Source organism: Streptomyces sp. NPDC001858, assembly GCF_053594615.1.
Genome location: NZ_JBSFEV010000050.1, coordinates 1 through 55,613 on the forward strand (window position 1 = coordinate 1; position 55,613 = coordinate 55,613).

At 70.5% G+C, this 55,613-nt stretch carries 39 protein-coding genes and 2 tRNA genes; 31 read left to right on the forward strand and 10 right to left on the reverse strand.

The features are described 5' to 3' along the window. Positions 1-137: 137 nt before the first annotated feature. Positions 138-860: an LPXTG cell wall anchor domain-containing protein gene (locus tag ACWCPF_RS40340; RefSeq protein WP_451050151.1), complete on the reverse strand. Its 723-nt coding sequence runs from the start codon at positions 858-860 to the stop codon at positions 138-140. A gap of 225 nt (positions 861-1,085) precedes the next feature. On the opposite strand from ACWCPF_RS40340, the gene ACWCPF_RS40345 reads away from it, so the two are divergent. Further along, the gene (locus ACWCPF_RS40345) at positions 1,086-3,146 is read left to right on the forward strand and encodes a protein kinase domain-containing protein (protein ID WP_451050120.1); all 2,061 of its coding nucleotides are present in this window, start codon (positions 1,086-1,088) and stop codon (positions 3,144-3,146) included. Positions 3,147-3,178: 32 nt separating this feature from the next. On the opposite strand, the gene ACWCPF_RS40350 is transcribed toward ACWCPF_RS40345, so the two are convergent. Next, the gene (locus ACWCPF_RS40350) at positions 3,179-4,642 is read right to left on the reverse strand and encodes an amino acid permease (protein ID WP_451050121.1); all 1,464 of its coding nucleotides are present in this window, start codon (positions 4,640-4,642) and stop codon (positions 3,179-3,181) included. 195 nt (positions 4,643-4,837) lie between these two features. On the opposite strand from ACWCPF_RS40350, the gene ACWCPF_RS40355 reads away from it, so the two are divergent. Next, entirely contained in the window at positions 4,838-5,323 is a 486-nt protein-coding gene (locus ACWCPF_RS40355) for a ribose-5-phosphate isomerase (protein ID WP_451050122.1), read from the forward strand. Positions 5,324-5,627: 304 nt separating this feature from the next. Continuing rightward, entirely contained in the window at positions 5,628-6,434 is an 807-nt protein-coding gene (locus ACWCPF_RS40360; RefSeq protein ID WP_451050123.1) for an Fpg/Nei family DNA glycosylase, read from the forward strand. Positions 6,435-6,487: 53 nt separating this feature from the next. Here ACWCPF_RS40360 and ACWCPF_RS40365 read toward each other — a convergent pair whose 3' ends face one another. Beyond that, on the reverse strand, positions 6,488-7,771 hold the full coding sequence (locus ACWCPF_RS40365; RefSeq protein ID WP_451050124.1) for a GNAT family N-acetyltransferase: 1,284 nt from the start codon (positions 7,769-7,771) through the stop codon (positions 6,488-6,490). A 163-nt stretch (positions 7,772-7,934) separates the two neighbouring features. Here ACWCPF_RS40365 and ACWCPF_RS40370 point away from each other — a divergent pair, with 163 nt between their 5' ends. Both ACWCPF_RS40370 and ACWCPF_RS40375 read left to right on the forward strand, forming a co-directional pair. Further along, positions 7,935-9,119: a PP2C family protein-serine/threonine phosphatase gene (locus ACWCPF_RS40370; RefSeq protein WP_451050125.1), complete on the forward strand. Its 1,185-nt coding sequence runs from the start codon at positions 7,935-7,937 to the stop codon at positions 9,117-9,119. A 50-nt stretch (positions 9,120-9,169) separates the two neighbouring features. Further along, positions 9,170-9,631, forward strand: a complete 462-nt coding sequence (locus tag ACWCPF_RS40375) for an HD domain-containing protein (RefSeq protein ID WP_451050126.1) — start codon at positions 9,170-9,172, stop codon at positions 9,629-9,631. A 111-nt stretch (positions 9,632-9,742) separates the two neighbouring features. Here ACWCPF_RS40375 and ACWCPF_RS40380 read toward each other — a convergent pair whose 3' ends face one another. Continuing rightward, on the reverse strand, positions 9,743-10,888 hold the full coding sequence (locus ACWCPF_RS40380) for an acyltransferase family protein (RefSeq protein WP_451050127.1): 1,146 nt from the start codon (positions 10,886-10,888) through the stop codon (positions 9,743-9,745). A 422-nt stretch (positions 10,889-11,310) separates the two neighbouring features. Between ACWCPF_RS40380 and ACWCPF_RS40385 the strand changes: the two genes are divergently transcribed. After that, positions 11,311-11,505 (forward strand): hypothetical protein, encoded by a 195-nt coding sequence (locus ACWCPF_RS40385; RefSeq protein ID WP_351916893.1) that lies wholly within the window; start codon positions 11,311-11,313, stop codon positions 11,503-11,505. 122 nt (positions 11,506-11,627) lie between these two features. On the opposite strand, the gene ACWCPF_RS40390 is transcribed toward ACWCPF_RS40385, so the two are convergent. Further along, positions 11,628-11,698, reverse strand: a tRNA-Gly gene (locus ACWCPF_RS40390). A 166-nt stretch (positions 11,699-11,864) separates the two neighbouring features. On the opposite strand from ACWCPF_RS40390, the gene ACWCPF_RS40395 reads away from it, so the two are divergent. From ACWCPF_RS40395 to clpX, 5 genes are all read left to right on the forward strand, one after another. Then, positions 11,865-11,941 (forward strand) — tRNA-Pro (locus ACWCPF_RS40395). Positions 11,942-12,146: 205 nt separating this feature from the next. Next, entirely contained in the window at positions 12,147-13,562 is a 1,416-nt protein-coding gene (gene tig, locus ACWCPF_RS40400; RefSeq protein WP_451050128.1) for a trigger factor, read from the forward strand. Positions 13,563-13,941: 379 nt separating this feature from the next. Beyond that, a complete protein-coding gene (locus ACWCPF_RS40405) occupies positions 13,942-14,547 on the forward strand; it encodes an ATP-dependent Clp protease proteolytic subunit (RefSeq protein ID WP_351916950.1) in 606 nt (201 codons plus the stop codon). A 261-nt stretch (positions 14,548-14,808) separates the two neighbouring features. Beyond that, complete coding sequence (locus ACWCPF_RS40410) at positions 14,809-15,489, forward strand: ATP-dependent Clp protease proteolytic subunit (protein ID WP_351916897.1); 681 nt, start codon at positions 14,809-14,811, stop codon at positions 15,487-15,489. A gap of 182 nt (positions 15,490-15,671) precedes the next feature. Further along, positions 15,672-16,961 (forward strand): ATP-dependent Clp protease ATP-binding subunit ClpX, encoded by a 1,290-nt coding sequence (gene clpX, locus ACWCPF_RS40415; protein ID WP_363168661.1) that lies wholly within the window; start codon positions 15,672-15,674, stop codon positions 16,959-16,961. 206 nt (positions 16,962-17,167) lie between these two features. On the opposite strand, the gene ACWCPF_RS40420 is transcribed toward clpX, so the two are convergent. After that, entirely contained in the window at positions 17,168-18,184 is a 1,017-nt protein-coding gene (locus ACWCPF_RS40420; RefSeq protein WP_451050129.1) for a hypothetical protein, read from the reverse strand. Positions 18,185-18,320: 136 nt separating this feature from the next. Between ACWCPF_RS40420 and ACWCPF_RS40425 the strand changes: the two genes are divergently transcribed. The 18 genes from ACWCPF_RS40425 to ACWCPF_RS40510 all read left to right on the forward strand — a co-directional run bounded on the left by ACWCPF_RS40425 (position 18,321) and on the right by ACWCPF_RS40510 (position 45,919). After that, a complete protein-coding gene (locus tag ACWCPF_RS40425) occupies positions 18,321-20,945 on the forward strand; it encodes a valine--tRNA ligase (RefSeq protein WP_451050130.1) in 2,625 nt (874 codons plus the stop codon). A 120-nt stretch (positions 20,946-21,065) separates the two neighbouring features. After that, positions 21,066-22,550 carry a bifunctional tetrahydrofolate synthase/dihydrofolate synthase gene (folC, locus tag ACWCPF_RS40430; RefSeq protein WP_451050131.1) on the forward strand — a complete coding sequence of 495 codons (1,485 nt, stop codon included), beginning with the start codon at positions 21,066-21,068 and terminating at the stop codon, positions 22,548-22,550. A gap of 11 nt (positions 22,551-22,561) precedes the next feature. Next, positions 22,562-22,927 carry a DUF4233 domain-containing protein gene (locus ACWCPF_RS40435; protein ID WP_451050132.1) on the forward strand — a complete coding sequence of 122 codons (366 nt, stop codon included), beginning with the start codon at positions 22,562-22,564 and terminating at the stop codon, positions 22,925-22,927. A gap of 86 nt (positions 22,928-23,013) precedes the next feature. Beyond that, positions 23,014-23,427: a nucleoside-diphosphate kinase gene (ndk, locus tag ACWCPF_RS40440; RefSeq protein WP_451050133.1), complete on the forward strand. Its 414-nt coding sequence runs from the start codon at positions 23,014-23,016 to the stop codon at positions 23,425-23,427. Between the two features lie 250 nt (positions 23,428-23,677). Beyond that, positions 23,678-24,697 (forward strand): rod shape-determining protein, encoded by a 1,020-nt coding sequence (locus tag ACWCPF_RS40445; protein WP_020127820.1) that lies wholly within the window; start codon positions 23,678-23,680, stop codon positions 24,695-24,697. A 179-nt stretch (positions 24,698-24,876) separates the two neighbouring features. Continuing rightward, a complete protein-coding gene (gene mreC / locus ACWCPF_RS40450; protein ID WP_451050134.1) occupies positions 24,877-25,815 on the forward strand; it encodes a rod shape-determining protein MreC in 939 nt (312 codons plus the stop codon). 15 nt (positions 25,816-25,830) lie between these two features. Further along, positions 25,831-26,502 carry a rod shape-determining protein MreD gene (mreD, locus tag ACWCPF_RS40455; protein ID WP_451050135.1) on the forward strand — a complete coding sequence of 224 codons (672 nt, stop codon included), beginning with the start codon at positions 25,831-25,833 and terminating at the stop codon, positions 26,500-26,502. A gap of 176 nt (positions 26,503-26,678) precedes the next feature. After that, positions 26,679-28,934, forward strand: coding sequence for a penicillin-binding protein 2 (mrdA, locus tag ACWCPF_RS40460; RefSeq protein ID WP_451050136.1), 2,256 nt, complete (start codon positions 26,679-26,681; stop codon positions 28,932-28,934). After that, positions 28,931-30,130, forward strand: coding sequence for a rod shape-determining protein RodA (gene rodA, locus ACWCPF_RS40465; RefSeq protein ID WP_451050137.1), 1,200 nt, complete (start codon positions 28,931-28,933; stop codon positions 30,128-30,130). Before mrdA ends, rodA begins: the two co-directional genes overlap by 4 nt. 93 nt (positions 30,131-30,223) lie before the next feature. Next, the gene (locus ACWCPF_RS40470) at positions 30,224-31,768 is read left to right on the forward strand and encodes a CYTH and CHAD domain-containing protein (RefSeq protein WP_451050138.1); all 1,545 of its coding nucleotides are present in this window, start codon (positions 30,224-30,226) and stop codon (positions 31,766-31,768) included. A gap of 140 nt (positions 31,769-31,908) precedes the next feature. Continuing rightward, positions 31,909-33,858 (forward strand): TIGR03960 family B12-binding radical SAM protein, encoded by a 1,950-nt coding sequence (locus tag ACWCPF_RS40475; RefSeq protein WP_451050139.1) that lies wholly within the window; start codon positions 31,909-31,911, stop codon positions 33,856-33,858. Between the two features lie 67 nt (positions 33,859-33,925). After that, on the forward strand, positions 33,926-35,002 hold the full coding sequence (locus ACWCPF_RS40480) for a hypothetical protein (protein ID WP_451050140.1): 1,077 nt from the start codon (positions 33,926-33,928) through the stop codon (positions 35,000-35,002). A gap of 48 nt (positions 35,003-35,050) precedes the next feature. Then, complete coding sequence (locus tag ACWCPF_RS40485; RefSeq protein WP_451050141.1) at positions 35,051-35,815, forward strand: TIGR03936 family radical SAM-associated protein; 765 nt, start codon at positions 35,051-35,053, stop codon at positions 35,813-35,815. Between the two features lie 277 nt (positions 35,816-36,092). Continuing rightward, positions 36,093-40,211, forward strand: a complete 4,119-nt coding sequence (locus ACWCPF_RS40490; protein ID WP_451050142.1) for an Rne/Rng family ribonuclease — start codon at positions 36,093-36,095, stop codon at positions 40,209-40,211. 462 nt (positions 40,212-40,673) lie between these two features. Continuing rightward, positions 40,674-41,789, forward strand: coding sequence for a DegT/DnrJ/EryC1/StrS family aminotransferase (locus ACWCPF_RS40495; RefSeq protein WP_451050143.1), 1,116 nt, complete (start codon positions 40,674-40,676; stop codon positions 41,787-41,789). Then, positions 41,786-42,811, forward strand: coding sequence for a Gfo/Idh/MocA family protein (locus ACWCPF_RS40500; protein WP_451050144.1), 1,026 nt, complete (start codon positions 41,786-41,788; stop codon positions 42,809-42,811). The genes ACWCPF_RS40495 and ACWCPF_RS40500 overlap by 4 nt, the downstream gene beginning before the upstream one ends. A 108-nt stretch (positions 42,812-42,919) precedes the next feature. Next, entirely contained in the window at positions 42,920-44,626 is a 1,707-nt protein-coding gene (locus ACWCPF_RS40505; RefSeq protein WP_451050145.1) for a glycosyltransferase family 2 protein, read from the forward strand. Positions 44,627-44,635: 9 nt separating this feature from the next. Continuing rightward, complete coding sequence (locus ACWCPF_RS40510) at positions 44,636-45,919, forward strand: nucleotide sugar dehydrogenase (protein ID WP_351916937.1); 1,284 nt, start codon at positions 44,636-44,638, stop codon at positions 45,917-45,919. Between the two features lie 87 nt (positions 45,920-46,006). Here ACWCPF_RS40510 and ACWCPF_RS40515 read toward each other — a convergent pair whose 3' ends face one another. The 4 genes from ACWCPF_RS40515 to wecB form a co-directional block, all read right to left on the reverse strand. After that, positions 46,007-47,104 carry an acyltransferase family protein gene (locus tag ACWCPF_RS40515; RefSeq protein WP_451050152.1) on the reverse strand — a complete coding sequence of 366 codons (1,098 nt, stop codon included), beginning with the start codon at positions 47,102-47,104 and terminating at the stop codon, positions 46,007-46,009. Between the two features lie 31 nt (positions 47,105-47,135). Beyond that, positions 47,136-48,821 carry a glycosyltransferase gene (locus ACWCPF_RS40520; protein ID WP_451050146.1) on the reverse strand — a complete coding sequence of 562 codons (1,686 nt, stop codon included), beginning with the start codon at positions 48,819-48,821 and terminating at the stop codon, positions 47,136-47,138. Beyond that, the gene (locus ACWCPF_RS40525) at positions 48,818-50,140 is read right to left on the reverse strand and encodes a glycosyltransferase (RefSeq protein ID WP_451050147.1); all 1,323 of its coding nucleotides are present in this window, start codon (positions 50,138-50,140) and stop codon (positions 48,818-48,820) included. Before ACWCPF_RS40525 ends, ACWCPF_RS40520 begins: the two co-directional genes overlap by 4 nt. 112 nt (positions 50,141-50,252) lie before the next feature. Then, positions 50,253-51,329, reverse strand: coding sequence for a non-hydrolyzing UDP-N-acetylglucosamine 2-epimerase (gene wecB / locus ACWCPF_RS40530; RefSeq protein WP_451050148.1), 1,077 nt, complete (start codon positions 51,327-51,329; stop codon positions 50,253-50,255). A gap of 322 nt (positions 51,330-51,651) precedes the next feature. Between wecB and ACWCPF_RS40535 the strand changes: the two genes are divergently transcribed. Together ACWCPF_RS40535 and ACWCPF_RS40540 are read left to right on the forward strand one after the other, a co-directional pair. Then, positions 51,652-53,232, forward strand: coding sequence for a glycosyltransferase family 4 protein (locus ACWCPF_RS40535; protein ID WP_451050149.1), 1,581 nt, complete (start codon positions 51,652-51,654; stop codon positions 53,230-53,232). Between the two features lie 123 nt (positions 53,233-53,355). Continuing rightward, positions 53,356-55,497, forward strand: coding sequence for a glycosyltransferase (locus ACWCPF_RS40540; RefSeq protein ID WP_451050150.1), 2,142 nt, complete (start codon positions 53,356-53,358; stop codon positions 55,495-55,497). Positions 55,498-55,613: the final 116 nt, after the last annotated feature.

Here is a 55,613-nt window from a genome sequence, read left to right on the forward strand (position 1 = left end):
CCATCCCGGCCTTCATGGCGATCGCGGTGATCCCCTTCGGCCCGGCCGGCAACGAGATCTCGATCTTCGGCCAGCGCACCACGATGCAGCTGACCCGCTTGGCGCCGAGGCGTGCCGCCTGGGCCTGCTGCCGGTCCTCAGCCCTGCTTCTGCCGCGGTCGCCGCTGGGACCACCACAGTCCGGCCACGCCCGCCGCGAGCAGCGAGGCCCCGGCCGCGCCGAGCGGCAGCAGGTCGCGTCCGGCGCCGGTCTTGGGCAGTTCGTCGCCGCCGGGCGCCACGGGCGTGTTGTCGGTGCCGAGCAGCAGCGGGGTGGCGGGCGCGTTCGGCGACGGGTTCGTCGTACCGAACGGGACCGGGCCCTGCTGCCAGAACGTCTTCGCCCCGTCACTGGTCTGGACGGGCAGACAGATCTTCCCGGTCTTGCTCAGATCGAAGGTCGCGTCGACGTCGTACGACTTCGACGCCCCCGCCGCGAGATTGGCTATGGGGCAGGCGAAACCGCTGTTGGATCCCTCCGGAAGATCTTTCTCCGCGATGGCGTCACACCCTTCGACGTTTTTGACCGTGAGTCCGTCGAACCCGACGACCAAAAGCCTTATCTGTCCGCTGTCCTTCGTTCCTTCGTTCTTCACCGTCGCGGTGATGGCCGTTTTATTCGAACTGTTGTCGACCGAGATGGACTCCGGCAGCGTGGTCGTCGTCTTCACGCCTGCGGGCGCCTCGTCGACCGGCTTTCCCCCCTTGCTGCTGCCGGGCCCTTGGTCGTCCGCCCCGGCCGGGAACGAAAAGATCAACACTGCCGAGAAAGATGTCACGACCAGCGATCCGGCAATGGTCGTCGCGCGACGAGAACTCATGTTCGGCCCCCTTGGCTGCGCCTGAATTCGCAGTACTTGAAGAGGTACCACAAGATTTCTCCGCACTATGCCGGTACGGCACTAAGTGTGACTATTGTGTTTCAGGGGCCGGGCAATGCGGGGCAATGGAGGGGGTGCAGCGGATTGCCGGGAAATTCGGGAAACACAGGGAATCCGGGGGGTCCGGGGAGCCCGGGTAATTCCGGGAGCGAGGGTTTCCCAGGGATGATCGTGACAGGCCGCTATCGGCTGGTCGAGAGTATCGGCCAGGGGGGAATGGGACGGGTGTGGCGAGCCACCGACGAGGTGCTCGACCGGCAGGTCGCGGTGAAGGAGATGCGCATCGACGGCCTCGACTCGGAGGACACCCGCACCCGCCGCGAACGCACCCTGCGCGAAGCCAGGGCCACCGCGCGCATCGACCACCCCAACGTGGTGCGCGTCTACGACGTGGTGGACGAGGGCGAACGCCTCTGGATCGTCATGGAGTTGGTCGCCGGCCGCTCCCTGGAGCGGATCATGGCCGAGGAAGGCCCGCTGGACCCGTGCGAGACCGCCCGCATCGGCCTCGGCCTGGTCACGGCGCTGCGCCAGGTGCACGCCGGGGGAGTCCTGCACCGCGACATCAAACCGGGCAACGTCTTGGTGGAGAACGCGAGGCCGCCTGTGCAGACCGTCCCGAGCGCGCCTGGCGGGCCGGGCGGGCCGAGCGGGCAGAGCGGGCCGAGCGGGCCGAGCGCGCAGACTGTCGAGAACGGAGCGACCGGCGGTGGCCGACGCATCGTCCTCACCGACTTCGGCATAGCCGCGATCCAGGACGCGAAGGCGTTGACCATGGTCGGCATGCTGGTCGGTTCCCCCGACTACATGGCCCCCGAGCGCATCTCCGGCAGTCCACAGGGCCCGCCCTCCGACGTCTGGTCCCTGGGCGCGACGCTGTGCGCGGCCCTGGCCGGCCACTCCCCTTTCACCCGACACACGACGCTGGCCACCCTGCACGCCGTCCTCTACGAGGAACCCCGACTCCCCGCCAACGCGGGCCCGTTGCAGGCCGTCCTGGCCGACCTCCTGACGAAGGACCCCACAGCCCGCCCGACCCTCACCGACCTGGAATCCGCCCTCGCCCCCATCGCGTTCCCGCGCGCTGCAGAAGCAGAAGGGGAGGGAAGGCCGGAGGAAGGCCGGGGAGCAGGGGACAGGAGCGCGGGCCCCACGCCGACCGCGGCGGACCTGCCGCCGAGGGACCTGCCACTGACGAACCTGCCGCCGACGGAGTTGCCACTGAGGGAACTGCCGACGCGCGCGCTCCTGGACGCCACCAGGCCACCGCCCCCGCCACCGTCCACGTCCCCGGCCCCACCCCCGCCCCCGCCCTCGTCCCCTTCCCCGTCTTCGAGCGGTGCCGGAACCCCATCCCCTCGCTCAGGCGTCTCACTGGCCCGCTCCCAGGCGGTGACGGAACGCAGGCCCGTCCCGGAGACGGGGGAGGAGCCCCCGACACCGCCGCCGGCAGTCCGGACCCGCCGGGCGGGATTGCCACCCGGCGGCGAACTGCCAGGTCCCGCCGTCCCGGCGAGCGCCCGGAACGGGTGGACGGCGGGCTGGACAACTCGGGGTCGCCGTACCGGAGCGGTCGCCGCCGTGGGCGTCGCGGCGGTCGTGACGGTCGTGGCGATCGTGGCGATCGTGCTGGCGTCGGCCCCCGGCCCGCCCAACGGCGACGACCAGGCAGGCGGCGCCGCACCCAAGCCGTCAGCAGTCACCAGCACGACTCCCGAGACGACCACCGCCCCGCCGTCCCCCTCCCCCTCCCCCTCCCCATCGCCGTCGTCGACGGTCGAGGGGACCTTCAGGCCGCCGAGTTTGCTGCCGGGCACACACCAGGAGGCCGGCGGCTTCGCGTGGGCGACGCCCAAGGGCTGGCGGCGGGACGTGAAGACGGGCGCGGAGGTGCACTACACGTCCCCCGACGGCACCCAGGAACTCGTCGCGAAGTCCTCCCTGGCTCGCGGCGACCTGATCGACACCTGGCGGACCTCCGAGCGGAACGCCCAACAGGGCCGGGACTACCGCAAGATCCGCCTGGAGGAGACGACGTTCCGAGGCCGCCCGGCCGTCGTCTGGGAGTACACCTTCACCCTCCAGGGCACCCCCTGGCACGCCCGTCTCCTGGGCTTCGACGAGGACGGCAAGTCGTTCCAGATCAACACCTGGTACCAGCCCGAGACGGAGACGGCGGCCCTGAAGACGTACGAGGGGGTGAAGGACAGCTTCAAGGTGATGTGAGAGCGAGGTGAGGTGAGAGAGGGACGGAAGAGTCAGCTCACGGTGCCCTTGTCCTGACCTTTGGCCTTGATCCCGCCCTGCCTGACGAAGGCGATGACGACCACGACCGCCGCGACGAGCAGCGACAGCAGCACCGTCGTCCGCCCGCTGCTCTCCCCTTCGGTGTCGGTCAGCATGTAACCGAGCACGAAGACGATCAGCGCGGCCGTCGCCCAGGTCAGGTACGGGTACAGCCACATCTTCACGACCAGCTTCTCGGGCGCCTCGGCCTGGATGATCTTCCGCATCCGCAGCTGCGAGAAGCAGATCACGAGCCAGACGAACAGGGCCACGGCCCCGCTGGAGTTCACGAGGAAGAGGAAGACGGAGTCCGGGAACTTGTAGTTGAAGAAGACGGCGACGAACCCGAACACGACGGAGACGACGATGGCGGCGAGCGGAACGCCCCGCCCGGTCGTCCGGGCGAAGACCTTGGGCGCGTCGCCGCGCTGACCGAGCGAGAACGCCATCCGGGAGGCCGTGTAGAGCCCGGAGTTGAGACAGGACAGCACGGACGTCAGCACGATGAAGTTCATGATCTGCCCGGCGTGCGCGATGCCGAGGGAGTCGAGGGCGGCGACGTAGGAGCCCTGCTCCTTGATGGAGGCGTCGTCCCAGGGCAGCAGCGTGACGACGACGAAGATCGACCCGAGGTAGAAGACGCCGATCCGCCAGATGATGCTGTTCGTGGACTTGGTGACGGCCCGCTGCGGGTCCTCGGACTCGCCGGCCGCGAGGGTCGCGATCTCGCTGCCCATGAAGGAGAAGACGACGAGCAGCACGCCGGTGAGGATGGCGCCGGGCCCGTTGGGCAGGAAGCCGCCGTGCTCGGTGAGGTTGCCCAGCCCGGCCTTGTCGCTGTCGACGCCGGGCAGGACGCCGAAGACGGCGAGCCCGCCGACGACGATGAACGCGCCGATCGCCACGACCTTGATCCCGGCGAACCAGAACTCGAACTCACCGTAGGAGCCGACGGACACGAGGTTCGTGGCGGTGAGCACGACCATCACGATGAGCGCCCACCCCCACTGCGGGACGGCGGGAATCCAGCCTTCGAGGATCTTGGCGCCGGCGGTGGCCTCGACGGCCAGCACGACGACCCAGAAGAACCAGTACAGCCAGCCGATGGAGAACCCGGCCCAGCGCCCGAGTGCCCGGTCGGCGTGGGCGGAGAACGAGCCGGAGGTCGGATTGGCCGCGGACATCTCGCCCAGCATCCGCATCACCAGCACCACCAGCGTGCCGACGAGAGCGTACGAGAGCAGGATGCCGGGCCCGGCGGTGGCGATGCCGGAGCTGGAACCGACGAACAGTCCGGCGCCGATGACGCCGCCGATGGCGATCATCGACAGATGGCGGTTCTTGAGCCCTGCGTGAAGCCCGGAACCGGAGTGTCCGGGTTCTCCGGGGCCTCCGGGGCCGCGGTCGGCCTTGGTGAGGGTCGGCTGCGAAGTCATGGGGGGTGGTTTTCCTTTGCGCCGCGTGGTGGGGGTCTTACGAGCCGGTCCAGTGAATCGGAGGTAAATGAATTCAGGAACCTTTGATTCCGTATCGTTACTTGATGTTTCCCTGGGCTTCTGTGGGATTGCCTACACTCTTTGGACGCGGCACCCGGCGCTGCTACCCCGCGGCACCCGTGTCACACTCATCCCATGCGCGTGTATCTCGGCTCGGACCATGCCGGCTTCGAACTCAAGAACCACCTCGTCGAATGGCTCAAGGCGGCGGGCCACGACCCGGTCGACTGCGGACCCCACATCTACGACGCCCAGGACGACTACCCGCCGTTCTGCCTCCGCGCCGCTGAGCGCACCGCCGCCGACCCCGACTCCCTCGGCATCGTGATCGGCGGCTCCGGCAACGGCGAGCAGATCGCGGCGAACAAGGTGAAGGGCGTCCGTGCGGCCCTGGCCTGGAGCGAGGAGACGGCGTCGCTCGGCCGCCAGCACAACAACGCCAACGTCGTCGCGGTCGGCGCCCGCATGCACACCGAGGACGAGGCCACGAAGTTCGTCGAGACCTTCCTGGCCACCCCGTTCTCCGAGGACGCCCGCCACATCCGCCGCATCGAAATGCTGGCGTCCTACGAAACGACGGGCACCCTCCCGGAAATCCCCCCGCACCACCCCCAGCAGTAGCGCGGCCAGGGTGCCGGGGGGGCAGGGGGCGGAGCCCCCGCAGAGTCTGGGGCGAAGCCCCAGACCGCCTCCACCTCCCGGCCCACCGAGTCGGGCGGGTGGGTGGGCGAGGTTTTTTGAGGTGAGCCCCGTCAGGGCGCGAGGACGCAGGGGGTCCGGGGCGGAGCCCCGGGGAGGCCCACCTCCTGGCCGACCGAGTCGGGTGGGCGGGTGGGCGGGACGGGTTCGGGGCGGAGCCCCGAGCGAGGGCGACCTCTCGGCCGACCGAGTCGGGCGGGTGGGCGGGAAACACAGGGAGACCCCGGTGCCGGAAGGGCACACGATCCACCGACTGGCGCAGGACTACGCCCACTTCACCCACCAGCCCACGCGACTGACCAGCCCCCAGGGCAAGTTCACCGACGCGGCAGCGCTCCTCGCCGACACCCCCCTCACCCGCACCGAGGCCCACGGCAAGCACCTCTTCCTCGGCTTCGCCGGCCCCCGCTGGATCCACATCCACCTCGGCCTCTTCGGCAAGGTCAACTTCGGCCCGGCCCCCGCGCCCCCGCCGACGGACACGGTCCGCCTCCGCCTCACCGGCCCCACGGCCTACGTGGATCTCCGGGGCCCCACCACCTGCGCCCTGATCACGGACGAGGAGAAGCAGGCCATACACGCCCGCCTCGGCCCGGACCCCCTCCGCGCCGACGCCGACCCGCACCTCGCCTACACCCGCGTCTCCCGCAGCCGTACGACGATCGCCGCCCTCCTCATGGACCAGAAGGTCATCGCAGGCGTCGGCAACGTCTACCGCGCCGAAGTCCTCTTCCGGCACGGCATCGACCCCTACCGCACGGGCCGGACCCTCACCCCCGCCGAGTGGGACGCGATCTGGGCCGACCTCGTCGACCTCATGCGCGAAGGCGTCCGCAACAACCGCATCGACACGGTCCGCCCGCAGCACACCCCGGAGGCGATGGGCCGCCCGCCGCGCGTGGACGACCACGGCGGCGAGGTGTACGTCTACCGCCGTGCGAACCAGCCCTGCCACATCTGCGGCGAAGCGATCCGCACGGCGGACCTAGCGGCCCGCAACCTCTTCTGGTGCCCCACCTGCCAGAAAAACTGAGAACCGCCGACGCGCCCCGCCCCCTGGAACCCGTAAGAACCCGTTAGAACCCGTCAGAACCCGTGCGGCAGCCAAGGCGCGGCAACCGCCCCGAACCCCACCGCCGCCTCCGCCAGCGCCCCCTGCCTGAGCTCCCCCACCCGCCCGGCCGCACCGAGCGCCCCCAGGCTCACCCCGCCGAGGTACGCCGCCCCCAACTCCCGTACCGACAGAGCGAGATCGGCCGCGTCGGACGTCCGCCCGCAGACCGCCCCCTTGGCGTCTCCGGACAACCGCCAGCGCCCCGAGTTCCAGGGGCAGAAGGCGTCCTCGACGTCGAACACCACATCCACCGGCGTCTGATACGTCCGCGCCTCCAGCGCCGCGCCGACGTCCACCAGCCGCACGTACAGCGAGTCCCGCACCCGCAGCTCACACCGCCGGATGTCGGAGACGAGATGCTGCCACGCGTCGTCCATCGGCCGCCCCCGCACCTTCAGCGTGGTCGTGAGGTCGATCCCGAACAGGAACCGCCACAGTGCCGCCTCCGAAGCATGGTCGAGCCCCGCCAGGTCCTGGAGCAGCACCTGCCCGTTGTGCCCGCGGTCCGTCCACTCGGGCCGCACCCGGAAGCGGGCGAACCCGACGACCTCCCCGCCGCGCTCGGCGAGCACGCACTGCAACTCGGACGCCCCGTTGCGCTCGCGCTCCGGATCGATCAGCGCCAGCCGCTCCCACCCGGGCCGCCGGGCGAGCATCCCGGCCCGCTCGGGCACGGTCCGCGCGTACACCGTCTCGCACGCGTCGAGCGCCGCGCCGGGGTCGGCGTACCGCAGCCGTACGTCGTCCGTGCCGGCCGGGACGGACAGCCGTACCCGGTCGGTGTCGATCTCGGCGTGCAGTCCGAAGGTCGCCGCGGCGTACCCGAACCGTCCATAGATGTCCGGCTCGGAGGCGGTGAGCGCCGCGAGCGGTTCGCCCCACGCCCGTACGTCGTCCAGCTGCCGCCGCATCATCGACGTCAGCACCCCGCGCCGCCGGTGCGTCGCGCGCACGCTGACCATCGTCACGCCCGCCGTGGGCACCGAGGCGCCGCCGGGCACCGTCAGCCGGAAGTCGAAGGCCCCCGCGGTGCCCACACAGCCGCTGTCCCGGCTGTCCCCGCCGGCCCCCTCCCACACCCCCACGGAGCGTGGGAACGGGGTGAGCGACCTCCACAGCTCCCGTTCCTCGGCCGTCTCGCGCAGTCCGCCGAAGGCACGGATCAGGGTGTCGTACCACTCGTCCCATTCGTCCGGCCGCAGCACCCGCGGACCGGTCGTCGACCGGTCCGCACCGTCCTTCGCTTCACTCGTCATGGACTCATGCCTAGCAGCCCAATGCGGGACGAGCCAGGGAATTTCTCTCTCTTCGCAGCGCGAGCGCTTTCCGTGAAGTTCACTGTGAAGTTGGGTCTCGGACGGGGGACAAGTGGGACCTCCCGTGCCAAGCGGCGGGTTCGATGGATAGGGTCCCGAACTAATGGCAGCAGGACGACAGCGGCGCGCGGAAGCCGAAACGTTCACGGCCCGGTTGAAGCACTTGTGGCACCGGGTCCGCACCGGCCTGCGCAGAAGCGCCGTGGACTACTTCCGCGGCGACGGCTCGGACTGGATCGCGCTGGCCTTCCTCCTCCTCACCGTCCCGCTGATCGCCGTCACCACGCTCGCCAACTCCGTGTGGTGCTCACCGGCCGCCCTGGTCCTGCCGATCGTCGCGGGCGGCCTGCTGCTGCGCCCGTCGAGCCTGCTCGGTCTGTACGCGGCGGCGGCCACCGCCCTCATCGTGGAGTCGGTGCAGCTGGGGCCGTACACGGAGGGCCCGTCCAGAGTCACCCCGGGGGTGGTCCTGGTCGTCGCCGCCTGCGGTTTCTTCGGCCTGCTCATCGCCCAGTTCCGCAGCCGGGTCGGCGTGCCCTGGCGGCGCGGCGGCACCATGCTCTTCGACCTGCGCGAGCGCATCCGGGTGCAGAGCAAGCTGCCCGGCCTGCCGCCGGGCTGGCACCGCGAGATGGCGCTCAGGCCCGCCGGCGGCCAGTCGTTCTCCGGTGACTTCGTCGTCGCGGCCCGGACGAACGGCGGCCGCACCATGGAGGTCGTCCTCACGGACGTCTCCGGCAAGGGCATGGACGCGGGCTCCCGGGCCCTGCTGCTCTCGGGCGCCTTCGGCGGCCTGCTCGGCTCCCTGCCCCCGCACGCCTTCCTCCCCGCGGCAAACGGTTACCTGCTCCGCCAGGACTGGGACGAGGGCTTCGCGACCTCCATCCACCTGGTCCTCGACCTCGACTCCGGCGACTACGAGCTCTACTCCGCCGGTCATCCGCCGGGCCTCCAGCTGAGCGCGGGCAGCGGCCGCTGGGAGGAGAAGGCCGCCGAGGGCCCCCTCCTCGGCGTGTACGACGGCGCCCAGTTCGACCCGGTGAAGGGCTCGCTGCGCCCCGGCGACGTGCTGATGCTCTTCACCGACGGCCTGGTGGAGACCTCCGACCGGGACATCGTCGAGGGCATCGACCGCCTCACCGGCGAGGCGGACCGCTATGTGGCCGGCGGCTTCCAGGGCGCCGCCTGGCATCTGATCGAGGCGGTGGCGAAGGACGTCAACGACGACCGGGCCCTGCTGCTGGTCTGCCGAGAGGGCCCGACGTCCCAAGCCGTGTCGCTGTCCTGAGCCCTGAGTCCTGAGTCCTGAGTCCTTCCGAGCTCTCCCGAGGGGGACCCGTGCCGCTCACCCTGTCCGAGGTCGAGGCCCTTGCCCGCGCCGCCCACGAGGGCCAGACCGACAAGGCGGGCCGGCCCTACGCCGAGCACCTCCAGGCGGTCGCGGAGGGCGTACGCGCGCGTGGCGGCGACACCGACCAGATCGCGGCCGCCTGGCTGCACGACGCCGTCGAGGACGACGCCCTGTCCGAGGCCTGGCTGGACGACGCCCCGCTGAGCGAGCGCACGAAGGCGGTCGTCCTGGCGCTCACCAAGCGGCCGGGGGAGCCCCCGGAGGCGTACGCGGGGCGCATCCTGGCCACGCCGGGCGCCCTGCTGGTGAAGCAGGCGGACCTGGCCCACAACGCGGACCCGGCCCGGCTCGCGGCCCTGGACGAGCCGACCCGGACCCGCCTGACCGAGAAGTACGCCCGCATGCACACCCTCCTCGGCCTGACGGCCCACCCGGGGCTGAAGCGCTGAGCGCTCCGCTGGAAGTGCCGCCATGTGCCCTCGTTCTGCTGCGGCGCCGTCGTGGCTGGTCGCGCAGTTCCCCGCGCCCCTTCAGGGCGCTGCCGACTTCGCCCGACCCGCTCAGACCCGGACCTTTCCGCCCTCGACGCGCCCGGTCTCCTGCCGGGTCCCACCCGGTGTCTTCCGCTCCCGGGCGAGTTCGGCGGCGTCCCGCCGGAAGGCCCACTCCATCTTCGGCTCGATCGCGAACCGGAAGACCCGCCGCACGGGCGGGGTGCACAGCAGCGTGACGGCCACGGCCACGGCGACGCTGACCGCGATCTCGCCGAGCGGCCGGTGCAGCGAGGGGTGGTCGAACCAGCCGCGGTAGTCGGCGGTCTTGATCAGGAAGCCGTGCAGCAGATAGCCGTACAGCGTGCCCGCGCCGAGCACCGTGAACCACATCGTGCGGCCCGGCACCCAGGAGAAGAAGCAGGCTGTCAGCAGCACGGAGCTGCCGAACAGGGCGAGCTGCATGACGGGCCCGGTCCACCAGGGTGCGCCCAACTCCTGTGCGGCGTCGCGGTGGTAGAGCCACGAGGCGTTCATCCGCGGCACCGCCCAGTAGGCGAAGGTCAGCGCGAGGGCGAACACCGGCACGGCCGCGATCCGCACCGAGCGGCGGCGCACCAGCCGGAAGTGCTCGGGCCGCAGACACAGACCGAGGACGAAGCAGGGCAGGAACTGCAGCACCCGCTGGAGGTCCAGGTCGTCGCCCATGCCGGGGGTGAGGGCGGCCAGCATGGCGATGCCGAGCGCGAGCGGCAGCGGATGGCGGACGAGCTTCCAGACGGGGGTGGTGAGCCGCCAGATGAACAGCGCGCACAGGAACCAGGTCAGATACCAGGGGTCGAGGAGGCTGATCTCCTGGGCGGGGTTGTGGTCGACGACCCGCCGGAAGATCGGATACGCGGTCTCGAAGACGACGTACGGGACGGCGACGCCCGTGATCAGGCGCTTCAGCCGGCGGGGACTCCCGTCGAAGCTGCGGGAGAAGTAGCCGGAGATGACGATGAACGCCGGCATGTGAAAGGTGTAGACGAACATGTACGCGGCCTGCAGCACCCGGCTGCCGCCCTTGAGCGGCTCCCAGGAGTGACCCACCGCGACCAGCACGATCGCCAGGTACTTGGCGTTGTCGAAGAACGCGTCACGTCTCGCGGAGGGTCGCGGGGACGGTGAGTGCGAGCGCGAACTCGGAACGACAGACGAAGCGGCGTGGAACATTCGAGGCACCCTAGCGTCGAGTACGCGTATTCGTAAAACGCCCCAGGTCATTCCTCGTTATCGCCCTTCATCGCCCTACGTGCGAAAGCCGGACCGCATGCCCGCACGGCAAAGCACCGCCTCACGATCCACCCCCACCGTCCAAGATGTCACGATTGATCCGGAATAAAAGGTGCATAACTCCGGTTGCGCATCCGTGGTTGACGTAGCTGTGGCCGCAATTCGAATTCGCTGTACCGGTGTTGTGTGGACATGGAAACGAACTCGCTCAATTTCCTGTGCCGGTAGGCGATCCCATTGCCGTACGGCACTCGCGCAGCCGCAAGGCCCGCGCGATGATGCGTCACGGGCAGCATAGGGAGGCCGTGTTGGTGGCACGATGGAGTCGGGAGTGCGGACCGACCGAGGGTGTGTGATCAGTTGTGGCCATTTCACTGTCAGTGGTGCTGCTGTTGGCGATCATCCTGGTGGTACTGATCAGAGGAGGGTCGATCAAGGCGGGTCCGGCCATAGTCGCGATCCTGTTCGGCTTCTTCCTCGCCTCGACCGGCATGGCCCCGTCGATCAACCGTTTCCTCGACTCCCTCGCCGAGTCGATCAACTCGATCAGCTTCTGAGACCCGCCCCTCGCCGAGCCCGGTCACGGCCGCGATCACGATCACGCGCCCGAGTTACGTGCCGGAGCACGACGAGGGCCGGGTCGGAGAAGGGAATCTCCGACCCGGCCCGGGTCATTCAGAGCGGGCGACGGGAATCGAACCCGCGTAGCTAGTTTGGAAGACTAGTGCTCTACCATTGAGCTACGCCCGCACAGCGCGCGCCGCAGGTCGGTGGACCGCGGCACTGCCAGCATCGTAGCGGGTCGGAACCGTGTGTCGCACACCCCGTTCGCCCGCCCCGCCGCGGCTCGCCCTCGGGCTCGGCAAATGCGGCGGTCGGGCGGCCTGCGGGCATGTACCCTACGTCTCGCACCAGACGGGGTGTGGCGCAGCTTGGTAGCGCGTCCGCTTTGGGAGCGGAAGGCCGTGGGTTCAAATCCCGCCACCCCGACCACCGACCGGCAATCGACCGACCGGTGACCGACCACCTGTGCGGTCACCTCGCTTGATCGCCTTTGGGGCGTGTCCTCGCTGCCGTTACTATGCAAGCTGCACGCCCGTATGTCTCATCTCTCTTGAAGTCCTCCGGGCGGCGAATCCGCGGGAGCCGGTCTGGCTCCTGCAGAACCCAAGAAGTCAGCCCCCAAGGAGACCGAACCGTGAAGAGCGCCGTGGAGACCCTGAACCCGACTCGGGTTCGGCTCAGCATCGAGGTGCCCTTCGAGGAGCTCAAGGACAGCCTCGACGCGGCGTACAAGAAGATCAACCAGCAGGTCACGGTGAAGGGTTTCCGCAAGGGCAAGATCCCCGCCCGGGTCATCGACCAGCGCTTCGGCCGCGGTGCCGTGCTGGAGGAGGCCGTCAACGACGCGCTGCCGAAGTTCTACACCGAGGCCGTCAACGAGGCCTCGATCGACGTGCTGGGCCAGCCCGAGGTCGACATCACGGAGCTGAAGGACGGCGAGACGCTGAACTTCACCGCCGAGGTCGACGTCCGTCCCGCCCTGGAGCTCCCGGAGGACTTCTCCTCCATCGAGGTCGAGGTCGACGCCGTCGAGGTGTCGGACGAGGACATCGACAAGTCGGTCGAGCAGCTCCGCGAGCGCTTCGCCTCGACCTCCCCGGTCGAGCGTGCCGCCGAGGACGGCGACGTCGTGACCGTGGATCTGGAGGCCAAGGTCGACGGAGAGATCCTGGAGGACGGCGTCGCCAGCGGCGTCTCCTACACGATCGGCTCCGGCGAGCTGCTGGAAGGCATCGACGACGCCGTGAAGGGCCTGGAGGCCGGTGGCGAGGCCACCTTCACCTCCGAGCTCAAGGGCGGTTCCGCGGCCGGCAAGGAGGCCGAGGTCACCGTCAAGGTCACCCAGGTCGCCGCCCGTGAGCTCCCCGAGCTGGACGACGAGTTCGCGCAGCTCGCCTCCGAGTTCGACACCCTCGACGAGCTCAAGGCGGACAGCCGCAAGCGCCTCGAGAACATGAAGCAGTACGACCAGGCCACGCAGGCCCAGGAGCGCGTCCTGGAGAAGCTGCTGGAGCTCGTCGAGGTGCCCGTCCCCGAGAAGCTCCTCGAGGACGAGATCAACACCCGCAAGCACAACCTGGAGCACCACCAGCTCGGCCAGATGGGCCTCGACCTGGCGAAGTACCTGGAGATCCAGGGCAAGACCGCCGAGGAGTTCGACACCGAGACCCGTGAGGCCGCGGTCAAGGGCATCAAGACCCAGTTCGTGCTCGACGAGCTCGTCAAGCGCGAGAAGCTGAACGTCAACCAGGAGGAGCTCACCGAGCACCTCATGCGCCGTGCCGCCTCCTCCGGCATGTCGCCCGACCAGTTCGCCCAGGCGGTCGTCGAAGGCGGCCAGGTTCCGCTCCTGGTCGGCGAGGTCGCCCGCGGCAAGGCGCTGGCCACGGTCGTCGAGTCCGCCACGGTGAAGGACACCAACGGCGAGGTCGTCGACCTGGACGACGAGGACGAGGTCGAGGCCGCCACCGAGACGGTCGAGGCCGTCGAGGGCGCTGCCGACGCCGACGCCGAGTCCGAGACCGCGTCCGAGGAGAAGCCCGAGGCCTGAGCCTCGAGTCGCCTCTGACGCTCTGATGTGCGTACGACGGGCCCCGCGGACTTGTCCCGGGGCCCGTCGCCGTACCCGGGGCCCGTCGGCGTAGCTGGGACCGGGTACGGGCCCGGCCTGCGCGGCCCCCGCGTGCAGGCCGCCCGAGGCGGGCCCGAAGCCTGCCCGGGCACGCGCGCGTGGCGGCGATCCGCGGCCCCGCCGCCCGAGGCACCGGCTACGCCCCCGGCGAACACTCTCCTCTCCGGGATTCCCCGAAGGGGCCCGCGCGTTAGGGTCCATGAATACGAGGGCAGGGGAGTCCCCGTTGCCCCCGGCAGTACACGTGAGACGGCCCGGCGCCGTCGTAAGACGAGCAGGTGGATACGTGACGAATCTGATGCCCACAGCCGCCGGCGACCCTATCGGTGGTGGCCTCGGCGACCAGGTCTACAACCGGCTGCTCGGCGAGCGGATCATCTTCCTCGGCCAGGCGGTCGACGACGACATCGCCAACAAGATCACCGCACAGTTGCTGCTCCTTGCCGCCGACCCGGACAAGGACATCTACCTCTACATCAACAGCCCCGGCGGCTCGATCACGGCCGGTATGGCGATCTACGACACCATGCAGTTCATCAAGAACGACGTGGTGACCATCGCGATGGGTCTCGCGGCCTCGATGGGGCAGTTCCTGCTCAGCGCGGGCACCCCCGGCAAGCGCTTCGCGCTGCCGAACGCCGAGATCCTGATCCACCAGCCCTCCGCGGGCCTGGCCGGCTCGGCCTCGGACATCAAGATCCACGCCGAGCGGCTGCTGCACACCAAGAGGCGCATGGCCGAGCTGACCTCCCAGCACACCGGTCAGTCGGTCGAGCAGGTCACCCGCGACTCGGACCGCGACCGCTGGTTCGACGCCTTCGAGGCCAAGGAGTACGGCCTCATCGACGACGTCATCCCGACGGCCGCCGGCATGCCGGGCGGCGGCGGTACCGGGGCGGCCTAGGGCCGTCTCTGACGGCGGCAGGGCCGCTCGGGGCGCCTCCGGCGAAGCCACTGAGCCCCCCGGGCCCCTGAAGCCCCTGAGCCCCTTCTGAAGTTCCAGGAGCCCTCCGAGACCCTCCCGGAGTTCCAGGAAGCCCTCCCGGCCTCCCGGAGCCTTTCCGGGGGTGGTCGAGGGGCCGGGGACCCCGGAAGCCGTCAGGGCCGTCAGAACCCCCTTCCAGCCCCTCCAGTCACCGCCCCAGCCCTCTCTCCAGGAGACACCGTGAACGACTTCCCCGGCAGCGGCCTCTACGCCCGCACCGAGGCCGAATACACCGGCCCCCGCGCCGAATCCCGCTATGTCATCCCGCGCTTCGTCGAGCGCACCTCCCAGGGCATCCGCGAGTACGACCCGTACGCGAAGCTCTTCGAGGAGCGCGTCATCTTCCTCGGCGTGCAGATCGACGACGCCTCCGCCAACGACGTCATGGCGCAGTTGCTGTGCCTGGAGTCGATGGACCCCGACCGGGACATCTCGGTCTACATCAACAGCCCCGGCGGCTCCTTCACGGCGCTGACCGCGATCTACGACACGATGCAGTTCGTGAAGCCCGACGTCCAGACGGTCTGCATGGGTCAGGCGGCCTCCGCCGCCGCGATCCTGCTGGCGGCCGGCACGCCGGGCAAGCGCATGGCGCTGCCCAACGCGCGCGTGCTGATCCACCAGCCGTACAGCGAGACGGGCCGCGGTCAGGTCTCCGACCTGGAGATCGCCGCCAACGAGATCCTCCGGATGCGTGCGCAGCTGGAGGACATGCTGGCCAAGCACTCCACCACGCCGATCGAGAAGATCCGCGAGGACATCGAGCGCGACAAGATCCTCACGGCCGAGGACGCGCTCGCGTACGGCCTGATCGACCAGATCATCTCCACCCGCAAGATGAACAACAACTCTCTGCGTTGACACGCGAGGTCGTCCCGTTCGAGGGCCCCTCGGCACGGTGTGACACGGTCCACGTCGCAGTGAACCGTGCCAAGGGGGGCCCGAACGGGGGGCCAGGCAAGGTACCGTCGGAATAAGGCAGCACCAGGAGCCGCTGGATTCGAAAGCGTCCAGTCGTCTCCCAGGCGAAGGGGAAGCACACCGTGGCACGCATCGGTGACGGCGGCGATCTGCTCAAGTGCTCGTTCTGCGGCAAGAGCCAGAAGCAGGTCAAGAAGCTCATCGCAGGGCCCGGTGTCTACATCTGCGACGAGTGCATCGATCTCTGCAACGAGATCATCGAAGAAGAACTCGCGGAGACGAGCGAGGTCCGCTGGGAGGAACTCCCGAAGCCGCGCGAGATCTACGAGTTCCTCGAGGGCTATGTGGTGGGCCAGGAGCCCGCCAAGAAGGCCCTGTCGGTCGCGGTGTACAACCACTACAAGCGCGTCCAGGCCGGCGAGAACGGCGGCGCCCAAGGCCGCGAGGACGCCATCGAGTTGGCGAAGTCCAACATCCTTCTGCTCGGCCCCACCGGCTCGGGCAAGACGCTCCTCGCGCAGACGCTGGCGCGCATGCTGAACGTTCCGTTCGCGATCGCCGACGCCACCGCCCTGACCGAGGCGGGATACGTCGGCGAGGACGTCGAGAACATCCTGCTGAAGCTGATCCAGGCCGCCGACTACGACGTCAAGAAGGCCGAGACCGGGATCATCTACATCGATGAGATCGACAAGGTCGCGCGGAAGAGTGAAAACCCCTCCATCACGCGTGATGTGTCGGGCGAGGGCGTGCAGCAGGCCCTGCTGAAGATCCTGGAGGGCACCACCGCCTCGGTCCCGCCGCAGGGCGGCCGCAAGCACCCGCACCAGGAGTTCATCCAGATCGACACGACGAACGTGCTGTTCATCGTGGGCGGTGCCTTCGCCGGCCTCGAGAAGATCATCGAGACCCGCGCGGGCGCCAAGGGCATCGGCTTCGGGGCCACGATCCGCTCCAAGCGCGAGCTGGAGTCCAAGGACCAGTTCGAGGCCGTCATGCCCGAGGACCTGGTCAAGTTCGGCATGATCCCGGAGTTCATCGGCCGGCTGCCGGTCATCACCTCGGTCCACAACCTGGACCGCGAGGCGCTCCTGCAGATCCTGATCGAGCCGCGCAACGCGCTGGTCAAGCAGTACCAGCGGCTCTTCGAACTCGACGGCGTGGAGCTGGACTTCGAGCGCGAGGCCCTGGAGGCCATCGCCGACCAGGCCATCCTCCGCCAGACCGGCGCGCGCGGCCTGCGCGCCATCATGGAGGAAGTCCTCCAGGCGGTCATGTACGAGGTCCCGTCCCGCAAGGACGTGGCGCGCGTCGTCATCACGGCGGACGTCGTCCTGTCCAACGTCAACCCGACCCTGATCCCCCGCGACGCGCGCGGCGGACGCGGCCCGGGTGAGCAGAAGACCGCCTGAGCGCTCCGCTGGAAGTGGCGCGATGCGGCGTTGTTCCGCTGCGGCGCCGTCGTGGCTGGTCGCGCAGTTCCCCGCGCCCCTTCAGGGCGCTGCCGAACCGCCGCCGACCTCGCCCGACCCGCCTAGCCGACACGTACGACGAAGGGGCCCCGGTCAACCGACCGGGGCCCCTTCGCGGTTGGGACGGCAAGGCCGCTACGCCCTGTCTACGCCTTGATGCGGACCTGGTCGCGCAGCTTCGTGGTCATGTCGATCGCCGCGTCCTTGGTGATGCTCTTGGTGTTGTCGCCCGGGGACACCATGGCGATCGTGCTGTAGTCGGACCAGACGCAGAACCAGTCGGTCGACACCTTCTTGGTCAGCGAGTTGGTGCTCTTCGCCGCCTGGCACTTCATGACCGCGCCGTCGATGTCGGCCTCTTCGGGCTCGCCGAGCAGCTCGGTCTTGCCGTCGGTGCTGCTGGAGGACTCGCTGCTCTGGAGCTCCTGCTGAATCGCCGCGAAGTATTTGTCCAGGGTGCTCTCGGGGTCCGCGATCTTGCCGTAGCCGCCGAGCATCGTGATGCCCTTGGCGGTCAGCAGCTCGGCCTCGCCCGGCAGGTCCGCGGGGTCGGGGTTCTGCGGGTCGTAGTCGCCGAAGTCGGCCGTCGACCACTGTCCGACGACGGCCTTGCCGCCCGTGACGCCGCTGGCCGTCAGGTACTTGGTGGTGTCCGAGTCGCTGCTCTCGCCGCCCTTGCCGACCCGCTTGTACTCGGTGAGCGCGGTCGCCGGGGTGTCCAGCTTGTGCGCGCCGTCGTCCTCCAGACCGCCCGCGCCGCCGGTCCCGCCGAGCGCGAAGTAGGCGCCCACGGCGATCGCGGCGACGACCGCCACCGCCCCGATGACGATCCCGGCCTTCTTCGAACCGCCGCCCGGCGCCGGGGGCTGCGGAACGCCGTAGGGAGGCTGGCCGTAGGGCGGCTGCTGGCCGTACGGGGGCTGCTGGCCGTACGGCGGCTGCGGCTGCCCGTACGGTCCGGGCTGCTGGCCGTACGGCGGCGGGGCCTGCGGGGGGACGCCCTGCTGCGGGTAGCCGTAGCCGGGCTGCGGGGCGGGCGGCTGCTGGGGGTAGCCGTAGCCGGGCTGGGGCGCCTGCGGCGGCTGGCCGTACGGACCCGGTTGGCCGTACGGCCCGGGCTGCTGAGGCTGCCCACCGTAAGGGCCCGGCTGGTTGTGACTCATTTCTGGGTTCCCCTCCAGATGCTTATGCGATTTTCACATCCTGGCTCAAAGCCAACACCTGCACGGGGGCGGGGCCCCTACCGTTACAGAGCAAACACGTTTCGGGACGACGCGGTGACACCCCTAAACTGGCCCCGTGACCGAGAACGCTCAGCAGCAGCCATCAGCGCCCCACACCGAACTGCCGACCCAGTACGCGCCGGCCGATGTAGAGGGGCCGCTGTACGAGCGCTGGGTGGAGCGGGGCTACTTCGAGGCCGACGCGAAGAGCGAGAAGCCTCCGTACACCATCGTCATCCCCCCGCCGAACGTCACGGGCAGCCTGCACCTGGGGCACGCCTTCCAGCACACGCTCATGGACGCTCTGACGCGCCGCAAGCGCATGCAGGGCTACGAGTCGCTGTGGCTGCCGGGCATGGACCACGCGGGCATCGCCACCCAGAACGTCGTCGAGCGTGAGCTCGGCAAGGAGGGCAAGTCCCGCCACGACCTGGGCCGCGAGGCGTTCATCGAGCGCGTCTGGCAGTGGAAGGACGAGTACGGCGGCAAGATCCTCGGCCAGATGCGCCGGCTCGGCGACGGCGTCGACTGGACCCGCGAGCGCTTCACGATGGACGAGGGCCTTTCGCAGGCGGTCCAGACCATCTTCAAGCGGCTCTACGACGACGAGCTGATCTACCGCGCCGAGCGCATCATCAACTGGTGTCCGCGCTGTCTCACCGCGATCTCCGACATCGAGGTCGAGTACCAGGACGACGACGGCGAACTCGTCTCCATGAAGTACGGCGAGGGGGACGACACCATCGTCGTCGCCACCACCCGAGCCGAGACGATGCTCGGCGACACCGCCGTCGCCGTCCACCCCGACGACGAGCGCTACAAGCACCTGGTCGGCAAGGAGATCCGCCTTCCGCTGACCGACCGCTCGATCCCGGTCGTCGCCGACACGCACGTCGACCCCGAGTTCGGCACCGGCGCCGTCAAGGTGACCCCGGCGCACGACCCGAACGACTTCGCCATCGGCCAGCGGCACGGCCTGGAGTCGCTGACCGTCATGGACGAACGCGGTGTCATCACCGTCCACGGCCCCTTCGAGGGACTGGACCGCTTCGAGGCGCGTTCGGCGATCGTCGCCGCCCTGCGCGCCGAGGGCCGGATCGTCGCCGAGAAGCGTCCGTACGTCCACTCCGTCGGCCACTGCTCCCGCTGCAAGACGACGCTGGAGCCCCGGCTGTCCATGCAGTGGTGGGTCAAGGTCGGCCCGCTGGCCCAGGCCGCCGGTGACGCCGTCCGTGACGGGCGGGTCGCCATCCACCCCGCCGACATGTCGAAGCGCTACTTCGACTGGGTCGACAACATGCACGACTGGTGCATCTCGCGTCAGCTGTGGTGGGGCCACCGCATCCCGGTCTGGTACGGCCCCGACGGCGAGGTCGTCTGCGTCGGTCCCGACGAGGAGCCGCCGACCGGCGAGGGCTGGACCCAGGACCCCGACGTCCTGGACACCTGGTTCTCCTCGGGCCTGTGGCCCTTCTCGACCCTCGGCTGGCCCGAACAGACCCCGGATCTCAAGAAGTTCTACACCACCGACGTCCTGCTGACCGGCCACGACATCATCTTCTTCTGGGTCGCCCGGATGATGATGTTCGGCCTGTACGCGATGGACGGCGAGGTCCCGTTCAAGACCATCACCCTGACCGGCCTGGTCCGCGACCAGTTCGGCAAGAAGATGTCCAAGTCCTCGGGCACCGCCGTGGATCCGCTGGACTGGATGAACGCGTACGGCTCCGACGCGGTCCGCTTCACCCTGGCCCGCGGCGCCAACCCCGGCACGGACGTCCCGATCGGCGAGGACTGGGTCCAGGCCTCCCGGAACTTCGCGAACAAGATCTGGAACGCCACCCGCTTCGCGCTGATGAACGGCGCGACGGTGGAGGGCCCCCTCCCGGACCCGTCCGAGATGACGGCGACGGACCGCTGGATCCTCTCCCGACTGAACAAGACGGTCGCCGAAGTCGACGCGTTCTACGACGACTTCCAGTTCGCCAAGCTCTCCGACGCCCTCTACCACTTCGCCTGGGACGAAGTCTTCGACTGGTACGTCGAGCTCTCCAAGACGACGTTCATGGCCGGCGGCGAGCCCGCCAAGGTCTCCGGCCGGGTCCTCGGCGAGGTCCTCGACGTCACCCTGAAGCTGCTGCACCCGATCGTCCCGTTCGTCACCGAGACCCTGTGGACGACGCTGACCGGCGGCGAGTCGGTCGTCGTCGCCGAGTGGCCGAAGGACAGTGGCTTCCGGGACCCGGCCGCCGAGCAGGAGATCGAGAGCCTGCAGAGCGTCATCACCGAGGTCCGCCGGTTCCGCGCCGACCAGGGTCTGCAGCCCGGACAGCGCGTCCCGGCCCGTCTCACCCTGGACGGCACGCCGTTCGCCGCGCACGAGGCGGCCGTCCGCCAGCTGCTGCGCCTGACGCCGGAGGGCGAGGACTTCTCGGCGACGGCGACTCTGCCCGTCGCGGGCGCCACGGTCGCCCTGGACCTCTCCGGCACGATCGACGTGGTCGCGGAGCGCAAGCGCCTGGCCAAGGATCTGGCGGCCGCCGAGAAGGAGAAGGCCCAGGCCGAGGCCAAGCTCGGCAACGAGGCCTTCCTGGCGAAGGCCCCGGACAACGTGGTCGACAAGATCCGCGGCCGCCTCGCCAAGGCGGACGACGACATCGCCCGCATCGGGACCCAGCTGGAAAGGCTGCCGCAGGCATAGCCGGCCCAGGGGCGCGGGGAACGTGCGCGACCGGCCGCCATGTTCCCCGCGCCCGCCGGACGACACCAGCCACCCCCCTGCCGTCGGCACTCTGTCAGCCCGCATCCGTAGACTGGGCCCGTGAGCGACAGCGACCCCTTCGACGAGATCATCGAGGCCGAGACCGAGCGAGACCCCGACCTCGCGGTCATCGAGGCCGGCAGCCGCACCCTGCGCACCCAGGGCGGTGCGGGGCAGGGCGATGTGCCCGCGCGTCCTGCGGATCCCGAGGTCGACAAGGCCCTGCGCGAGGTGGAGTCGGAACTGGCCACCCGCTGGGGCGAGACCAAGCTGGAGCCCTCCGTCAGCCGGATCTCCGCCCTGATGGACGTGCTGGGGGAACCGCAGCGCGCGTACCCGTCGATCCACATCACGGGCACCAACGGCAAGACGTCCACGGCCCGCATGATCGAGGCACTGCTCGGCGCCTTCGAGCTGCGCACCGGCCGCTACACGAGCCCGCACGTCCAGTCGATCACCGAGCGGATCAGCCTCGACGGCGTCCCGATCCCCGCCGAGCGGTTCATCGAGACGTACCAGGACATCAAGCCCTACGTCGAGATGGTCGACGGGTCGCAGGAGTACCGGCTGTCCTTCTTCGAGGTGCTCACCGGCATGGCGTACGCCGCCTTCGCGGACGCGCCGGTCGACGTGGCGGTCGTGGAAGTCGGCATGGGCGGCTCCTGGGACGCGACGAACGTGATCGACGGTGACGTCGCCGTCGTCACGCCCATCGATCTGGACCACACCGACCGGCTCGGTGAGACGCCCGCCGCGATCGCCGTCGAGAAGGGCGGGATCATCAAGCAGGACGCCACCGTCATCCTGGCCCAGCAGCCGGTCGACGCGGCCCAGGTCCTGCTGAAGAAGGCCGTGGAGGTCGACGCGACCGTGGCCCGGGAGGGCCTGGAGTTCGGCGTCGTCGCACGTCAGGTCGCCGTCGGCGGGCAGCTCGTCACCCTGCGCGGGCTGGGCGGCGAATACCCCGAGGTGTATCTGCCGCTGCACGGCGCCTACCAGGCGCACAACGCGGCCGTCGCGCTCGCCGCCGTCGAGGCGTTCTTCGGCGTGGGCGCCCAGCGCCCCGAGCCGCTCTACATCGACACGGTCCGCAAGGCCTTCGCGGGCGTCACCTCGCCGGGCCGCCTCGAAGTCGTCCGGCGCTCCCCGACCGTCGTCCTCGACGCCGCCCACAACCCGGCCGGCGCCCGCGCCACCGCCGAAGCCGTCAGCGAGGCCTTCGACTTCAGCCGGCTGATCGGCGTGGTCGGCGCCAGCGGCGACAAGAACGTGCGCGGGCTGCTGGAGGCCTTCGAGCCGATCTTCGCCGAGGTCGTCATCACCCAGAACTCCAGCCACCGCGCGATGGACGTCGACGAACTCGCCGCGATCGCCGTCGAGGTGTTCGGCGACGACCGCGTCCAGGTCGAGCCGCGGCTGCCCGACGCGCTGGAGGCCGCGATCACGCTCGCCGAGGAGGACGGCGAGTTCACCGGCGGCGGCGTGCTGGTCACCGGTTCCGTCATCACCGTCGGCGAGGCCCGACTGCTTCTCGGGAAGGGCTGAGGTCCCACACCATGCGTACGCTCTGTTCCTCGACCCTGATCGGCGAGTTCTTCATCATCGGCTTCGCCGGTCTCGTCGCGATGAAGGAACCCGATCTGTCCACGTCCACGGTGTGGACGGTCTGCGGCATCGCCATGCTCCTCAGCCTGCTGCTGTGCGGCATGGTCACCCGGCCCGGGGGCGTCGCCCTCGGCTGGGCCCTGCAGATCGCCCTCCTCGCATCCGGAATCTTCATCCCGATGATGTTCTTCATGGGGGCGATGTTCGGCGCCCTGTGGTGGGCTTCGGTGCACTACGGCAGAAAGGTCGACGAGGCGAAGGCGCGCTTCGCCGCACAGGCCGCCGCGGGCTCTCCGGATACCGCTGACGCTGCGTGACAAGTGGCCGGAAACGCCCTGTAACCTCATCCCACCGCACACCCCGGCACCAGCCCGGTCGTTGAAGTCGTAGAAGGAGTCACCTCGTGAGCCAGCGCACCCTCGTCCTGCTCAAGCCCGACGCGGTCCGTCGTGGCCTGACCGGCGAGATCATCAGCCGTATCGAGCGCAAGGCCGGCTGGCAGATCACCGCGCTGGAGCTGCGCACCCTGGACCAGGACACGCTGGAGCAGCACTACGGCGAGCACAAGGGCAAGCCCTTCTACGAGCCGCTGATGGTGTTCATGGCCTCCGGTCCGGTCGTCGCGCTGATCGTCGAGGGCGAGCGGGTCATCGAGGGCGTGCGCGCGCTCGCCGGTCCGACCGACCCGATCGCCGCCGCCCCCGGCTCCATCCGCGGTGACTTCGGCGTGATCGTCCGCGAGAACCTGATCCACGCCTCCGACTCCGAGGAGTCCGCCGAGCGCGAGGTGAAGATCTTCTTCCCCGGTCGCGGCTGAGGATCGGCCTCATCCGATCGAAGCGGTCTGAAGCGGTCTGAAGCGGGCGATCGAGGGAACGCGTATCCCCGAACGCCCGTCTCCAGAAGCGAACCCTCACAGCATCTGCAAACAATGGCGGAGACCGCTCCGCAGTGTTCGTGCAGGCGCGTTTACGATGGAAGCCTTCACGTCACAGCACCCACCTCGCCGACCTGATAAGCCCTCAAAAAGCTCATGGAAGGCCAGTCGAATCCTGATGGGGAACTCAATGTCGTTCATCGGCCGTGACATGGCTGTCGACCTCGGGACCGCCAACACGCTGGTGTACGTCAGGGGTCGCGGGATCGTACTCAACGAGCCGTCCGTCGTCGCGATCAACACCAACACCGGTGGCATCCTCGCGGTCGGCGCCGAAGCGAAGAAGATGATCGGGCGCACGCCGGGCAACATCGTCGCCGTGCGTCCGCTGAAGGACGGCGTCATCGCCGACTTCGAGATCACCGAGCGGATGCTCCGCTACTTCATCCTGAAGATCCACAAGCGGCGGTATCTGGCTCGGCCGCGAGTCGTCGTCTGTGTGCCCTCGGGCATCACGGGCGTCGAGCGCCGTGCCGTCATCGAGGCGTCGACCCAGGCCGGCGCCCGTCAGGTGCACATCATCGAGGAGCCCATGGCCGCGGCCATCGGCTCCGGCCTGCCGGTCCACGAGGCCACGGGCAACATGGTGGTGGACATCGGCGGCGGCACCACGGAGGTCGCGGTCATCTCGCTCGGCGGCATCGTCACCGCCCAGTCCATCCGTGTCGCGGGCGATGAACTGGACAACGCGATCATCCAGCACATCAAGAAGGAGTACTCGCTCCTTCTCGGTGAGCGGACGGCCGAACAGATCAAGATCACGATCGGTTCGGCGTACGACCTCGACGACGACCAGCACACCGAAATCCGTGGCCGGGACCTGGTGTCCGGGCTGCCCAAGACCGTCGTCATCTCGGCCGCCGAAGTGCGCAAGGCGATCGAGGAGCCGGTCAACGCCATCGTCGACGCCGTGAAGACCACCCTCGACAAGTGTCCGCCGGAGCTGTCCGGCGACATCATGGACCGCGGAATCGTTCTGACCGGCGGCGGAGCCCTGCTGCGCGGTCTGGACGAGCGGCTGCGCCGGGAGACCGGCATGCCCATTCACATCGCCGAGGACCCGCTGGACAGCGTGGCGCTCGGCTCCGGCAAGTGCGTCGAGGAGTTCGAGGCGCTCCAGCAGGTGCTGGACGCCGCGCCTCGCAGATGACGTAACGCTTCGGTTCCGCCGTACGAGGTGATCTCCTCTCGTGCGGCGGATCGTTGATATAGAGGCATAAGCTCCCACAAAGCGCCCTTGGTCATCTTGGCCCGGGGCTACGTGAATTCCTTTTTTCCTGATTCCTGATTCCTGGTTTTTTCTCTCGAGGAAGGGCACGGCCGCCGCACGTGAGGGACACACGAGAGAGCCGGCTGCTCCTGGTGCTGCTGGTCGCGATCGCGTTCGCGCTGATCACGGTGGACATCCGCGGCGGGGAGGACTCCCCGGTCGACGGCGCCCGGCAGGCCGCGGCCGCGGTCTTCGGTCCGATCGAGGACGGCGTGTCGTCGGCGGTGGATCCCGTCGGCAACGCCGTCTCCGCCGTCCGTGACTCCAATGAACGCCATGACCGACTCGCCGATCTGGAGCAGGAGAACGCGGCTCTCAAGGCGAAGCTCGGCAGCGACGACCGCAACCGCAGCCGGCTGGCGCAGCTCGACAAGATGCTGAAGATCGCCGGGGCCGGCCAGTACGGCATCAAGGGCGCGGAGGTCATCGCGATAGGAGCGGCCCAGGGCTTCTCCTGGACCATCACCATCGACGTCGGCGCGAACGACGGCGTCACGCGCGACATGACGGTCCTGAACGGGGACGGGCTGGTCGGGCGCGTCACCACCGTCGGCCCCCACACCGCGACCGTGCTGCTCGCCAACGACCCCGACTTCACCGTCGGCACCCGGATGGAGGCGTCCGACGAGCTCGGCTTCGCTTCCGGGCAGGGCGACCGGCCGCTGCGCGTCGAACTCCTCAACGGCAAGGCCGAGGTGAGGAAGGGCGACCGGCTGGTCACCTTCGGCTCGCAGGCCGACAGGCCCTTCGTGCCCGGCGTCCCCGTCGGCGTCGTCTCCCGCGTAGACCCCTCCGGCGGCGACCTCACCCGCACGCTCTACGTCACGCCGTACGTCAGCTTCACCAAGCTCGACATCGTGGGCGTGGTCGTCGAGGCCCCGAAGAAGGACCCGCGCGACACCGTGCTCCCGTCCAAGCCCAAGCCGGTGCCCACCCCGACGGTCACCGTCACGGTGACCCCGAACGCGTCCGTCGACGGCCAGCAAGAGCAGCAGTAGGAGCTGACAACCCCCATGCGCGTCAACCGGATCCTGCTCTCCGTCCCGCTGATCGTCGTCGCCCTGGTGATCCAGGTGAGCGTCCTCGCCCGCCTGCACCTCCCGGGCGCCGTCCCCGACCTCCTCCTGCTCACCGTCCTGGGCCTCGCCATGATCTACGGGCATGTCGGCGGCGCCCTGATCGGCTTCGGCGCCGGCCTCCTCGCCGACCTCGCCCCGCCCGCCGACCACGCGGCCGGCCGGTACGCGCTGGTGCTGTGCGTGATCGGCTATCTCGCCGGGCTCGTCAAGCCCGAGAGCGGGCAGATCAAGTCCGCCACCGGCCCGATGCTCGTGGTCGTCGGCGCCGCCATCGGCTCCACGCTGCTGTACGCCGGGGTCGGCGCGCTCGTCGGCGACACCGCCGCCCGCCATGTCGGCCTGACCGGCCTGCTGTTCACGGCCGCGCTGTACGACCTGCTGCTGGCCCCGTTCGTGGTCCCCGCGATCATGTTCCTGGCGCGGCGGGCCGACAACGACCCCCTCGCGGAGACCAACTCCGCCGCCAAGAGCCCCGACATCTCCTCCGGCTGGCTCTCCTCCGGGACGGGGCTGCGGATCGGCGGCCAGCGCAACGGCCTGAAGCTGAAGGCGGCCAAGTCGCGGGGGGCTCGGGCCGGCCGCATCAAGGGGGTCAAGCGGCTGTGAACACGGGCGGGTTCACCCGAACGATCACCCTGGCCTGCACCCGAACGATCACCTCGGGATTCACCCGAACGGGGAGGTTCCGGCGGAACGCGGGCCCACAGGCGGGTCGTTCATCATTCGTACGCACACACAGCTGCGCACACTCGTTCGCGTACTGAGAGGGGGAGACAGCCGCAGTGACCAATATTCCCGAGACCGGTCGGACACCACGGGTCCAGATCAGGCTCGTCGTGATCCAGATCCTCGTCCTCTCCCTGCTCGGCACCCTCGGCGGCCGCCTGTGGTACCTGCAGATCCGGGAGGGCGCGGAGTACGCCAAGGAGGCCTCCGGCAACCACGTCCAACAGGTCGTCGAGCCCGCCGTACGCGGCTCGATCCTGGACGCGCGCGGGGTGCCCCTGGCCGACAACGAGACACGGCTCGTGGTCTCCGCCTCCCGCACCGACCTGCTGAAGCAGCCGGACGACGGCAAGGCGGTCCTGGCCAAGCTGGCGGGCGTCCTCGGCATGACCCCGGAGGACGTCATGCTGAAGGTCCGGCTGTGCGACTCGGAGACGCCCCAGCCGTGCTGGAACGGCTCGCCGTACCAGCCGATCCCGATCACCGACGAGGCCACCGCCAAGCAGGCCCTGCAGATCCGCGAGCGCGCCGAGGACTTCCCCGGCATCACCGCCGAGCCCGAGGCCGTGCGCCGCTACCCCGCCCCCGGCCAGGCCAACACCGCCCAGGTCCTCGGCTACCTCTCCCCGGTCACCGACGGCGAGCTCACCAAGGCCCAGGACACCGACTCGCCCTATCTGCGCTCCGACCAGGTCGGCCGCTCGGGCCTGGAGCGCCAGTACGACAAGGAGCTGCGCGGCAAGGCCGGCGTCACCCGCTACGAGGTCGACAACCTCGGCCGCGTCATCGGCGAGGCCGAGGCGGACCCGGCCGAGCCCGGCTCCAACCTCGTCACCAGCATCGACGCCCGCGTCCAGCGGGTCGCCGAGTACGAGCTGAACGAGGCGATGAAGGAAGCCCGCAAGCAGCACGACCGCAACACCAACGAGAACTACAAGGCCGACTCCGGCGCGGTCGTCGTGATGGAGGTCAAGACCGGCCGCATCGTCGCCATGGCCTCCAACCCGACGTACGACCCGAACGCCTGGGTCGGCGGGATCTCCGCCAAGGACTACGCCCGGCTGACCGGCAAGTCCTCCAACTACCCGCTGCTCAACAGGGCCATACAGGGTCAGTCCGCGCCCGGCTCCACCTTCAAGGTGATCTCCACGGCGGGCGCCGTCGCGGCCGGCTACGACTTCAACGGCAACTACCCCTGCACCAGCTCCTACTCGGTCGGCGGCCAGGTCTTCAAGAACTTCGAGTCGCAGAGCTTCGGCTCCATCTCGCTGGGCCGGGCCCTGGAGGTCTCCTGCGACACCGTGTTCTACGGGCTCGCCCACAAGGAATGGCAGAAGGACGGCGGGATCAACCCGAAGAAGGGTGAGCCCAAGGACTACTTCTACAAGGCGGCCCACCAGTTCGGGCTCGGCAAGGAGACCGGCATCGACCTGCCCAACGAGGTCACCGGCCGCGTCCCCGACCGCCAGTGGAAGCAGTCCTACTGGGACGACAACAAGGACGGCTGGTGCAAGACCGGCAAGAAGGACGGCAGCTACGTCGAGAAGATCGCGTACGAGAACTGCCTCGAAGGCAACAAGATGCGCGCCGGTGACGAGATCAACTACTCCATCGGCCAGGGCGACACCCTCGTCACCCCGATCCAGATGGCCACGATCTACGCGGCGATCTCCAACGGCGGCACCCTGTACGACCCGACGGTCGGCAAGGCCATCGTCAGCGCCGACGGCAAGACGGTCACCGAGATCAAGCCCGAGTCGCACGGCAAGCTGCCGATAAGCAAGACCACGCTGAGCCAGATGGGCGAGGCCCTCGCGGGCGTCGCCACCCGCGGTACGGCCGCCTGGCGCTTCGCCCAGGTCGGCTGGCCCCAGGACAAGATCGCGATGCACGCCAAGACCGGCACCGCCGAGGTCTACGGCAAGCAGACGACGTCCTGGTTCACCACGTACACCAAGGACTACGCGGTCGTGATGACGATCTCGCAGGGTGGTACCGGTTCCGGCGCCTCCGGTCCGGCCGTGCGCAACATCTACGACGCGCTGTACGGCGTCTCCGACGACGGCAGGATCGACAAGAAGAACGCCCTGCTGCCCACCCCGCTGACGGCCCTGCCGAAGGTCCAGACGGACGGCACGATCAAGTCCCCGAAGATCTCCAAGGACCCGGCGAAGCAGCAGCGCCTCAGCCAGGAGGCCGCCCCGGAGCCGGACGAGACACAGGCGGCGGGCACCGCCCGGCAGAACACCAGCACCAACCGAGACACCCGCCGACGACGGCGGAAGAGGGGCAGCCGGAGGATGTGCACATGACCGGCGCGAACAGCTTCTCCGTCTCCGGATACGGGCCCCAGCGGGCCGGGTGGACCAAGGTCTTCGCCCGTGACTCGCTGGCCCGGCGGCTGGACTGGCCGATACTGCTCTCGGCGGTCTCCCTGTCGCTGATCGGCTCGCTCCTGGTCTACTCGGCGACCCGCAACCGCACCGAGATCAACCAGGGCGACCCGTACTACTTCCTCGTCCGGCACCTCATGAACACCGGCATCGGGATCTGCCTGATGATCGCCACGGTGTGGCTCGGCCACCGCACCCTGCGCAACGCGGTACCGGTGCTCTACGGCCTCTCGCTGCTCGGGATCCTCGCGGTGCTGACCCCGCTCGGCTCCACGGTCAACGGCGCGCACTCCTGGATCGTCCTCGGCGGCGGCTTCTCGCTCCAGCCCTCGGAGTTCGTGAAGATCTCGATCATCCTGGGCATGGCCATGCTGCTCGCGGCCCGGGTCGACGCGGGCGACAAGCCCTACCCCGACCACCGCACGGTCGTCCAGGCACTCGGTCTCGCGGCCGTTCCGATGCTGATCGTCATGCTGATGCCCGACCTCGGGTCGGTCATGGTCATGGTGCTGATCGTGCTGGGCGTGCTGCTGGCCTCCGGAGCCTCCAACCGCTGGATCTTCGGGCTGATCGGCGCGGGAGCGGCCGGCGCGATCACCGTCTGGCAGCTGCACATCCTGGACGAGTACCAGATCGCCCGTTTCGCCGCCTTCGCCAACCCCAGCCTCGACCCCGCCGGCGTCGGCTACAACACCAACCAGGCGCGGATCGCGATCGGTTCCGGCGGTCTGACCGGGTCCGGCCTGTTCCACGGTTCGCAGACCACGGGCCAGTTCGTCCCGGAACAGCAGACGGACTTCGTCTTCACCGTCGCCGGCGAGGAACTGGGCTTCATGGGCGGGGGCCTGATCATCGTCCTGCTCGGCGTGATCCTGTGGCGCGCCTGCCGCATCGCCCGCGAGACGACCGAGCTGTACGGCACGATCGTCGCCGCGGGCATCGTGGCCTGGTTCGCCTTCCAGTCCTTCGAGAACATCGGGATGACCCTGGGCATCATGCCGGTGACGGGCCTGCCGTTGCCGTTCGTCTCCTACGGAGGCTCGTCGATGTTCGCGGTGTGGGTCGCGATGGGGCTGTTGCAGTCCATCCGGGTGCAACGGCCGATGTCCGCGTAAACATCGGGACACCTTGCGGTTTCCCCGTGTTCATCCCTGATTGGCGGCCCAGGCGCACTGCCGCTCGGGGCCGAGTCCGACTAGATTCAATTCATGGCGGAGACGAAACGCGAGATCGAGCGCAAGTACGAATCCGAGGAGAGCGGGCTGCCCGACCTCACCGGCGTGGCCGGGGTCGCCTCCGTTCTCGACAAGGGCGTCGCCGAGCTGGACGCGATCTACTACGACACCTCCGACCTGCGGTTGGCCGCGGCCTCGATCACGCTGCGCCGCCGCACCGGCGGCTCGGACGCCGGCTGGCATCTGAAACTGCCGGTCGAGGCCGGAGTCAGGGACGAGATCAGAGCCCCGCTCTCCGACGACGTGCCCGAAGAGCTCGCCGGGCTGGTGCGCTCCCGGGTTCGGGAGGGACAGCTGGTGCCCGTGGTGCGGCTGCGCTCCAGCCGCGACATCCGCGACCTCGTGGACGCCGAGGGCCGGCTGCTCGCCGAGGCCAGCGTGGACGCCGTCCGGGCGGACCGGCTGTTCGGCGGCGAGGGCAGCGCCCAGTGGACCGAGATCGAGGTGGAGCTCGCCGACGGCGGCGACCCGGCCCTGCTCGACAAGGTGGAGAAGCGGCTGCGCAAGGCGGGCGTACGGCCGTCGAAGTCGGCGTCGAAGCTGGCGCGGGCGCTGACGGAGACCGTGTCGAAGAAGCAGCGCCGCAAGAAGGCGAAGGCGGCCGGGGAGGGGGCCGGGCAGGGGGAGGGGTCTTCCGTCCGGGAGCCCGGGACCGCGGGCGATCATGTGCTTGCGTACGTCCGCGCCCAGCGGGACGCGATCGTCGAGCTCGATCCTGCCGTCCGCCAGGAGGCCGAGGAGTCGGTGCACGACATGCGCGTCGCCACCCGTCGGCTGCGCAGCACCTTCCGTTCCTTCGGCAAGGTCCTGGACCGGACCGTCACCGACCCGATCGGCGACGAGCTGAAGTGGCTCGCCGGCGAGCTGGGCGTGGGCCGCGACCACGAGGTGCTCGGCGAACGCCTCACGGCCGGCCTCGACGAAGTGCCGCACACCCTGGTCTCCGGCCCGGTCCGCGAACGGCTGCGGACCTGGGACAAGGCCGGGCGCCGAGGCTCGCGCGCGCGGCTGCTCGGCGTCCTGGACTCCAAGCGCTATCTGACCCTGCTCGACATCCTCGACGCGCTGGTCGCCGACCCGCCGGTGCTGGAGGCGGCCGCCGGCAAGCCGTCCAAGGTGCTCGCCAAGGCCGTGCGCAAGGACTTCGGCAAGGTGTCCGAGCTGATCGAGCGGGCCCTGGCGCAGCCGTCCGGCCATGAACGCGACGAAGCCCTGCACGAGGCGCGCAAGAAGGCCAAGCGGACGCGCTACGCGGCGGAGACCGCCACCCCGGCGATCGGCGGCCCGGCCAAGACCCTGACCAGGTCCATGAAGTCGCTGCAGAGCCTGCTCGGCGAACACCAGGACAGCGTCATGGCCCGCCAAACCCTGCGCGAGCTGTCCGCCGTGGCGCACGCGGCGGGGGAGAGCGCGTTCACCTACGGGCTGCTCTACGGCCATGAGGAACGCCGGGCGGAGCTGGCGGAGGCGGCGCTGCCGCAGGCGTGGGAGACGATCCGGGGCGACATGGACGTATAGCCGGGAGACAGGGGTTCAAGGGGGTCGGCGGCGAGGCCGTCCGGGGCGAGGGAGTCCTTCGACCGGGTTAGGCTTGATGGTCACTCCTGCCGCACCGCTGTCTCACCCCTGTCAGCTCAGCTCACGAAGGTAATGCCGCGATGTCTGTCGAATCGGTCTTCCCGCAGCTCGAAGCCTTGCTCCCGCATGTGCAGAAGCCGATCCAGTACGTGGGCGGCGAGCTCAACTCCACGGTCAAGCCCTGGGAGTCCTGCGACGTCCGCTGGGCCCTGATGTACCCGGACGCCTACGAGGTCGGTCTGCCCAACCAGGGCGTCATGATCCTCTACGAGGTGCTGAACGAGCAGCAGGGCGTCCTCGCCGAGCGCACGTACAGCGTGTGGCCGGACCTGGAGGCGCTGATGCGGGAGCACGGCGTCCCGCAGTTCACGGTGGACGGCCACCGGCCGGTGAAGGCCTTCGACGTGTTCGGGCTGTCCTTCTCCACGGAGCTGGGCTACACCAACATGCTGACGGCGCTGGACCTGGCGGGCATCCCGCTGGAGTCCAAGGACCGCGGCCTCGACGACCCGATCGTCCTCGCGGGCGGCCACGCGGCCTTCAACCCCGAGCCGATCGCGGACTTCGTCGACGCGGTGGTCATCGGCGACGGCGAGCAGGCCGTGCTGGACATGACGAAGATCATCCGGGAGTGGAAGGCGGAGGGCCGCCCGGGCGGCCGCGAGGAGGTCCTCTTCCGCCTCGCGAAGACGGGCGCGGTGTACATCCCGGCGTTCTACGACGTCGAGTACCTGCCGGACGGCCGGATCGCCCGCGTCGTGCCGAACAAGTCGGGTGTCCCGTGGCGCGTGTCGAAGCACACGGTCATGGACCTGGACGAGTGGCCCTACCCCAAGCAGCCCCTCGTCCCCCTGGCCGAGACGGTGCACGAGCGCATGTCGGTGGAGATCTTCCGCGGCTGCACCCGCGGCTGCCGTTTCTGCCAGGCCGGCATGATCACCCGCCCGGTGCGCGAGCGCTCCATCACGGGCATCGGCGACATGGTGGAGAAGGGCCTGAAGGCGACCGGCTTCGAGGAGGTCGGCCTGCTGTCGCTGTCCAGCGCCGACCACAGCGAGATCGGCGAGGTCGCCAAGGGGCTGGCGGACCGCTACGAGGCGGACAAGATCGGCCTGTCCCTCCCCTCCACCCGCGTGGACGCCTTCAACGTCGACCTGGCGAACGAGCTGACCCGCAACGGCCGCCGCTCGGGCCTCACCTTCGCCCCCGAGGGCGGCTCCGAGCGCATGCGCAAGGTCATCAACAAGATGGTCTCGGAAGAGGACCTGATCAGGACGGTCTCCACGGCGTACGGCAACGGCTGGCGTCAGGTGAAGCTGTACTTCATGTGCGGCCTGCCGACCGAGACGGACGACGACGTCCTGCAGATCGCCGACATGGCGATGAACGTGATCGCCGAGGGCCGCAAGGTCTCCGGCCAGAACGACATCCGCTGCACGGTCTCGATCGGCGGCTTCGTCCCCAAGCCCCACACCCCCTTCCAGTGGGCCCCGCAGCTCTCGGCGGAGGAGACGGACGCCCGCCTGACGAAGCTCCGCGACAAGATCCGCGGCGACAAGAAGTACGGCCGCTCGATCGGCTTCCGCTACCACGACGGCAAGCCCGGCATCGTGGAGGGCCTGCTGTCCCGCGGCGACCGCCGGGTCGGCGCCGTCATCCGGGCCGTCTACGAGGACGGCGGCCGCTTCGACGGCTGGCGCGAGCACTTCTCCTACGACCGCTGGATGGCCTGCGCCGACAAGACACTGCCCGCCTTCGGCGTGGACGTCGACTGGTACACGACCCGCGAGAAGACCTACGAGGAAGTCCTGCCCTGGGACCACCTGGACTCGGGCCTCGACAAGGACTGGCTCTGGGAGGACTGGCAGGACGCCCTCGACGAAACAGAGGTCGAGGACTGCCGCTGGACCCCCTGCTTCGACTGCGGAGTGTGCCCCGCGATGGACACCCACATCCAAATCGGCCCGACCGGCAAGAAGTTGCTGCCGCTGACGGTGAAGCAGCCTGCTGTCAGTGGGCATGTGCACTGAGGTGGGTGGTTTTTGAGGGGGGCTCAGGTGTGCATCCGGTGGGGGCGGATGTAGCGTCTTCGGGTATATGGACCTGGAGAAATCGCCCGTCGAACCGCTTGCCCGGCCGTCTGCGCAGTCGCCCGAAGGGTGTCTTGTCGTGGCGGTTCGGTTGCCGGTGCGGATTGTCGTGCTGGTGTTGGTCCTGCCCGTGCGGATGGCGTGGGATGCGCTCGTCGTCGTGGGGCGGCTGCTTCGGGACAGCGTGTTGCGGCCGGTCGGGCGGGGGCTCGTGTGGCTGGGGAAGGCGCTGTTCGTCTGGCCGTTGATCGGGCTGTGGCGGTATGTCGTCGTGCCGGTGTGCAGAGCGCTCGGTTGGCTCGGGAACGTGCTGGTGGTCGTGCCGGTGGTGTGGGTGTGCCGGTACGTTCTCGCTCCGGTCGGGCGGGGGCTCGCGTGGGTGTACGCGCGGGTGCTCACGCCCGTGGGACAGGCCGTCCTCTGGGTGGTGAAGGGGATCTGCGTCGGTGCGTACCGCGGCGTCGCGTGGCTCGGGCGGTATCTGGTCGTCCTGCCCGGCCGGTGGGTCTATGCGTGGGTTCTCGCGCCGGTCGGGCGGGCGATCGCCTGGTGTGCGCGCGGGGTGGGGTGGTTCCTGGGGGTGCTGGGCAGCGGGATCGGGCTCGTCCTGTACTGGACGGCCAGGGTGCTGGTCGTGCTGCCGGCGCTTGCGCTGTGGCGCTGGGTGCTCGTCCCCGTCGGGCGCGTCCTCGCCGTCGTCGCGCGCGAGGTGGGGGTCGCCCTCGGGCATGCGTGGCGGATCGCGGGACGGATCTCGCTCGCCGTCGGACGGTTCCTCGGGACGCTCTTCCGGTGGATCTTCGTGGAGCCCGTGCGCTGGGTGTACCGGACCGTTCTCACCCCGATCGGGCACCTCGTCCGGGACGCCGTGCTGCGTCCCGCCGCCCGGGCCGCGCGCAGCGTGAGCCGGGCCACCCGGCAGGCCCTGGCCGCCGCCCGCGAGACGGCACGGCAGGCCCGCGCGGACGTCCGCCGCATGCTTTTCGGGGAGCCGCGGCAGCGGGAGGCGGTCCTCCGTCGGGAACCATCGGCGGACGAGACACGTACTCTTGGTAGCAGCACGACCGCTCTCACGAAGGACTGAACGACACTGGGCAAGCGACAGCCCGAAGGCCCGCCGCCCGCACCCGCGGTGCAGCGCATCCGACTGCGCTACACCAAGCGCGGCCGCCTCCGGTTCACCAGCCACCGTGACTTCCAGCGTGCTTTCGAGCGCGCGTTGCGCCGTGCCGAGGTGCCGATGGCGTACTCGGCGGGGTTCACGCCGCACCCGAAGGTGTCGTACGCCAATGCCGCACCCACCGGCACGGGCAGTGAGGCGGAGTACCTGGAGATCGCGCTCACCGCGGCGCGCGACCCGGAGAAGCTGAGAGCTCTGCTCGACGAGTCGCTGCCCACCGGGCTCGACGTCGTCGACGCGGTCGAGGCCCGGACCTCGGGTCTCGCCGACCGGCTGACGGCCTCCGTATGGGAGCTGCGGCTGGCCGGCGTGGACCCGGCCGACGCCGCTCGCGCGGTGGACGCCTTCAACGAGGCCGACGTCGTAGAGGTCCAGCGCATGGCCAAGAACGGCGTCCGCACCTTCGACGCCCGTGCCGCGGTCGTACAACTTGAAACGCACAGTGAACCTGCTGATAGGCCGACCGACCAGCCCTGTGCGATACTGCGGCTGGTTGTTCGGCACGTGACGCCTGCCGTTCGACCCGACGACGTCCTGTCCGGTCTCCGCGCCGTGGCCGACCTGGCGCCGCCGGTCCCCGCTGCGGTGACCAGGCTGGCGCAGGGGCTGTTCGATGAAGAGACCGGCACGGTGACCGACCCGCTCGCGCCCGACCGCGAGGCAGCTCAGGCCCCTACAACGGCCGATCCCGCTGCCGCCGCGAAGGCGCCCGCGTAGGGAAGGTTCCGCGATGGGACGGACGTCGTAGCGCCGCCCTCGTACTCGGGAGCCACCTGGGTCGGGCAGCGCACCGACCAGAAGACTTTCGCCAGGCCGTACGCATTCGGCGTACGGAACCGGCGAGACAGGACACAGAGAGCTCCCGTGCGGCGCCCGCGCCCCGGACGGCGGCACCGCGCATCGCGCGAGCCGCGGACGTCAACGGTGATCGATCCTTCGTGATCGACGCCGGACCAGGCGCGGCGCCCGGGAGCCTGACGGGAGAAACGCCCGCATGCTCGAGCCAACCGAATCCACAGAGTCCGTGACGGACTCCGAAGCGAACAGCCCCAGCGACACCCTGCCGCCGCGTCGTCGGCGCAGGGCCGCTTCCCGGCCGGCGGGTCCGCCGGTCGGCACCGCCGACACCGCGGCCGAGATCACCGAGCCGGCCATACCGGCCGTCGAGTCCGCCGAGCAGTTGGCGGAGGAGGACGTCCTCGACGACGCCCTCAAGACCGACGACGACGCCCAGGCCGACGCCAAGGCGGCAGAGGTCGTCGAGGCCGCTCCTCGTGCGCGGCGCCGGGCCACCCGGCGCGCCTCCGCGCCCGCCGGGGCTCCGGCCGCCGCCGAGGTCGCCGAGACCGTCGTGCCCGTGGCCGCCGCCGAGGTGAGCGCACCGGCCGTCGAGGAAGCTCCCGCCGAGGAGGCCGCGGCCGAGGACGCCGCTCCGCGCCGTGCCCGGCGCCGGGCCACGCGCCGTGTGACCACGCCCGCCGAGGTCGCTGCCGAGGAGACCGCCGCCGTATCCCAGCCGGAGCCCGTCGCCGAGGCGGCGGAGGCGGCCGAAGAGGTCGTCGAGGCCGCTCCCCGTACGCGGCGCAGGGCGTCTCGTCGGGCCACCGCGCCCGCCGGCGCTCCCGAGGCGGAGACGCCCGCCGTCGTCGCCGAGGCCGAAGTTCCGGCTGCGGCCGCGGAGGAGGCGCCCGCCGAGGTCGCCGAAGCCGCTCCCCGGACCCGCCGTCGCGCCACGCGCCGCGTCTCCGCGCCCGCCGAGGCCGAGGCGCCCGAGGTCTCTGAGACCGCCGAGGCCGCCGTCGAGCCCGCCGCCGTCGCTGCCGCCGTCGAAGAGCCGAAGGCTCCCGAGGCGCCCGCCGCTCAGGCCGTTCAGGCCGATGACGACGCCGGTTCGCGGCGCGGGCGTCGGCGTGTGGTCCGTCGGGCCGCCGGTGGCTTCTCCGCCCCCGAGCCCGTGAAGGGCAACGGCGAGGACGACGCGCCGCGTCGTCCGGCGCGGCCCGCGGTCGCCGTGTTCCAGGCGCCCGTGTTCGCCGAGCCGCAGTTCCAGACCCCGCTGCGGGCCGCGGCCGAGGCGGCCGCCGCCGAGGCGGAGACCGCCGAGGTCGAGGAGCCCGAGGAGGCTCAGCCGGCCCAGGAGCTCACCGAGGAGCCGACCGGTTCGCGCCGCCGTCGTCGCCGCCGCGGCGCCGGTTTCGGCGACGAGCCCGAGACCGGCCGCACCGCCGCGCCCGCCGCGCCCGCCGAGACCCCCGCCGCCGAGGACGAGGCGGAGAGCGAGTCGGAGGAGCCCGAAGACGTCGACGAGGTCGACGAGGGTGACGACGACACCGAGGAGACCGGTTCGCGTCGCCGTCGCCGCCGTGGCGGCCGTCGCCGTCGCCGTGGCGATGCCGCCGACGGCGAGGGCGACTCCGGGGACGACGAGGTCGCCGCCGAGCAGGCCGCGCAGGACGCCGAGGACACCGCCGAGCAGGAGGACGAGGACGCGGAGGACGAGGACTCGGCCGGTGGCTCCACCGCCGGCAGCCGTCGCCGCCGTCGCCGTCGCCGTCGGGCCGGTGACTCCTCCGGCGAGGCCGAGCAGCCGGGCGACGGAGACCCGGAGCGCACGGTCGTCAAGGTCCGTGAGCCGCGCAAGCCCTCCGAGCCGTCCGACGAGGTGCAGTCCATCAAGGGCTCGACCCGTCTCGAGGCGAAGAAGCAGCGCCGCCGGGAAGGCCGCGAGCAGGGCCGCCGCCGGGTGCCGATCATCACCGAGGCCGAGTTCCTGGCCCGCCGCGAGGCCGTCGAGCGGGTGATGGTCGTCCGCCAGAGCGGCGAGCGCACCCAGATCGGCGTCCTGGAAGACAACGTGCTCGTCGAGCACTACGTGAACAAGGAGCAGTCGACCTCCTACGTCGGCAACGTGTACCTGGGCAAGGTGCAGAACGTGCTGCCGTCGATGGAGGCCGCCTTCATCGACATCGGCAAGGGGCGCAACGCCGTCCTGTACGCCGGCGAGGTCAACTTCGAGGCGCTCGGCATGGCCAACGGGCCGCGCCGCATCGAGGCCGCCCTGAAGTCGGGCCAGTCGGTCCTCGTCCAGGTGACGAAGGACCCGATCGGCCACAAGGGCGCCCGGCTGACCAGCCAGGTCTCCCTCCCGGGCCGCTACCTCGTGTATGTGCCCGAGGGCTCGATGACCGGCATCAGCCGCAAGCTGCCCGACACCGAGCGGGCCCGGCTGAAGACGATCCTCAAGAAGATCGTCCCCGAGGACGCGGGCGTCATCGTGCGCACCGCCGCCGAGGGCGCGAGCGAGGACGAGCTGCGCCGTGACGTCGAGCGGCTGCAGGGGCAGTGGGAGGACATCCAGAAGAAGGCGAAGAACGGCGGCAACGCCCCGACGCTGCTGTACGGCGAGCCGGACATGACCGTCCGGGTCGTGCGCGACATCTTCAACGAGGACTTCACCAAGGTCATCGTCAGCGGTGACGAGGCCTGGTCGACCATCCACGGGTACGTCTCGCACGTCGCGCCCGACCTGGCCGAGCGGCTGTCGAAGTGGACCTCCGAGGTCGACGTCTTCGCCACCTACCGGATCGACGAGCAGCTCGCCAAGGCGCTGGACCGCAAGGTCTGGCTGCCCAGCGGCGGTTCGCTGGTGATCGACCGGACCGAGGCGATGGTCGTCGTCGACGTCAACACCGGCAAGTTCACCGGTCAGGGCGGCAACCTCGAGGAGACGGTCACCAGGAACAACCTGGAGGCGGCCGAGGAGATCGTGCGTCAGCTGCGGCTGCGCGACCTCGGCGGCATCATCGTGATCGACTTCATCGACATGGTGCTGGAGTCCAACCGGGACCTGGTGCTGCGCCGCCTCCTGGAGTGCCTGGGCCGCGACCGTACGAAGCACCAGGTCGCCGAGGTGACCTCGCTGGGGCTGGTGCAGATGACCCGTAAGCGGGTCGGGCAGGGCCTGCTGGAGTCGTTCTCCGAGACCTGCGTGCACTGCAACGGGCGCGGGGTCATCGTCCACATGGAGCAGCCGACCGCGGTCGGCGGCGGTGGCAAGCGCAAGAAGCGCGGTCGCGGTGGCGACGTCCACGAGCACGAGCACGAGCACGAGGCCGCTGCGGCCACCGAGGTCGCAGAGACGCTGGTGGGCGTCGAGGAGGAGGCGGAGAGCGAGGCCGAGGTCGCCGCCGAGGCGGCCGAGCCGATCGCGCTCCCGGCCCCCGACTATGCGCCCGACGAGGAGCTGTACAGCAGCATCGCCGAGGCGGAGGCCGCCGCCACGCGTGGTCGGGGCCGGCGTCGGGCGAGCCGCCGGGCGTCCGCTCCGGCGGGTGCGCCGCGCGGAGGCGCTTCGCGCAGGTCGGGCGGTGCCGAGGCGGTCGAGCAGGTCGAGGCAGTCACCGAGCCGGTCGCCGAGCCGGTCGTGGAGGCGCCCGCCGCGCAGGAGGCCGTCGTCGAGGCGGTCGTCGCGCAGGCCGAGCCGGTCGCCGTCGAGGACCCGGTCGTCGAGACGCCGGAGGCTCCGGTCGTCGACGAGGCCGCGCCCAAGGGGCGTACGCGCCGTCGCGCCACCCGCAAGGTGTCCGCGCCGGCCGGTTCGCCCGCGGGTGCGGAGGCCGCCGTCGTGACGGTCGCCGAGCCGGCGCCCGCGCAGGCTCCGGTCGCCGAGGCGCCCGCCGCCGAGGTCGCTCCGGTGGAGCAGCCCGAGGCCGAGCAGGTCGCCGAGCCCGTCGTCGAGAGCGCGGCCCCGGCCCGCCCGCGGCGTCGTGCCGTGCGCAAGGCCACCGCGCCGACCGCGTCCGAGGAGACGGCCGTCGTGGTCGTCCCGTCGGCCCCGGCGGAGGCCGCCGCCGAGGCGGCCGAGGCCGAGGCGGCCGAGGCGCCCGTCGAGGAGACGGACGCGGAGGCGGCTCCGGCGAAGAAGACGGCCGCGCGCAAGACGGCGAAGAAGGCCACCGCGAAGAAGGCGGCCACCAAGAAGACGGTCGCGGCCAAGAAGACGGCCGCGAAGAAGACCGTCGCCAAGAAGACGACGGCGAAGAAGGCCGCGTCGAAGAAGACGGCGGCGGCGCAGCAGAGCGTGCCGTCCGTCACAGCCTCCACCGAGGACTGACGTTCGTCCGAGTGAACGGCGGTGCGGGCATCCGGGACCATCGGATGCCCGCTCCGCCGGCCCCGCGAGGTGGGCGTCCACGTGCCGTGTCGCAGTGAGTTCACAGGGGAGTTACTCTGTGTCTCGCTGTGGTGCAGCCCACCCGTACGGTGGGTTTCGCTGTGGTAACCCTAGGGAAAATCGCCGTCCGCAGGCTGGTAACGTGCACCGTGGTCCCGGTGGCCAGAGACATGCACACCGTGACCACAGCCGCTGAGCACATCCGGTCTTCACCGCCGGACACGGCTGACTTCCCGCACGGAACCCTTTGGGGGGAGCGGGGTCCTGTATACAAGCCGTCCGCCCGCACCGAGGCTCGGCGGACAACCAGGGATGCGGCCGTGCTGAGCATCGACACGGCCCCTTCCCGACGACGCATGACGTGGTGCGCCTTCGAGGTCGCCGTACGAGGAGGGGATGTCGATGACCGACGCCCATGAGTTCATACCGGCCGCCAAGCCTGTGATCTCCGAAGAGGAGATCGAGGCTGCCGTGCGCGTGCTGCGCAGTGGCATGGTCGTCCAGGGGCCCGAGGTGGCCGCGTTCGAGGAGGAGTTCTCGGAGCTGGTCGCCGGCCGCCACTGCGTCGCGGTCAACTCCGGCACCTCCGCGCTGCACCTTTCCCTTCTCGCCCTCGGCCTCGGCCCGGGCGACGAGGTCATCGTGCCGTCGTTCTCCTTCGCCGCCTCCGCCAACGCGGTGCGGCTGGTCGGCGCCGACGTGGTCTTCGCGGACATCGACCCGGAGACGTTCTGTCTGGACCCGGCCGCGGTCGAGGCGGCCCTGTCGCCGCGCACCGCCGCGATCATGCCGGTGCACCTGTACGGTCACCCGGCGGCCATGGACAAGATCATGGCGATCGCCGAGCAGCACGGGCTCGCCGTGATCGAGGACGCCTGCCAGGCCCACGCGGCCGCACTGCACGGCACCCCGGTCGGAGCCTTCGGCGCCGCGGGCACGTTCAGCTTCTACCCGACGAAGAACATGCACAGCCTCGAGGGCGGCATGATCTCCACCGGGGACGCGGAGACCGCGCGGACCCTGCGCCTGCTGCGCAACCAGGGCATGGAGAAGCGCTACGCCAACGAGATCGTCGGCGCGAACGTGCGCATGACGGACGTGTCGGCGGCCATCGGCCGTGTGCAGCGCCGCAAGCTGGACGGCTGGACCGAGCAGCGCATCGCCAACGCCGCGTTCCTCACCGAGCACATCACGGCGCCGAACGTGATCACGCCCAAGGTCGCCGAGGGCGCCCGGCACATCTACCACCAGTACACGGTCCGCATCCAGGGCGACCGCGACGCCGCCATGGCCAAGCTGACCGAGGCCGGCATCGGCAACGCGGTGTACTACCCGACGCCCATCCACCGGCTGAAGCCGTACTGGGAGCCGGACCAGAAGGCGGGTCGCACCTGGGACCTGCCCGAGACGGACCGCGCGGCCTCCGAGGTCGTGTCGCTGCCCGTGCACCCGGCCCTGTCCACGCAGGACCTGGAGCGCATCGTCACCACCGTCAATGCTCTGGGGGAGCAACTGTGAGCACCGGGAAGTCGCTGCGGGCGGGACTCGTCGGCCTCGGTTCCATGGGGCGTCACCACGCCCGTGTCCTGTCGGGTCTGGACGGCGTCGACCTCGTCGGCGTCGTCGACCCGATGGGCGACAAGTTCGGCGCGGCCCAGGGCGCGCCGATCCTGAACACCGTCGAGGAGCTCATCGCCCTCGGCGTGGACTACGCCGTCGTGGCCTGTCCCACCGCGCTGCACGAGCCGGTCGGTCTGGCGCTCGCCGAGGCCGGCGTGTGCGCGCTGGTCGAGAAGCCGCTCGCGGAGTCCGTCGACGGCGCCCGCCGTCTCGTCGAGGCCTTCGAGTCGCGCGGGCTGGTGGCCGGCGTCGGTCACATCGAGCGGTGCAACCCGGCGCTGATGTCGCTGCGCGCCCGGCTGGAGGCCGGCGAGCTGGGTGACGTCTACCAGGTCGTCACCCGTCGTCAGGGTCCCTTCCCGCACCGCATCGCGGACGTCGGCGTGGTCAAGGACCTCGCCACGCACGACATCGACCTCACCGGCTGGGTGACCGGCCGGCAGTACGTGTCCATCGCCGCGCACACCGTCTCCAAGAGCGGCCGTGAGCACGAGGACATGGTCTCCGCGGTGGGCCGGCTCGACGACGGCACCATGGTCAACCACCTGGTGAACTGGCTGAGCCCGCTCAAGGAGCGGTTCACCTCGGTCACCGGTGAGCGCGGCTGCTTCATCGCCGACACCCTCACCGCCGACCTCACGTTCCACTCCAATGCCGCGGTGACCACCGAGTGGGAGGCCCTGCAGGCCTTCCGCGGTGTCTCCGAGGGCGACATGATCCGGTACGCCATCCCGAAGCGTGAGCCGCTGCAGGTCGAGCACGAGCTCTTCCGCGACGCCGTGCTCGGCAAGGAAGCCGACATCTGCACCCTGCGCCAGGGCATGCGCACCGTCGAGGTGGCCGCCGCGCTCCTCGAATCGGCCACGACGAACACCAGCGTTACCCTTCCGGTGGAGGACCTGGCCGTCCATGGCAGCTGAGCATCACACATCGGGGGAACGGTGCGTGCTCGGTAGGACTCCTATGTTCTGTGAGACTTTCCCCGCAGGACCCAGCCGTCCCGGCTGGCGGAGACCAGGAGCCCGAGCATGAGTGCTGCGCCTGACGTCAGTGTCGTCGTCGCGGTCTACAACACGATGCCGTACCTGACGGAGTGCCTGAACTCCCTGGTCAAACAGACCATAGGACGTGAACGCCTGGAGATCGTCGCTGTCGACGACGGCTCCACGGACGACAGCGGCCGCGAACTCGACCGGTTCGCGGCCCTGTACCCGAACACCGTCAAAGTGATCCACCAGCCGAACTCCGGCGGTCCGGCCACGCCCAGCAACCGTGCGCTGGACGTGGCCACCGGCCGTTACGTGTACTTCATAGGCTCCGACGACTACCTCGGCGAGGAAGCCCTCGAGCGCATGGTGAAGTACGCCGACAAGCACGAGTCGGACGTCGTGATCGGCAAAATGGTCGGCACCAACGGCCGTTATGTGCACCAGGAGCTCTTCCAGCACGGCAACCGGGAAGTGGCCCTGGACGAGCCGGGGGTGCCCTACACCCTGGCCAACACCAAGCTGTTCCGCCGGGAGATGGTCGAGAAGCACCGGCTGCGCTTCCCGGAGCACATGGCCGTGGGCAGCGACCAGCCGTTCACCATCGAGGCCCTGGTACGGGCCCGCAAGATCTCCGTGGTCGCCAACTACACCTGCTATTACGCGGTCAAGCGCGGCGACAACAGCAACATCACCTATCGCGCCGACCACCTCTCCCGGCTCGAGTGCACCGTCGAGATGATGGGCTCCGCGGCCGGCCTCATCGAGGCGGGCCCCCAGCGGGACGCGATGCTGCGCCGGCACTTCACCTGGGAACTGGCCAAGCTGGTCCAGGACGACTTCCCGGGGCTGGACCGCGAGCTCCAGAAGCGGATCTGCGCGGGCATCGCCCGGCTGGCCGACGCGTACTTCACCGACGGCATCCGGGACGCGATGGACGTCAAGCGCCGGGTGCGGATCGCGCTGGCCCAGGCCGGCGCGGTCGACGAACTGGTCGAGATGATCAGCTCGGAGACGGAGACCGGGGTCACGTTCCTCGTCGAGGACGACCGCGCCTTCGCCCGCTACCCCGGCTTCCGCGACCCGCGCCTCGGGCTGCCCGACCGCTTGTTCGAGGTGCTGCCCGGGGGTTCGGTGGCCGCCCAGCTCGCCCCGGGCACCCGGCTGCTCGCCTCCGACTGGGAGCAGGAGGGCGACGGCCTCACCTACACGGCGTCCGTGCGGGTGCCCGTCCTCGGCGGCCTCGACGGGGTCAGCCTGCGGCTCGCGAACGGCGCCATGCCCAAGTCGGCCGACAAACCGGGCGCGCGGAAGCTCAAGAGCGGCGCCAAGCTCCCGGAGACGGTCGGCTCGCAGGTCGTGAAGCCTGCCGAGGACGGCGCCTCCGGCGTGCTGCACGCCCGGATCCCCTTGGACTACGTCACCGCCAGACGAGGTGTGCGGGTGTACGTGACCCTCGTCGGCACGACGTACGAGATCCCCGTGCGCGGCACGGACCTGCCCATGCCGCTGGCCCGCCAGTGGGGGCGGGAGGCGGACCCCTACCGGGCGTCCGCGCTGGTCAACGACAAGGGCCGCGTCGTGATCGACACGGCCCAGATGCACCCGCCGAAGAGGGCACTGATCCTCCGGGCGCTGGCAGCTCCTCCCCGGAAGCTGAAGTCCCTGGCCGGCCGCGTGAGAGCGGTCGGCGTCAGAAAGTTGAAGTCCGCCGGTTTCAAGAAGCCGACCGGTTCCAAAAGGAAGTAGCGACCCTCCATGAACATCTGTGTAGTAGCACTCGGCAAGATCGGCCTCCCCTTGGCCGTGCAGTTCGCCTCCAAGGGCCACCGGGTCATCGGCGCGGACGTCAACGAGAAGGTCGTCGAGCTGGTCAACGCCGGCGTCGAGCCGTTCCCCGGCGAGCACGACCTGGACGTCAAGCTGAAGCAGGCCGTCGACGCCGGGCTGCTGAGCGCGACGACGGACACCGCGTCCGCGGTCGCCGAGTCCGAGGCCGTCGTCGTGGTCGTCCCGCTGTTCGTGGACGCCGAGGGCACCCCGGACTTCGGCTGGATGGACTCCGCGACGAAGGCGATCGCGCAGGGTCTCAAGCCCGGCACGCTGGTCTCCTACGAGACGACCCTCCCGGTCGGCACCACCCGCACCCGCTGGGCGCCGATGCTGGCCGAGGGCTCGGGCCTGACCGCGGGCGAGGACTTCCACCTGGTGTTCTCCCCGGAGCGCGTGCTGACCGGCCGGGTCTTCGCCGACCTGCGCCGCTACCCCAAGCTGGTCGGCGGCATCGACGAGGCGTCGGCGGCCCGTGGCGTGGAGTTCTACGAGCAGGTTCTCGACTTCGACGAGCGCGCCGACCTGCCGCAGGCCAACGGCGTCTGGGACCTGGGCACCGCCGAGGCCTCCGAGCTGGCCAAGCTGGCCGAGACGACCTACCGGGACGTCAACATCGGCCTGGCGAACCAGTTCGCGCGCTTCGCCGACCAGAACGACATCGACGTCAAGAAGGTCATCGAGGCCTGCAACTCGCAGCCCTTCAGCCACATCCACCAGCCGGGCATCGCCGTCGGCGGTCACTGCATCCCGATCTACCCGCGGATGTACCTGTGGAACGACCCGGCCGCGACCGTCGTGCGCTCCGCCCGTGAGGCGAACGCCGCGATGCCCGAGTACGCCGTCGACCTGCTGGCCGCCGCCTACGGCGACCTGACCGGCGTGGGCGTGCTGGTGCTGGGCGCCGCGTACCGCGGTGGCGTGAAGGAGACGGCCTTCTCGGGCGTCTTCCCGACCGTCGAGGCCCTCAAGGCGCGCGGCGCGGTCCCCTTCGTCTCGGACCCGATGTACACGGACGAGGAGCTCGCCGCCCACGGTCTCACCCCGCACGCGGGCGAGAAGGTCACCGCGGCGATCCTCCAGGCCGACCACGCCGAGTACCGCACCCTGACCCCGGCGGACCTGCCGGACGTCACCGTCCTGGTCGACGGTCGCCGCACGACGGACCCGGAGGCCTGGAAGGGCGTCCGTCGCGTCGTCATCGGCGGCTGAGCACGCGACGCACCAGCTGACGGCTCCGGCCCCCGCCTCGTTCCGGACGAGGCGGGGGCCGGAGCCGTCTTGCGGTGTCGCCGTCGTCTACGGCGTGCCCACGGGGGTCCGGGTCTCGGTCGGCCGGGGGCGGCCGGCGGACGGGCCGACGCGGCGCAGCCAGCGCTCCGCCGGGTGCTCCACCCACTGGTAGGCGGCGCCCGCGGCGGCCAGGCTGATGGCCAGCACACCGGCCCAGAAGACGAGCGTCTCGGCGCCCGGGGCGGGTTTGCCCCAGTGGAAGACGGCCGCTCGGATCACGATCTCGTGGATCAGGTACCAGGCGAACGACCAGTGCCCCAGCTTGATCGTCCAGGCCCCGCCGAGACCGGTGCGCCTGCCGTCGAGGTCGGCGCGGGCGGCTGCGCAGATCAGCGCGGCGAACAGGGGCGCGGAGAGCCACTGGGAGGCGGTGTAGGGGCTGTACCAGAGGGTGTCCGGCACCGCGTGCGACCAGGGGATCAGGGCCAGGTGCCAGCCGATGACGAGTCCGGCGGCCGCCCACAGGGGAACCGGCGGCCGCCAGCCGCGCTTGAGCGCCAGCCCGGCCACGATGCCCAGCAGGAAATGCAGGGCGCGGGTCAGCGGCAGGTAGTTGAGCGCCCAGCTGCGGGCATCGGGCGAGAGCCCGGACAGCGCGGGCCACAGCGCGAACGTGGCGCAGGTGGCGGCTGCAGCGGTCCAGACCCAGACCCGGGCACTGCGGCCCGCGAGCAGGGCCAGCAGCGCGGGGAAGATCAGATAGAAGAAGGCCTCGTCACTGATCGACCAGGCCGCCGGGTTCGCCCCGGTGAACATCACGGGCTGTGGGAACCAGGCGTGTATCGACAGCAGTGTCGCCGCCGTCGTCCCGAGCGACACGGCGTGACCCATGAAGCTCCACACGGCGACCGACAGCCCGACGCTGACCGCGAGCAGCGGCCAGATGCGGGCGAAGCGCCGCCACAGGAAGACCTTGACGGGGATCCGGGCGCCGTCGTACGTCCAGGCGAGGACGACACCCGAGAGAACGAAGAAGAAGGTCACACCACTACGGCCGTACCAGACCGTCTCGCTGAGGTACGGGACGAAGCCGACCTTGCGTGACAGGTGGTACAGGACTACGAGAAGAGCCGCCCAGAAACGCAGCCCGGTCAGCGACGGCAGCCGGTCGCGACCAGGCCTACGAGTCTGGAGGTCATGAGGAGTCCTTCGCTTTCAGGGGCAGCAGGAGGCGGTCGAACTCCTTGCGTACGACCGGCCAGTCCCATGCTGCCAGAGCGTGTGCGGATGCCGCCTGGCCGGCCTGCTGCCAGCTCTCGGCGGTCGCCGTGACCTTCAGGATCCGCTCGGCGGCCTCCTGCGGGGTGGCGACGACCCAGTCGGCGGGGAACAGGGTGCGGGCGCCGTTGGCCTTGCCCGCGAAGAACGGCCAGTCGCGGCCCACCGGCACGGCCCCGCTCGCGGCGCCCTCGACGAACCCGCAGTGGAAGCTCTCCCGCACGGAGGAGCTCAGGATGATGCCGACGTCGGTCAACGCGGCGGGGACGTCGTCCAGTTGGCCGAGTCTGCGGACGGCGCCCGAGGGTTCGAGCTCGGCCAGGTCCTGGCGGTAGAGCCGGGCGTAGGCGCGGGCGGCTCTGCTGAGCTTCGCGTCCACGTCCTCGCCGATGAGCAGGAGGCGGTAGCGGGGGTCCTCGGCGCGCAGCAGGCGCAGCACCTCGATGGCCCAGCGGGGGTCCTTGGCCACCGATGAGATGCCCGTCACACCGAGGGTGAAGCGCGCCTCGTCCGACTTGGGGCGGGACAGCGTGGCCAGGTCCATGGCGTTGGGGATGACATGCAGCCGGGGGACCGGCCGGCCCTGCCCCGCCGCGAGCTGCGGTACGACCGCGACGGTCAGGTCGCGCAGATGCGCGCCCACGAAGATCAGGTCGTCCACCCGGGAGAAGTCGACCACGAACGGCCACGGGCTGAAGGTCTCGGCGCTGTGCAGACGCACGACGATCCGGGTGTCCCCGGGGTCGACGGAGGTCAGCAGCGCGGCCGGTCCGACGCACCAGTCGACGAACGCGGTGTCCGCCCAGTCCAGATGCGGACGCAGCAGTTGCTCGGCCCGTCGGCCGAACTCCGGCTCGTCGCCGAGGCGGTGGGCGGCGATCCGGGTGAGGGAGCCGGCCAGCTCGTCGAGGTCCGGGTCGTCCTTCAGGTCCAGCGAGCGCACCTCGACGTCCGGGTGGGCCCGGTAGTGGTCGTGGATCTCGCGGAGGAAGTTCGCGTTGCCCCAGGTGACGAAGAGCAGGCGCAGCGGCCGGTCGGTCGGCGGGGCGGCGGCCTCGGTGACCCGGCCCGCGCCCTCGGTCAGGGCCCGGACGGCCGAGCTGGCGTGCAGCTGTGCCAGATAGCCGCCGGGGTCCTTGGCGAGCGGGGAGGAGGTCCGGTCGAAGTGCAGCACCCGGTGGAAGGCGAGCTGGAGCGCGCGGACCGCGGAAGCGGCGGCTGCCGTGGCCTCGCCGTCGGCCAACTGGGCGTCGGCGTAGGAGAGTTCGGTGGCGAGCGCGGCGGTCAGGGTGCGCGGGGTCCGGCCGCGCGCGAGTTCGAGCCGGGCCGCGTCGCCGAGCAGGTCGGCCCGGTGGCGGGCGTTGCTCGTGCGGCTGGCGGCGGAGCTCAGCGTGAGCACCGCGCCCTCGGGCCGGTTGGCCTTGTCCAGGCCCTCCCGCACGCGCTGGGCGATGCGGAAGCGCAACGAGTCGGACAGGCCCGGAGCCGACACCACGAGCCGCCAGGCGCGCGCACCCGCCCCGGTCCGCAGCACGTTCGGGTGCAGGGCGCGACGGGCCACCGCTCCGGGCAGCCGCAGCACTCCCCGTTTGACGTTCGTCATGCCCGCGGGCTCCCCGAGAGCGCGGAGCGGACGGCGTTGCTCAGCTGCTCGGCCGCGGGGGCCATCAGCAGGCCGCGGGTGAACCGTGCGGCGTGGGCGCGTGCTTCGGCCCGCTGCTCGGGGGTCGTCTCCACGGCCATCCGGGCGGCCTTGACGAAGGAGTCAGCGATGCCCTCCGCGTCGAGGCCGCAGGCCCCGGTCCACAGGGGGTGTCCGGCGAGCACGGCGGAGGCGTCGTGGTCCACCTCGTGGGCGGAGACCACCGGCAGCCCCGAGGCCATGAACTCGTACACCTTGCCCGAGGTGACGAAGCGGCCGCCGACGAGCATCAGGACCAGCGCGTCCCAGCGGCCGTAGGTCGGTCCGACCTCCGCCTTGGGCACCGGGCCGCCGAAGAGCACGCCGTCCGGCTCGGCCTGCCGGATGAGGGTCATATGGGCGTTGGCCTCACGGCTGGCGCCCGCGCCGATGTGCCCGCGGATCTCGAACCGGGATCTGGCCACCAGGGGGTCGCGTTCCCGGGCGGCCCGCCAGCCGTCCAGGACGGTGGCGAGGAACGCGGGCTTGAAGTTCACCGAGCCCAGGTAGCCGAAGGTCAGGCCCTTCTCCGGGTCCGGCCGGCCGTGCACCTCGGGGACGCTGTCCGGGTCGAAGCCGTTGCGCACCACGTGCACCCGCTCGGCGAGCTGCGGGTAGCGCTCCCGGTAGAAGTCCGCGATCGGGTCGTTGACGCACCAGATGGCGACGGCCTGCGACAGGACGCGCGTTTCCCACTCACCCGACTCGGAGTCGTGGGTGAACGCCTCGCCGCCGCCGATGACGTCGACCGACCAGCCGTCCCGGAAGTCGATCGCGTAGGGGACCTTGTGCGTCTCCCACAGCTTCCAGGCGGCCGCCAGGTTGACGTACGGCGCGCAGCTGGCCAGCAGCAGGTCGGCGGGGAACTCCTCGTGGATGTCCACGACGCCCTGCTCCAGGGCCGCCCGCCAGCCGCCGAACACCGGCTCGGGGAAGTGCTCCAGGTGCCGGTCGCGCTCCCGCTGCATCCAGCGGATCGGGTTCAGCGCCCGGTCCTCGGTGAACAGCCGGATGTCGGTCTCCAGGTCCTCGCGGGCCAGCGGGAGCTCGACGATCCGCACCCGCGGGTCCACCGGGTCGGAGAGGGTGTGGTCGAGCCCGTACTCGCGCTCCCAGGACTCCTCCGCGATCGTGAGGACGGTCACGTCCCAGCCGAGCTCGACGAACTTGTTCGCCGTCTCGCGCATCCGGTACGCACAGCTCTTGGCCGCGGGCGGGAAGCCGATGGCCAGGTAGATCATGTGCGGACGGACTCCGTCGGGGCGCGGGCCCGTCGTCCTGGTGCGCTTGATCACGTTTCGCAAGGGGTGCTCCGAGAGACTGATGGAACGGTGACGAGTACGGGCGGCTCGGTCAGGCTTCGATGATGGCCTGGACGGCGCGCACGGCGGCGTTCCCGTCACCGTACGGCGTGCCGCGCGGGGTCTCGGGCGCCGGGCGCGTGGCGAGCTCGGTGAAGCCGGGGGTCTCGTGCGGGTCCGGCACGAGGTGGTTCCAGCCGTCCTCGAGGGTCTCGACCCACTCCGTCTCCGGGCGGACGGTGGTGCAGGCGCGGCCCAGCAGGAAGGCCTCCTTCTGCAGGCCGCCGGAGTCGGTGACCACACCGGCGGAGCCGAGTACGGCGCCCACCAGGCCGGCGTAGGGAAGGGGACGGCCGACGTGCACCGCGCCCTGGTTCAGCTTGATGCCGTGCTGCTCGGCGCGGGCCACCAGGCGCGGGTGGGCCAGCAGCGCCACCGGCACCGGCAGGGCGGCCAGCGAGCCGATGATGGCGGCGAGCCGCTCGGGGTCGTCGGTGTTGTCCGGGCGGTGCAGCGTGGACACCAGGTAGGGGGCGTCGGCGTCGATGCCCTCGGGCAGCGCCGGGCGGGGGTGCTCACCGGCGAGCACGGCGTCGCGGATGCGCAGGCAGACGTCGACCATGACGTCGCCGACCAGCGTGGAGCGATGGGTCAGGCCCTCGTTGGCGAGGTGGCGCATGGCCTCCTCGGTCGGGGCCAGGAGCAGATCGGCGGCGTGGTCGGTGAGGACCCGGTTGTGCTCCTCGGGCATGCGCCGGTTGAAGGAGCGCAGACCGGCCTCGAGGTGGGCGACGCGGTAGTGCAGCTTCACCGCGGACAGCGCGCCGGCGACGGTCGAGTTCGTGTCGCCGTACACCAGCACCCAGTCGGGCTTCTCCGTCTCCAGGACCTTGTCCATGGCGGCGAGGACCGCGCCCGTCTGCTCGCCGTGACCGCCGGAGCCGACGCCGAGGTGCACGTCGGGGTCGGGGATGCCGAGGCCCGAGAAGAAGACGTCGGAGAGGTCCGCGTCGTAGTGCTGGCCGGTGTGCACGATGACGTGCTCGTGAGGGGTGTCGGCGAAAGCAGCCGCGATCGGGGCGAGCTTGACCAACTGGGGGCGTGCGCCCACGACACTGATGACCTTCACGTGCGCTGCTCCTGACCAAATAAACGTATGGACGGCCGAACCCAGATCATACGGGCGTGGCGGGGAGCGGCGTCGCGCCCTGGCGACGGCCCGGCGACGACCCGGCAACGGGCGTGCAACGGCAGGGCACGGGCCGTTGGGCGGCTCTTCGCTGAAGGTATGCTGTGTTGCGCTGGGTTATCGGGTTTGTAGCCGTGCCGTTAGCGCCCAAGTGCACTGCACGAGACGCCCGCTTTGGACGGAACTGGTGTGCGAGCTCGAACATCCTTGCGGGCTCCTGCAACGTGCCAGAAGCTTCAGATTTCAGGAAAGGCACACATACATGGAGCTCGACAGCACCGACGGGCAGAGAAGGCCCAAGGCCTCCCGAGGCCGAATTGTGATGCTGGTCGACAACGGTGTCCGAAATGACTCGCGTGTCCAGAAGTCGGCTCGATCTGCCGCCGAAGCCGGGTGGGAGGTCGTGCTTTTCGGAATCTCGCCCGCTCCCGAGATCCAGACCTGGAACATCGGCGACGCCGAGGTCCGTCTGGTGCCCAAGCCGGGTCTGCTAGGCCCCAGCCGCCAGGACAGGCACGGGCTGCGCTGGCGCAGCCCGTTCGCGTATCGCACGCCCCAGATCGCCCAGTACCGCAAGCAGCAGGTCAAGGCCTGGCGCGCGGATCTCCGCTTCCGCGCCGCCGCCGCCAAGGCCGACGGCCCCGGCAAGCCCAGCGCCAGCGGCGCGGCCGTCCGGCTGATCGTGCCCAAGGCCGCCGCGAAGCTCACGGGCAAGTGGGTCTCGCTGCGCGCGCGCATGACCGGCCGCGCCAAGCGGAAGCGGGCCAAGTTCAACACGCCGCTCGACCACCTGCAGATCAAGTTCTGGCAGCTCACCATGGGCCAGCGGGCCTGGCGTCGGCTGCTGCCGTACCTGTGGGACTTCGAGCTGGCCTTCGGCCCGCACATCGACGAGCTCAAGCCCGACCTGATCCACGCGCACGACTTCCGCATGCTCGGCGTGGCCGCCCGTGCCGCCGTCCGGCTGCGCGCCGACGGGCACCCGGTCAAGCTGGTCTGGGACGCGCACGAGTTCGTCCCCGGCCTGCACTCCCACCAGGACCGCTGGATCCCCGGTCACGTGGCCTGGGAGAAGGAGCACGCGGTGTTCGCCGACGCGGCGATCACCGTCTCGCCCTCGCTCGCCGAGCTGCTGGTCAAGGGCCACAAGCTGAAGGAGACGCCCTACGTCGTCCTGAACGCCCCGGTGATGCGCCCGGCCGCCGACGAGGTGGCCGACGTGGAGCCGGTGCCCGACCTGCGTGAGCTGTGCGGCGTCGACGCGGACACCCCGCTGCTGGCGTACTGCGGCGGCATCAACCCGGTGCGTGGCGTCGAGACCATCATCGAGGGCCTCACGCTCATGCCGGACGTGCACGTCGCGCTGGTCTCCCTGCCGCCGTCGGGCAAGCACTTCCCCGCCACGAAGAAGATCATCGAGCTGATCGAGGAGCTGGGCGTCGGCGACCGCGTCCACATCCTGCCGTTCGTGCCGCACTGGCAGGTGCCCGAGTTCCTGTCCACGGCGAACGCGGCGGTCAGCCCGCTGCACCACCTGCCCAACCACGAACTGGCCCTGAGCAACAAGTTCTTCGAGTACTCCCAGGCCCGGCTGCCGCTGGTGGTCAGCGACATCCGCACCATGGCGGAGATGGTCGAGAAGACCGGCCAGGGCGAGATCTTCAAGGCGCAGGACACCGCGGACTACGTACGCGCCGTCAAGGCCGTCCTCGCCAACCCGGCTCAGTACCGGGCGGCCTACGACGACCCGGGGCTGCTGGAGAAGTGGACCTGGGAGGCCCAGGCCGTGGTCCTGGACCAGATCTACAGCCGGCTGCTGCCCGGCAACGGGAAGGCCGTGTGACGGGACGGCTGTGACCTACGGCGTCGGTCCGGCCGACGACGGGACGGAAACGTCTCTTCGCCGGACCGACGCCCACAGCATGTCCCCGGCACGGAACGCAGAACAGGTGGAGGACCTCCTCACATGACCCACGTACTCCTGATCGCCGGCACGGCGCCGACGCTCTCGATGCTGAAAGCCGCCGTCGACCAGTTCCGGGCCGCGGGAGCGACGGTTCAGCTGGCCGGCTACTTCGAACGCGAAGCGGTGGACGGCGTGCTCGACGCCGCCGACGTGTGCTCGCTGCCCGAGGCGGCCACCGAGCGGAGCGTCGCCTTCGGCAAGCGCATCGCGAAGCTGCCGCCCGCCCGCCGGACCTGGGCGGGCACGGAACGCAACCGGTGGGTCCTCCGTCACGCACGCCGCGCGCAGGTCCTCGTCGCCCTGGACGCGCACGCCGTCTACACCGTCTGGCGGCTCGCCGAGCGCAACCGGCGCGCCGACGCGGTCTTCGGCGTCGCACCCGGCCTGCGGGCCCTCCAGGCGCGCGGTGAGCGCCCGATGCACTACGCGCTGCGCGACGCCGTCCGTACCGTGCCGTCCCCGGCCGTCACCCTGCGCTCCACCAAGCGCGGCGTGCGGCACAGCGCGGGCGCCGTGCTGCGCCGGGCGTCGTCGCCCGCCGTGATGCGCACCGCGATCGGCGCCAAGGCCTGGCGGACCGCGGTCACCGCGCCCCGGGTGCCGGACGCGATGCGCGCGAAGCTCGCCCGCCGGGTGAGCCTGAGCATGACCAAGGGCGGCCGGAAGACCGGCGCCACACTGGTGCTGAACCAGGCCGCCGACCGGATCGGCAACCGCAAGCTCAGCGCGGCCCTGCTGGCCGACGCGGCCCGTGCGGACCTGGCCCGCGCGCACGACAACCCCAAGCTCCGCAACAAGGCCATCGAGGCCGCGCTGACCCTCGCGGACCAGCGGTACAAGAAGAAGGACCTGGGCGCCGCGGCCGACCAGCTCTCCACGGCGTTCGGCCTCGCCTTCAACCGGGGTCTGCACTTCGACGGCGTGTCCTCGCCGATGGCCGACGACCCGGACGCCTACCTCGCCGCCTTCCGCAAGAGCGCCGCCTTCCAGGCGCTCTCCGCACCGCGCGGCCGCGCACTCCCGGCAGCGCCGGCGCCGACCGACCGCCCGCTGCGCCTGCTGGTCACGACGTACGCCAACGCCGCCTTCCTGAAGGCGATCCGGGACCGCTACGAGCACCACCCCGACGTCGAGATCCGCTTCCTCGACGTCAACGAGGACGAGACGCTGCGTCCGCTGGTCCGCGGCATCAAGCGGATCATGGAGCACGCGCTGGGCGGCCAGCCGGCGTTCCAGGCCAAGCTGGAGGAGGCCCTGCGGCCCCACCTGGACTGGGCCGACACGGTCTTCGTCGACTGGTGCACCAACGCGGCCGGGATATTCACCGCCGTCGACCCCGGCACCACGCGCATGGTCATCAGGCTGCACAGCTACGAGGCCTTCGCGTTCTGGCCGCACGTCGTGGACTTCACGCGGGTCGACGATCTGATCCTGGTCAGCGACCACCTGCGCGAGGTGGTGGAGAAGGTCCTGCCGCAGCTGGCCGGACCGGACACCGCCACCACCCACGTCGTCGCCAACGCGATGGACCTGGTGCCCTTCGAGCGGACGAAGACCGGGCCCGACGCCCGCTTCAACCTGGGCCTGGTCGGCGTGAGCGCCGTCGCCAAGGACCCGCGCTGGGCGGTGCAGGTGCTGCGGCTGCTGCGCGAGAAGGACGAGCGCTACCGCCTGGTGATCATCGGCGAGGGCCTGCCCCGCAAGGCGGGCGCGGCCGTCCGCGCCTACGACGACCTCCTCCAGGCCGACCTGGCGGAGCTCGAGGCGGCCGGCGCCGTGCACCTGGTGGGCCAGACGGACGACGTGCCGGCGGCGCTCACCGAGGTCGGCGTCATCCTCAGCAGCTCGGTCCGTGAGAGCTTCCACTGCGGACTGGTCGAGGGCACGGTCAGCGGCGCCCTCCCGGTCGTCCGCGACTGGCCGTTCTTCGCCTCCCTGAAGAACGGACCGCGCACGCTCTTCCCGACCGACTGGGTCGTCTCGACGCCGGAGGAGGCCGCGGAGCGGATCCTGAAGCTCACGGTCACCGAGGAGAACTGGCGCGCGGCGACGGAGCCCGCGGCGCAGCACGCGCTGACGATGTGGGACTGGTCGGTGGTGAGCCGGGAGTTCGACCGGCTGCTGCTGGGCGCGAAGGCGTAGTCCGCGGCACGGATTGCCGAAAAGGGTGTCGGCGGGGGGGGGGGGGGCGGCGGCCCCCCCCCCCCCCCCCCCGCCCGGCCCGGCGGGCCGCGGGGGGGCGGGGGGGGGGCGCGCGC

Bases quoted from the DNA above. Each gene is read 5' to 3' on its own strand.
- ACWCPF_RS40505 (WP_451050145.1), top strand. From the start codon at position 42,920: ATGAGTGCTGCGCCTGACGTCAGTGTCGTCGTCGCGGTCTACAACACG.
- ACWCPF_RS40380 (WP_451050127.1), bottom strand. From the start codon at position 10,888: ATGTTCCACGCCGCTTCGTCTGTCGTTCCGAGTTCGCGCTCGCACTCA.
- ACWCPF_RS40435 (WP_451050132.1), top strand. From the start codon at position 22,562: ATGCGTACGCTCTGTTCCTCGACCCTGATCGGCGAGTTCTTCATCATC.
- ACWCPF_RS40490 (WP_451050142.1), top strand. From the start codon at position 36,093: ATGCTCGAGCCAACCGAATCCACAGAGTCCGTGACGGACTCCGAAGCG.
- ACWCPF_RS40365 (WP_451050124.1), bottom strand. From the start codon at position 7,771: ATGACGAGTGAAGCGAAGGACGGTGCGGACCGGTCGACGACCGGTCCG.
- ACWCPF_RS40340 (WP_451050151.1), bottom strand. From the start codon at position 860: ATGAGTTCTCGTCGCGCGACGACCATTGCCGGATCGCTGGTCGTGACA.
- ACWCPF_RS40495 (WP_451050143.1), top strand. From the start codon at position 40,674: ATGACCGACGCCCATGAGTTCATACCGGCCGCCAAGCCTGTGATCTCC.
- ACWCPF_RS40370 (WP_451050125.1), top strand. From the start codon at position 7,935: ATGGCAGCAGGACGACAGCGGCGCGCGGAAGCCGAAACGTTCACGGCC.
- ACWCPF_RS40510 (WP_351916937.1), top strand. From the start codon at position 44,636: ATGAACATCTGTGTAGTAGCACTCGGCAAGATCGGCCTCCCCTTGGCC.
- ACWCPF_RS40535 (WP_451050149.1), top strand. From the start codon at position 51,652: ATGGAGCTCGACAGCACCGACGGGCAGAGAAGGCCCAAGGCCTCCCGA.
- ACWCPF_RS40350 (WP_451050121.1), bottom strand. From the start codon at position 4,642: ATGACTTCGCAGCCGACCCTCACCAAGGCCGACCGCGGCCCCGGAGGC.
- ACWCPF_RS40420 (WP_451050129.1), bottom strand. From the start codon at position 18,184: ATGAGTCACAACCAGCCGGGCCCTTACGGTGGGCAGCCTCAGCAGCCC.
- mreD (WP_451050135.1), top strand. From the start codon at position 25,831: ATGCGCGTCAACCGGATCCTGCTCTCCGTCCCGCTGATCGTCGTCGCC.
- ACWCPF_RS40405 (WP_351916950.1), top strand. From the start codon at position 13,942: ATGCCCACAGCCGCCGGCGACCCTATCGGTGGTGGCCTCGGCGACCAG.
- ACWCPF_RS40345 (WP_451050120.1), top strand. From the start codon at position 1,086: ATGATCGTGACAGGCCGCTATCGGCTGGTCGAGAGTATCGGCCAGGGG.
- ACWCPF_RS40355 (WP_451050122.1), top strand. From the start codon at position 4,838: ATGCGCGTGTATCTCGGCTCGGACCATGCCGGCTTCGAACTCAAGAAC.
- ACWCPF_RS40520 (WP_451050146.1), bottom strand. From the start codon at position 48,821: ATGACGAACGTCAAACGGGGAGTGCTGCGGCTGCCCGGAGCGGTGGCC.
- ACWCPF_RS40475 (WP_451050139.1), top strand. From the start codon at position 31,909: ATGTCTGTCGAATCGGTCTTCCCGCAGCTCGAAGCCTTGCTCCCGCAT.
- ACWCPF_RS40470 (WP_451050138.1), top strand. From the start codon at position 30,224: ATGGCGGAGACGAAACGCGAGATCGAGCGCAAGTACGAATCCGAGGAG.
- ACWCPF_RS40525 (WP_451050147.1), bottom strand. From the start codon at position 50,140: ATGATCTACCTGGCCATCGGCTTCCCGCCCGCGGCCAAGAGCTGTGCG.
- rodA (WP_451050137.1), top strand. From the start codon at position 28,931: ATGACCGGCGCGAACAGCTTCTCCGTCTCCGGATACGGGCCCCAGCGG.
- ACWCPF_RS40480 (WP_451050140.1), top strand. From the start codon at position 33,926: ATGGACCTGGAGAAATCGCCCGTCGAACCGCTTGCCCGGCCGTCTGCG.
- ACWCPF_RS40445 (WP_020127820.1), top strand. From the start codon at position 23,678: ATGTCGTTCATCGGCCGTGACATGGCTGTCGACCTCGGGACCGCCAAC.
- ACWCPF_RS40540 (WP_451050150.1), top strand. From the start codon at position 53,356: ATGACCCACGTACTCCTGATCGCCGGCACGGCGCCGACGCTCTCGATG.